The sequence below is a fragment of the Rhodanobacter ginsengiterrae genome, from assembly GCF_050026815.1.
Classification (GTDB): Bacteria; Pseudomonadota; Gammaproteobacteria; order Xanthomonadales; family Rhodanobacteraceae; genus Rhodanobacter; species Rhodanobacter ginsengiterrae.
Genome location: NZ_JALBWO010000057.1, coordinates 338396 through 394635, shown reverse-complemented (window position 1 = coordinate 394635; position 56240 = coordinate 338396). Strand labels below are relative to the sequence as shown.

Annotated in this window: 51 protein-coding genes (2 of these 51 running past the window's edge); 23 read left to right on the top strand and 28 right to left on the bottom strand. The window is 66.9% G+C overall.

The window, feature by feature from the left end; genetic code table 11:
- The 5 genes from ACQGNJ_RS16805 to gltS all read left to right on the top strand — a co-directional run.
- Positions 1 to 1717, top strand: partial view of a TonB-dependent receptor plug domain-containing protein gene (locus tag ACQGNJ_RS16805; protein ID WP_426690392.1) — the 3' portion only. Its footprint begins 770 nt before the window's first position; only the last 1717 of its 2487 coding nucleotides appear in the window; the start codon falls outside the window, past its left edge; it ends in the stop codon at positions 1715 to 1717.
- Between the two features lie 108 nt (positions 1718 to 1825).
- Complete coding sequence (gene ggt / locus ACQGNJ_RS16800) at positions 1826 to 3577, top strand: gamma-glutamyltransferase (protein WP_426690391.1); 1752 nt, start codon at positions 1826 to 1828, stop codon at positions 3575 to 3577.
- A 189-nt stretch (positions 3578 to 3766) separates the two neighbouring features.
- Entirely contained in the window at positions 3767 to 4810 is a 1044-nt protein-coding gene (dgcN, locus tag ACQGNJ_RS16795) for an N-acetyltransferase DgcN (protein ID WP_426690390.1), read from the top strand.
- The gene (gene dgcA / locus ACQGNJ_RS16790) at positions 4795 to 5781 is read left to right on the top strand and encodes an N-acetyl-D-Glu racemase DgcA (protein WP_426690389.1); all 987 of its coding nucleotides are present in this window, start codon (positions 4795 to 4797) and stop codon (positions 5779 to 5781) included. Before dgcN ends, dgcA begins: the two co-directional genes overlap by 16 nt.
- Before the next feature lie 34 nt (positions 5782 to 5815).
- A complete protein-coding gene (gene gltS, locus ACQGNJ_RS16785) occupies positions 5816 to 7036 on the top strand; it encodes a sodium/glutamate symporter (RefSeq protein ID WP_426690388.1) in 1221 nt (406 codons plus the stop codon).
- A 15-nt stretch (positions 7037 to 7051) separates the two neighbouring features.
- Here the strand turns inward: gltS and ACQGNJ_RS16780 are convergent, their stop codons facing one another.
- A complete protein-coding gene (locus tag ACQGNJ_RS16780) occupies positions 7052 to 9034 on the bottom strand; it encodes a UvrD-helicase domain-containing protein (RefSeq protein WP_426690387.1) in 1983 nt (660 codons plus the stop codon).
- A 104-nt stretch (positions 9035 to 9138) separates the two neighbouring features.
- Between ACQGNJ_RS16780 and ACQGNJ_RS16775 the strand changes: the two genes are divergently transcribed.
- The 3 genes from ACQGNJ_RS16775 to ACQGNJ_RS16765 all read left to right on the top strand — a co-directional run bounded on the left by ACQGNJ_RS16775 (position 9139) and on the right by ACQGNJ_RS16765 (position 12050).
- Entirely contained in the window at positions 9139 to 10470 is a 1332-nt protein-coding gene (locus ACQGNJ_RS16775) for an NAD(P)/FAD-dependent oxidoreductase (RefSeq protein WP_426690386.1), read from the top strand.
- A 133-nt stretch (positions 10471 to 10603) separates the two neighbouring features.
- Positions 10604 to 11236 (top strand): thymidine kinase, encoded by a 633-nt coding sequence (locus ACQGNJ_RS16770; protein ID WP_426690385.1) that lies wholly within the window; start codon positions 10604 to 10606, stop codon positions 11234 to 11236.
- Positions 11237 to 11279: 43 nt separating this feature from the next.
- Positions 11280 to 12050, top strand: coding sequence for a hypothetical protein (locus ACQGNJ_RS16765; protein ID WP_426690384.1), 771 nt, complete (start codon positions 11280 to 11282; stop codon positions 12048 to 12050).
- A 67-nt stretch (positions 12051 to 12117) separates the two neighbouring features.
- Here the strand turns inward: ACQGNJ_RS16765 and ACQGNJ_RS16760 are convergent, their stop codons facing one another.
- The 7 genes from ACQGNJ_RS16760 to ACQGNJ_RS16730 form a co-directional block, all read right to left on the bottom strand.
- Positions 12118 to 12717, bottom strand: a complete 600-nt coding sequence (locus tag ACQGNJ_RS16760) for a nitroreductase family protein (protein ID WP_426690383.1) — start codon at positions 12715 to 12717, stop codon at positions 12118 to 12120.
- Between the two features lie 251 nt (positions 12718 to 12968).
- Positions 12969 to 13796, bottom strand: coding sequence for a bifunctional DNA-formamidopyrimidine glycosylase/DNA-(apurinic or apyrimidinic site) lyase (mutM, locus tag ACQGNJ_RS16755; RefSeq protein WP_426690382.1), 828 nt, complete (start codon positions 13794 to 13796; stop codon positions 12969 to 12971).
- Positions 13797 to 13856: 60 nt separating this feature from the next.
- Positions 13857 to 15266 carry an NADP-dependent phosphogluconate dehydrogenase gene (gene gndA, locus ACQGNJ_RS16750; RefSeq protein WP_426690381.1) on the bottom strand — a complete coding sequence of 470 codons (1410 nt, stop codon included), beginning with the start codon at positions 15264 to 15266 and terminating at the stop codon, positions 13857 to 13859.
- A gap of 99 nt (positions 15267 to 15365) precedes the next feature.
- On the bottom strand, positions 15366 to 15863 hold the full coding sequence (locus ACQGNJ_RS16745) for a hypothetical protein (protein ID WP_426690380.1): 498 nt from the start codon (positions 15861 to 15863) through the stop codon (positions 15366 to 15368).
- Positions 15864 to 15866: 3 nt separating this feature from the next.
- Positions 15867 to 17222, bottom strand: coding sequence for a GldG family protein (locus tag ACQGNJ_RS16740; protein ID WP_426690379.1), 1356 nt, complete (start codon positions 17220 to 17222; stop codon positions 15867 to 15869).
- Positions 17222 to 17992: an ABC transporter permease gene (locus ACQGNJ_RS16735; protein WP_426690378.1), complete on the bottom strand. Its 771-nt coding sequence runs from the start codon at positions 17990 to 17992 to the stop codon at positions 17222 to 17224. The genes ACQGNJ_RS16740 and ACQGNJ_RS16735 overlap by 1 nt, the downstream gene beginning before the upstream one ends.
- Positions 17989 to 18753 carry an ABC transporter ATP-binding protein gene (locus ACQGNJ_RS16730; RefSeq protein WP_426690377.1) on the bottom strand — a complete coding sequence of 255 codons (765 nt, stop codon included), beginning with the start codon at positions 18751 to 18753 and terminating at the stop codon, positions 17989 to 17991. The genes ACQGNJ_RS16735 and ACQGNJ_RS16730 overlap by 4 nt, the downstream gene beginning before the upstream one ends.
- Before the next feature lie 174 nt (positions 18754 to 18927).
- Here ACQGNJ_RS16730 and ACQGNJ_RS16725 point away from each other — a divergent pair, with 174 nt between their 5' ends.
- Together ACQGNJ_RS16725 and ACQGNJ_RS16720 are read left to right on the top strand one after the other, a co-directional pair.
- Complete coding sequence (locus ACQGNJ_RS16725) at positions 18928 to 20121, top strand: DesA family fatty acid desaturase (RefSeq protein ID WP_426690376.1); 1194 nt, start codon at positions 18928 to 18930, stop codon at positions 20119 to 20121.
- Positions 20122 to 20196: 75 nt separating this feature from the next.
- Positions 20197 to 21309 (top strand): saccharopine dehydrogenase family protein, encoded by a 1113-nt coding sequence (locus tag ACQGNJ_RS16720; protein ID WP_426690375.1) that lies wholly within the window; start codon positions 20197 to 20199, stop codon positions 21307 to 21309.
- A 55-nt stretch (positions 21310 to 21364) separates the two neighbouring features.
- Here ACQGNJ_RS16720 and ACQGNJ_RS16715 read toward each other — a convergent pair whose 3' ends face one another.
- The 3 genes from ACQGNJ_RS16715 to rpmB form a co-directional block, all read right to left on the bottom strand.
- Entirely contained in the window at positions 21365 to 21955 is a 591-nt protein-coding gene (locus ACQGNJ_RS16715) for a DUF4166 domain-containing protein (protein WP_426690374.1), read from the bottom strand.
- 89 nt (positions 21956 to 22044) lie between these two features.
- On the bottom strand, positions 22045 to 22212 hold the full coding sequence (gene rpmG, locus ACQGNJ_RS16710) for a 50S ribosomal protein L33 (protein WP_007810357.1): 168 nt from the start codon (positions 22210 to 22212) through the stop codon (positions 22045 to 22047).
- A gap of 10 nt (positions 22213 to 22222) precedes the next feature.
- Complete coding sequence (rpmB, locus tag ACQGNJ_RS16705; RefSeq protein WP_281014237.1) at positions 22223 to 22459, bottom strand: 50S ribosomal protein L28; 237 nt, start codon at positions 22457 to 22459, stop codon at positions 22223 to 22225.
- 293 nt (positions 22460 to 22752) lie between these two features.
- Here rpmB and secB point away from each other — a divergent pair, with 293 nt between their 5' ends.
- From secB to ACQGNJ_RS16690, 3 genes are all read left to right on the top strand, one after another.
- The gene (secB, locus tag ACQGNJ_RS16700) at positions 22753 to 23256 is read left to right on the top strand and encodes a protein-export chaperone SecB (RefSeq protein WP_426690373.1); all 504 of its coding nucleotides are present in this window, start codon (positions 22753 to 22755) and stop codon (positions 23254 to 23256) included.
- Between the two features lie 9 nt (positions 23257 to 23265).
- Positions 23266 to 24291 carry an NAD(P)H-dependent glycerol-3-phosphate dehydrogenase gene (locus ACQGNJ_RS16695; RefSeq protein WP_426690372.1) on the top strand — a complete coding sequence of 342 codons (1026 nt, stop codon included), beginning with the start codon at positions 23266 to 23268 and terminating at the stop codon, positions 24289 to 24291.
- Between the two features lie 111 nt (positions 24292 to 24402).
- Positions 24403 to 27420 carry a DEAD/DEAH box helicase gene (locus tag ACQGNJ_RS16690; RefSeq protein WP_426690674.1) on the top strand — a complete coding sequence of 1006 codons (3018 nt, stop codon included), beginning with the start codon at positions 24403 to 24405 and terminating at the stop codon, positions 27418 to 27420.
- A gap of 9 nt (positions 27421 to 27429) precedes the next feature.
- On the opposite strand, the gene ACQGNJ_RS16685 is transcribed toward ACQGNJ_RS16690, so the two are convergent.
- The 4 genes from ACQGNJ_RS16685 to glk all read right to left on the bottom strand — a co-directional run bounded on the left by ACQGNJ_RS16685 (position 27430) and on the right by glk (position 30868).
- On the bottom strand, positions 27430 to 27750 hold the full coding sequence (locus ACQGNJ_RS16685) for a hypothetical protein (protein WP_426690371.1): 321 nt from the start codon (positions 27748 to 27750) through the stop codon (positions 27430 to 27432).
- Positions 27751 to 27837: 87 nt separating this feature from the next.
- Complete coding sequence (locus ACQGNJ_RS16680) at positions 27838 to 28521, bottom strand: HAD family hydrolase (protein WP_426690370.1); 684 nt, start codon at positions 28519 to 28521, stop codon at positions 27838 to 27840.
- Positions 28522 to 28551: 30 nt separating this feature from the next.
- Positions 28552 to 29793, bottom strand: coding sequence for a hypothetical protein (locus tag ACQGNJ_RS16675; protein WP_426690369.1), 1242 nt, complete (start codon positions 29791 to 29793; stop codon positions 28552 to 28554).
- Between the two features lie 58 nt (positions 29794 to 29851).
- Entirely contained in the window at positions 29852 to 30868 is a 1017-nt protein-coding gene (glk, locus tag ACQGNJ_RS16670) for a glucokinase (protein WP_426690368.1), read from the bottom strand.
- Between the two features lie 162 nt (positions 30869 to 31030).
- Between glk and hemB the strand changes: the two genes are divergently transcribed.
- Complete coding sequence (hemB, locus tag ACQGNJ_RS16665) at positions 31031 to 32023, top strand: porphobilinogen synthase (RefSeq protein WP_426690367.1); 993 nt, start codon at positions 31031 to 31033, stop codon at positions 32021 to 32023.
- A gap of 152 nt (positions 32024 to 32175) precedes the next feature.
- Here the strand turns inward: hemB and ACQGNJ_RS16660 are convergent, their stop codons facing one another.
- Positions 32176 to 32556, bottom strand: coding sequence for a tautomerase family protein (locus ACQGNJ_RS16660; protein WP_426690366.1), 381 nt, complete (start codon positions 32554 to 32556; stop codon positions 32176 to 32178).
- A 931-nt stretch (positions 32557 to 33487) separates the two neighbouring features.
- Here ACQGNJ_RS16660 and pyrC point away from each other — a divergent pair.
- On the top strand, positions 33488 to 34540 hold the full coding sequence (gene pyrC, locus ACQGNJ_RS16655) for a dihydroorotase (protein WP_426690365.1): 1053 nt from the start codon (positions 33488 to 33490) through the stop codon (positions 34538 to 34540).
- 143 nt (positions 34541 to 34683) lie between these two features.
- Here the strand turns inward: pyrC and ACQGNJ_RS16650 are convergent, their stop codons facing one another.
- The 4 genes from ACQGNJ_RS16650 to trxA all read right to left on the bottom strand — a co-directional run bounded on the left by ACQGNJ_RS16650 (position 34684) and on the right by trxA (position 39716).
- Positions 34684 to 36051, bottom strand: a complete 1368-nt coding sequence (locus ACQGNJ_RS16650; protein WP_426690364.1) for a glutamate--cysteine ligase — start codon at positions 36049 to 36051, stop codon at positions 34684 to 34686.
- Positions 36052 to 36222: 171 nt separating this feature from the next.
- Positions 36223 to 37278: an acyltransferase family protein gene (locus ACQGNJ_RS16645; protein WP_426690363.1), complete on the bottom strand. Its 1056-nt coding sequence runs from the start codon at positions 37276 to 37278 to the stop codon at positions 36223 to 36225.
- Positions 37279 to 37387: 109 nt separating this feature from the next.
- On the bottom strand, positions 37388 to 39202 hold the full coding sequence (gene rho, locus ACQGNJ_RS16640) for a transcription termination factor Rho (RefSeq protein ID WP_426690362.1): 1815 nt from the start codon (positions 39200 to 39202) through the stop codon (positions 37388 to 37390).
- Between the two features lie 187 nt (positions 39203 to 39389).
- A complete protein-coding gene (trxA, locus tag ACQGNJ_RS16635) occupies positions 39390 to 39716 on the bottom strand; it encodes a thioredoxin TrxA (protein WP_426690361.1) in 327 nt (108 codons plus the stop codon).
- 393 nt (positions 39717 to 40109) lie between these two features.
- Here trxA and ACQGNJ_RS16630 point away from each other — a divergent pair, with 393 nt between their 5' ends.
- The 5 genes from ACQGNJ_RS16630 (at position 40110) to ung (ending at position 45424) form a co-directional block, all read left to right on the top strand.
- Positions 40110 to 41864, top strand: coding sequence for a DEAD/DEAH box helicase (locus ACQGNJ_RS16630; protein ID WP_426690360.1), 1755 nt, complete (start codon positions 40110 to 40112; stop codon positions 41862 to 41864).
- Positions 41865 to 42065: 201 nt separating this feature from the next.
- On the top strand, positions 42066 to 42743 hold the full coding sequence (gene ftsE, locus ACQGNJ_RS16625; protein ID WP_426690359.1) for a cell division ATP-binding protein FtsE: 678 nt from the start codon (positions 42066 to 42068) through the stop codon (positions 42741 to 42743).
- Between the two features lie 23 nt (positions 42744 to 42766).
- On the top strand, positions 42767 to 43720 hold the full coding sequence (gene ftsX / locus ACQGNJ_RS16620; RefSeq protein WP_426690673.1) for a permease-like cell division protein FtsX: 954 nt from the start codon (positions 42767 to 42769) through the stop codon (positions 43718 to 43720).
- Positions 43721 to 43859: 139 nt separating this feature from the next.
- Entirely contained in the window at positions 43860 to 44702 is an 843-nt protein-coding gene (locus ACQGNJ_RS16615; RefSeq protein WP_426690358.1) for a response regulator, read from the top strand.
- A complete protein-coding gene (gene ung, locus ACQGNJ_RS16610) occupies positions 44699 to 45424 on the top strand; it encodes a uracil-DNA glycosylase (RefSeq protein ID WP_426690357.1) in 726 nt (241 codons plus the stop codon). Before ACQGNJ_RS16615 ends, ung begins: the two co-directional genes overlap by 4 nt.
- 4 nt (positions 45425 to 45428) lie before the next feature.
- Here the strand turns inward: ung and ACQGNJ_RS16605 are convergent, their stop codons facing one another.
- Positions 45429 to 46103 (bottom strand): Fe2+-dependent dioxygenase, encoded by a 675-nt coding sequence (locus ACQGNJ_RS16605; RefSeq protein ID WP_426690356.1) that lies wholly within the window; start codon positions 46101 to 46103, stop codon positions 45429 to 45431.
- Positions 46104 to 46426: 323 nt separating this feature from the next.
- Here ACQGNJ_RS16605 and rpoH point away from each other — a divergent pair, with 323 nt between their 5' ends.
- Positions 46427 to 47287 (top strand): RNA polymerase sigma factor RpoH, encoded by an 861-nt coding sequence (gene rpoH, locus ACQGNJ_RS16600; RefSeq protein WP_426690355.1) that lies wholly within the window; start codon positions 46427 to 46429, stop codon positions 47285 to 47287.
- Positions 47288 to 47427: 140 nt separating this feature from the next.
- Here the strand turns inward: rpoH and ACQGNJ_RS16595 are convergent, their stop codons facing one another.
- Both ACQGNJ_RS16595 and ACQGNJ_RS16590 read right to left on the bottom strand, forming a co-directional pair.
- Positions 47428 to 48795, bottom strand: a complete 1368-nt coding sequence (locus tag ACQGNJ_RS16595) for a S41 family peptidase (RefSeq protein WP_426690354.1) — start codon at positions 48793 to 48795, stop codon at positions 47428 to 47430.
- A gap of 135 nt (positions 48796 to 48930) precedes the next feature.
- Positions 48931 to 50154: a murein hydrolase activator EnvC family protein gene (locus ACQGNJ_RS16590; protein ID WP_426690353.1), complete on the bottom strand. Its 1224-nt coding sequence runs from the start codon at positions 50152 to 50154 to the stop codon at positions 48931 to 48933.
- Positions 50155 to 50241: 87 nt separating this feature from the next.
- Between ACQGNJ_RS16590 and ACQGNJ_RS16585 the strand changes: the two genes are divergently transcribed.
- Complete coding sequence (locus tag ACQGNJ_RS16585; RefSeq protein ID WP_426690352.1) at positions 50242 to 51015, top strand: NRDE family protein; 774 nt, start codon at positions 50242 to 50244, stop codon at positions 51013 to 51015.
- A 103-nt stretch (positions 51016 to 51118) separates the two neighbouring features.
- Positions 51119 to 52810: an NAD-dependent DNA ligase LigB gene (gene ligB, locus ACQGNJ_RS16580; RefSeq protein WP_426690351.1), complete on the top strand. Its 1692-nt coding sequence runs from the start codon at positions 51119 to 51121 to the stop codon at positions 52808 to 52810.
- Positions 52811 to 52813: 3 nt separating this feature from the next.
- On the opposite strand, the gene ACQGNJ_RS16575 is transcribed toward ligB, so the two are convergent.
- From ACQGNJ_RS16575 to dinG, 5 genes are all read right to left on the bottom strand, one after another.
- Complete coding sequence (locus tag ACQGNJ_RS16575; protein ID WP_426690350.1) at positions 52814 to 53215, bottom strand: YchJ family protein; 402 nt, start codon at positions 53213 to 53215, stop codon at positions 52814 to 52816.
- A gap of 29 nt (positions 53216 to 53244) precedes the next feature.
- Entirely contained in the window at positions 53245 to 53853 is a 609-nt protein-coding gene (locus ACQGNJ_RS16570) for a DUF938 domain-containing protein (RefSeq protein ID WP_426690349.1), read from the bottom strand.
- 12 nt (positions 53854 to 53865) lie between these two features.
- A complete protein-coding gene (locus tag ACQGNJ_RS16565; protein WP_211004710.1) occupies positions 53866 to 54063 on the bottom strand; it encodes a hypothetical protein in 198 nt (65 codons plus the stop codon).
- Between the two features lie 92 nt (positions 54064 to 54155).
- Positions 54156 to 54716, bottom strand: coding sequence for a HutD/Ves family protein (locus ACQGNJ_RS16560; RefSeq protein ID WP_426690348.1), 561 nt, complete (start codon positions 54714 to 54716; stop codon positions 54156 to 54158).
- Positions 54713 to 56240: the 3' portion of an ATP-dependent DNA helicase DinG gene (dinG, locus tag ACQGNJ_RS16555; RefSeq protein ID WP_426690347.1), read on the bottom strand. It continues 590 nt past the right edge of the window; the window shows 1528 of its 2118 coding nt (coding positions 591-2118); the start codon falls outside the window, past its right edge — the gene reads right to left on this strand; it ends in the stop codon at positions 54713 to 54715. The genes ACQGNJ_RS16560 and dinG overlap by 4 nt, the downstream gene beginning before the upstream one ends.

The following is a 56240-nucleotide window of genomic DNA, read 5'->3' as shown; positions in this document are numbered from 1 at the left end:
GGCCCAACTGGGCGCGAAGTTCCACTTCGGCACGGTGTCGTTCAAGAACAAGAACCTGTTCCTCAACACGCAGTACGACGTCAGTCCCGGCGTGCAGTTCTATGCGTTCGGCCACTACGGTCGCCGCGTCGGCGAGCCACGCGGCTTCTTCCGCTATGGCAGCAACACGGCCTATCCCAACAATCCGCTGATCGGCCTGGTCTATCCGGACGGCTTCCTGCCGCGCGAGCACGGCGATTCGATCGACACCTCGCTGGTCGCCGGCCTGCGCGGAACCTGGAACGGCTGGCGCTGGGACGTCAGCGGCAACCATGGCGGCAACCGGGTCTCCTACAGCACGCGGAACTCCACCAACTACGCGCTGCTGAATGATTTCGGCAGCAGCCCTACCAGCTTCCACGACGGCATCCTGACGGCCAAGCAGCAGTCGCTCGACATCGATATTTCCAAGGAGGTCGCGTTCGGCTGGTTGCCCAATCCGCTGACGGTGTCCTTCGGCACGCAATGGCTGCGGCAGAGCTATGACGTGGAGGCCGGCGACCTCGGTTCCTACTACGTGGGCACCTCCGGCGTGCGCGGCGGTGCGCAGGGCTTTGCCGGCTGGGGGCCGCAGGACGCCATCTCGGTGGCGCGGCACGACGTTGCCGAGTACCTGCAACTGGAAGGCAACCTGACCGACCGCTTCGGTTTCTCCGCCGCCTTGCGCCACGAGGACTATTCGGACTTCGGCACCACCACCTCCGCCGCCTTGTCCGGTCGCTTCGACTTCACCGATTCGTTCGCCCTGCGCGGCAGTGCTTCGACCGGCTTCCGCGCGCCGGGACTGGGCCAGCAGCACTACTCGGAAACCACCTCGGCCGCCTTCGGCGCCGGCAATTCGCTCGGCCTGCCGCCGGGCATCTACCTGCGCGGGCTGGTGCCGGTGGACAACCCGCTGGCGCGGCTGCTCGGCAGTGAACCACTGAAGCCGGAGAAGGCGCGCAACTTCACCGCGGGGGTGGTGTGGAATCCCACCAAAGAACTCAACATGTCGTTCGATGCCTACCAGATCACCGTCAGCAACCGCATCGCGCTGTCCAGTTCGCTCTCGCTGTCGACGCCCTCGGTGGTCGCCTACCTGGCGGCCAACGGCGTCACCAACCTGCAGTACAGCGGCCTGTCCTACTTCACCAACGCCGGTACCGTGCGCACCCAGGGCGCGGATCTGGTGACCAGTTACCGCAGCGACTTCGGCGACAACGGCAACCTGCTGTCGACACTCAGCTACGGCTACCACAAGAACAAGGTCACCGACGTCAAGCCGAATCCTCCGGTGCTGGACTCGCTGGGCGTCATCTTCCTGCGCCTCAACCGCAGCGCGATCAAGGGCCTGCTGGCCGACACCGCGCCGCGCAGCAAGCTGATCCTCAACGAGACCTACAACCTCGGCCACTGGGCCTTCAACGGCACGCTGACCCGCTACGGCCGCATCACGACATACGGTTCGACCAGTTATCTGAACGACATCGTGTACCCGCACAAATGGCTGCTCGATCTGGCGGTGAGCTACAACCGCGATCGCTGGACGTTCACCGTGGGCGGCGACAACGTGCTCGACACCTATCCGGAGAAGGTGCCGCAGAGTGACGACCAGAACGGTGCCTTCCCGTATTCGTCCAGTTCGCCGTTCGGCTTCCAGGGCGCCTACGTCTACGGCAAGGTGCAGTACCACTGGTGAGCCCGCCGCCGTGGCCACAACCGCCAGTTATGCCAGGCCATCGTCTTTTCATTGGCGGCGCACGCCGGCCGGTGACTATGCTCGAACCTTGTCGTGGAGAGTGATCGAATGACCAAACGAGACAGGCCGCCCGGCGCCGCCGGAACCCTCGGCCGCCTGCCGACGCAGCGCAGGCCGCGCTGGCAAGGCATCCTGCTGGCACTGGCGATCGGCGGCTTCGGCGTCTTCGCCCACGCGCAGGACACGACGGCGAACACCGCGGCAATCGCCAGCGCCAACGCGCTGGCGACCGAGGCCGGTTTCGAAGTGCTGGCGCGTGGCGGCAATGCGGTGGACGCGGCGATCGCGGTGGGTGCCACGTTGTCGGTGGTGCAGCCGGAAGCCTCGGGCATGGGCGGCGGCTTCCTCGCCGTGATCCACGACGCGGCCACCGGCAAGGACACCTTCATCGATGCGCGTGAGATGGCGCCGCAGGCGGTCAGCGGGAAGGACTACCTGAAGGCGGACGGCACGCCCGATCGCGACACCTCGCTGAACGGTCCGCTGGCCGCAGGCATCCCCGGTTTTCCCGCGGGCGTTGCCTACATGTCAGGCAAGTACGGCAAGGTTCCGTTGGCCGTCTCGCTGAGTCCGGCGATGCGGCTGGCCGAGCAGGGCTTCCATCCCAGCGCTGCGCTGGTCCGTTCGATCGGCTACAAGGCCGAGGTGCTGCGCCGCTATCCGGCCTCGTCGGCCAAGTTCATGCCGGGCGGCAAGGCGCCCGGCGAGTCCGACCAGTTCCGCGATCCGAACCAGGCGCGCACGCTGAAGGCGCTGGCGGAAAAAGGTGCGGACGGTTTCTACAAGGGCGTGGTGGCAAAGGAACTGGTCAAGTCGGTGCGCGCCGCCGGCGGCACCTGGACGCTGACCGACCTGGCCAATTACCGAGCAAAGGAACGCCGGCCGATCGAGCTCAACTACGGCGGCTACAAGGTGATCACCGCGCCGCCGCCGTCCTCCGGCGGCGTGGCCATCGCCGAGATGCTCAACATCATCGCGCCGCTTGATCTCAAGCGCATGGATGAGGCCCATCGCATCCACTACCTCGTCGAGGCGATGCGCCGCGCGTTTCGCGACCACAACGAATACCTCGGCGATCCCGACTTCGTGAAGATGCCGCTGGACATGCTGCTCTCGCCTTACTACGCCGACGGCCTGCGCCAGAGCATCCTGCCGGAGCAGGCGACCAAGTCCGCCTGGCTGCCGTCGGTGCATGCGAAGGAGCCGGGCATGCACACCACGCATTACTCGATCATCGACAAGGACGGCAACATGGTCTCGATGACCGCCACGGTGAACACCACCCTGGGCTCCAGCTTCGTCGCCGGCAACACCGGCATCCTGCTCAACAACGAGATGGACGATTTCGCCCTGGTCTCCGGCCAGCCCAATGCGTTCGGCCTGATCGGCGGCAGCGCCAATGCGCCGGTGGGAGGGAAGCGCATGCTGTCGTCGATGTCGCCCAGCTTCGTCATCGGCAAGGATCGCCTGGCGGTGATCGGCTCGCCCGGCGGCTCCACCATCATCACCCAGGTGTTCGAGGCGATTCTTGCCTTCATCGATGGCAAGGATGCCGGCCAGATCACCGCGCAGAAGCGCATCCATCACCAGTTCCTGCCCGACCGCATCGACTTCGAAAAAGGCAGCGACATCCCGGCCGACGTACTCGCCAAGCTGAAGGCGATGGGCTACGAGATCAACGACAGCGAATCGTGGGGCAACATGAACGTGGTGGTCTGGGACAAGGCCAGCAACACCAAGACCGCCGCCAGCGACCCGCGCAACCCGAACGGACTGGGCAAGGTCGAAGCCATCCATTGAAACGTCAGCGCGTGTGGCCGGCCGAGCGCAGGTGAGGGCGGGCTGCCGGCAAGTTCCAGGCCGCAGCGCGCCCGCGCGACCCGCCCGCACCTTCCATTTCCCGCGCCGGTGCAGACGCATCGGACCACGCCCGGCGCAACCAGCTTCCATCCGATCGACGGCGCGGCCGCCACCAGGAGTATCTCTTTCATGTCCAGCCATGGCGATGCGAGCCTGCCCGCTCAATGGAGTCCGCCGTATCTGTTGTACCTCGGCAACGCCGCCGACGATCTGGCCATCAAGACGGCCAGGGGCGTGGCGTACTGGCGGCCGCAGTGGTGCGTGGGGCAGTATCGCCACCCCGATTGCCAGCCGACGCTGGGCCTGCCTGACATCGGCATGGCCGAAGCGAAGGCGATGGGCGCCGACACCATGATGATCGGCACCGCGAACGCCGGTGGCGTGATGCCGCCGGAGATGGTGGCCGACGCGATCGCGGCGCTCGACAGCGGGCTCAACGTGGTGGCCGGCCTGCACCAGAAGCTGCGCGAGAATGCGGAGATCGTGGCCGCCGCACGGCGCAACGGCCGCGTGCTGTTCGATGCGCGCGATGCCGCGCCCGGCATCCCGGTCGGCAACGGCCGGCCACGCGCCGGCCGCCGCCTGCTCACCGTGGGCACCGACTGTTCGGTCGGCAAGATGTACACCACGCTGGCGCTGGAACGCGCCATGCGGCAGCGCGGTTGCCTGGCGGATTTTCGCGCCACCGGGCAAACCGGCATCTTCATCGCCGGCTCCGGCGTGCCGATCGACGCGGTGGTCGCGGATTTCATTTCCGGCGGCGCGGAGTGGATCTCGCCGGCGCGTGATGACGGTGGCTGGGACCTGATCGAAGGCCAGGGCTCGCTGTTCCATCCCTCCTATGCCGGCGTGTCGCTGGGCCTGCTGCATGGTTCGCAGCCCGACGCGCTGGTGTTGTGCCATGAACCCATCCGACGCCACATGCGCGGCTTGCCCGGCTACCCGCTGCCCGAGTTGAAGACGTGCCTGGAGGCGAACCTGGTCGCCGCGCGCCTGACCAACCCGGCGGTGGTCGCGGTCGGGGTGGCGCTGAACACTTCCGGCATGTCGGCGAACGCGGCCGCCGACGCGTGCGCGCAAGTCAGCGACCTGCTCGGTTTGCCCTGCCAGGACCCGGTAAGCATGGGTGTCGAGGCCATCGTGGACAACCTGCTCGCATGCTTCGCGAACTGAACGTCAGCGAGCGCAACTTTCCGCTGGTGGCGCCGTTTCGCATTGCGCGCGGGGTGAAGTACGCCGCCGACGTGGTCACGGTGGAACTGCACCAGGCGGGCCGGCGCGGTCGCGGCGAGGCGGTGCCGTATGCGCGTTACGGCGAGTCGATGGCCACGGTGCTCGACCAGATCGAGTCGTTGCGGGGCGAGCTTGCCGCCGGCATGGGGCGCGACGAACTGCAACTGCGCCTGCCGCCGGGTGCGGCGCGCAACGCACTGGATGCGGCGATGTGGGATCTCGAGTCGCAACTGAGCGCGGTGCCGGTATGGGTGACCCTGGGGCGTCCGCCGCGCACCACGCTGCGCAGTGCGATCACGCTCAGCATCGACACGCCGGCACGCATGGGCGAAGCGGCCGCGCGCATCGCCGATGGCGGACTGATCAAGATCAAGGTGGACGCCGATGATCCGGCGGCGCGGATCGAGGCGGTGCGGCGGGCGGCGCCCGCGGCGCATCTGATCGTCGATCCCAACGAGAGCTGGACCATCGAGATCCTGCGGGAACTGCAGCCGATGCTGCAGCGCGTCGGCGTGGAGTTGCTCGAACAGCCCCTGCCGGTGGATGCGGATGACGCCTTGCGGGGCTTCCGCAGCGTCATCCCGATCTGCGCCGACGAAGCCTGTCACGTGACCGCCGACCTGCCGCGACTGCGTGATCGCTATCAGGCGATCAATATCAAGCTGGACAAGACCGGCGGACTCACCGAGGCTTGGCGTCTGCTGCGCGCCGCGCGCGCCGAGGGCTTCCAGATCATGGTGGGCTGCATGGTGTGTTCCTCGCTCGGCATCACGCCGGCACTGGAGATCGCCCGCGAGGCGGAGTTCATCGATCTCGATGGCCCGCTGTGGTTGCAGCACGACTACCCCGACGGGGTGAGTCTGCACGATGGCTTGCTGGTGCCGCCGGCGCCCGCGTTCTGGGGCGGCTGACGATGCCGGTTCGGCCATTGTCGCGGGCTTGCCCATGCTGACGCTGGATCCGATCCAGAGCATGGCCTGTGGCGGCCTGTTCCTGCTGCTCGGCTATGCGATCCGCCGGCGAGTGCCGCTGTTGTCGCGCTTCAGCATTCCGGCGCCGGTGATCGGCGGCTTGCTGGTGGCGCTGGCGCTGCTGCTGTGCCGCCAGTGGAACTTCACGCCGGTGCGCTTCGACGGCGCGCTCAAGCAACCGCTGATGATCGCCTTCTTCACCGGGATCGGCTTCAACGCCAGCGCCTCGCTGCTGAAGCTTGGCGGTCGCCAGATGCTGCTGTTCCTGGGCCTGGCCAGCGGCCTGGCAGTGGTACAGAACCTGGTCGGCATCGGCGTGGCGATGGCCTTCGGCCTGCCGCCGCTGTTCGGCGTGATCACCGGCTCGGTGACGCTGACCGGCGGGCCGGCTACCGGCATGGCGTTCGCGCCGCTGTTTGCCGAGGCGGGCGTGCATGGCGCCGCCAGCGTGGCGCTGGCCAACGCCATGGCCGGCATCGTGCTGGGCTCGGTGATCGGCGCGCCGGTGGCGACCATGCTGATCGAGCGACTGCGCTTGCGCGTGCCGAAGGTGGCCGGCGAAGCGGTCGATACCTTGCCAGCCGTCGCGGCCACGCCGATACCGGCTGTCGCGCCAGCGCGCCGCGCCGACGAGAGGGTCTACGCGGGATTGCGCAGCTTCGTCTGGATCCTGCTCGCGATGGGCCTCGGTGGGTGGATCAGTGGCGGGCTGGGCGCGCTGGGCCTGACCCTGCCCAGCTATATCGGAGCGATGCTGGTCGGCGCGCTGATCCGCAACGTCGACGATCGCCGCGGCTGGTTCGGCCTGTCGATGCCCGACATCGACATCATCGGCAACATTTGCCTGTCGCTGTTCCTGGTGATGGCGCTGATGGACCTGCACCTGTGGGAATTGAGCGGGCTGGCCGCGCCGCTGCTGGTCAATCTGGGCGTGCAATCGCTCATCGTGGTGGCGTTCTGCTGCTGGCCGCTGCTGCAGCTGATGGGGCGCGACTATGACGCCGCGGTGATGGCCAGCGGCTTCATCGGCTTCATGCTCGGCACCACGGCCAATGCCATGGCGGTGATGAGCTCGCTCACCGAACGCTACGGCCCGGCCGCGCGCGCATTCCTGGTGGCGCCGATCGTGGGCGCGTTCCTGATCGACTTCACCAATGCGCTGGTCATCACGATTTTCGTCAACGGCTGGAAGTGAGCGCGCCGCGACCGTTCACCGGGCCGCCAGCATCGCCTTGATCCGCGCCATGTGCGACTCGGCGGTTTCGCGGGTCACTTCCTTGTCCGCTTCCGGGTCCTTGCCCTGCCAGTGCAGGTCGTCCTGCGGCAGTTCGTGCAGGAAACGACTGGGCTGGTTGCGGTGAACTTCGCCGTAGCGCTTGGTCTGCGCACACCACGACAAGGTCAGCAACTCCTTGGCGCGGGTGATGCCGACGTACATCAGCCGGCGTTCCTCGTCGATGCGGCCTTCGTCGATGGCGCTTTCGTGCGGCAGCGTGCCGTCCTCGCAGCCGATGATGAAGACGAAACGGAATTCCAGGCCTTTCGCCGCGTGCAGGGTCATCATGCGCACTGCATTGCCCGGTTCGTCACGGTCGGCGTGGCTGAGCAGGGCCAACTGCGAGGCGAGGTCGCCAGCGCTGTTGCCACCCTTCTGCATCGCGCGGAACCAGTCGGCGAGTTCCTTGAGGTTTCCCAGTTTGCGCTCGCGCACGCTGGCGTCGGGCGTGCTGGCGGCGATCTGCGCGGCGTAGCCGGTGCGCTTGAGGATCAGCTCGACCAGGTCGGCGGCGTTCTCATGCAGGGATGCGCTGCGCAGCTCGTCAAGCAGGTTCGCAAACGAGGCCAGCGCCACGGCGGGCCGCGGCGTGAGCTGGCGCAGCACGCCATCGCTGCGGGTGGCGTCGAGCAGGGACGAGTGACGGGACTGCGCGATCTGGCCCAGCTTCTCCAGCGTGGTGGCGCCGATCTCGCGCCTGGGTGCGTTGACCACACGCAGGAAGGCGGCATCGTCGCTGGGGTTGGTCAGCAGGCGCAGGTAGCACAGCAGGTCCTTCACCTCGGCGCGGTCGAGGAAGCTCAGCGCGCCGGTGAGGTGGTAGGGCACCCGCGCCAGGCGCAGCGCCTTTTCCAGCGGGCGTGCCTGGAAGTTGCCGCGGTACAGGATCGCCATGTCGTCCCAGCGCGCCTTGTGCTTCTCGGCCAGGGTGGTGGCGATCGCGGCGACGCGCTCGGCCTCGTGCTCGGCTTCCTTGCATTCCAGCACGCGGATGGTGGCGCCTTCCGGATGCTCGCTCCACAACTTCTTTTCGTGCAGGTGCGGGTTGTTCGCGATCAGCTGGTTTGCCGCGCGCAGGATGCGCTTGCCGCAGCGGTAGTTCTGTTCCAGCTTGATCACGCGCAGGTTCGGCCAGTCACGACCGAGCTGGTCGATGTTCTCCGGGTTGGCGCCGCGCCAGGCGTAGATCGACTGGTCGTCGTCGCCCACGCAGGTGATGCCGCCGCGCTCGCCGGTCAGTGCCTTCAGCAGGCGGTATTGCGCGTCGTTGGTGTCCTGGTATTCGTCCACCAGCAGGTAGCGGAAGCGTTCGCGCCAGGCTTCGCGGCATTCGGCGTCCGCTTCCAGGATGCGCAGCGGCAGGCGGATCAGGTCATCGAAGTCCACCGCATTGAACGCGCTCAGGCGCTGCTGGTACAGGTCGTAGATGGTGGCCGCCTCGATCTCGCGCGGGCTGCGCGCGGCGGCCAGCGCTTCTTCCGGCGACAGGCCGCTGTTCTTGGCGCGACTGAGCAGGTTGCGGATGCCGAACAGCACGTCGTTCTTCGCCCCTTTCGGCGACAGTTCCTTGACGATGCCGCCGCTGTCGTCCGCGTCCAGCACCGAGAAGCCGCGGCGCAGGCCGGCGCGGGCGTGTTCGATCTGCAGGAACTTCAGCCCCATCGCATGGAAGGTACTTACCGTGAGCGCGGCGGCGTCTTCGCTGCTGACCAGCTTGGCCACGCGCTCGCGCATCTCGCGCGCCGCCTTGTTGGTGAAGGTGATCGCGGCGATCTTGTGCGCGCTGAGTTTGCGGCGCTGGATCAGGTAGGCGATCTTCTGGGTGATCACGCTGGTCTTGCCGGATCCGGCGCCGGCCAGCACGAGCAGCGGCCCTTCGCAATGTTCGACGGCGGCCAGTTGTTGGGGGTTGAGCATGGATCGGAACAGTGCGTGGTGCGGAGGCCGATGTTAGCAGAGCGGCGCTGGCGCACCCGCGGGCTTCAGCCATAATCGACCGGAACAGCCACAGGGGGAGCGGCATGGCGGAAGCGGAATGGCAGCAATGTGATGTGGCGGTGATCGGCGGTGGCCCGGGCGGCAGCACCGCCGCTGCGCTGCTGGCCCGGCGCGGCTACAAGGTGATCGCGCTGGAGAAGGCGCATCACCCGCGTTTCCATATCGGCGAGTCGCTGTTGCCGATGAACCTGCCGGTGTTCGAGCGCCTTGGCGTGCTGGACAAGGTGCGCGCGATGGGCGTGTTCAAGCCCGGTGCGGATTTCGAGGCGGACAACGAACGCGGCTACAACACCTATGCGTTTGCCCGCGCGATCGGGCAGAGCCCGCCGCATGCCTACCAGGTGTGGCGGCAGGATTTCGACCAGATGCTCTACGAACACGCGCGCGAATGCGGTGCCGATGCGCGGGAAGGGCACGAGGTGCGCCAGGTAGAGCAGCGTGGCCCGCGCGAAAGCCTGCTGCAGGTGCATGCCGACGACGGCCGCGACTACACCATCCAGGCGCGCTACGTGGTCGACGCCAGCGGTCGCGATGCCTTGCTGTCATCGAAGAAGAAGCTCCGGCGCAAGAACAGCCAGCACCAGAGCGCGGCGATCTTCGCTCACTACCGCGGTGCCGAAGCCCGCGCCGGCGAGGACGCGGGCAACATCAGCATCTACAGTTTCGCGCACGGCTGGATGTGGATGATCCCGCTGCCGGAGGGGGTGATGAGCGTCGGCGCGGTGTGCCGGCCGGACTACCTCAAGCAGCGCAAGGGTCGCACGGTCGAGTTCCTCACCGACACGCTGAAGCTCAGCCCGGCGTTGTGGGCGCGCGTGCAGCACGCCGAGCTGATCGACGACGAGGTGCGCGTCACCGGCAACTATTCCTACGACTCCAGCCGCATGGGCGGACCCGGCTGGATCCTGGTCGGCGACGCGTTTGCCTTCCTCGATCCGGTGTTCTCCTCCGGCGTGTACCTGGCGATGAGCGGCGCCGAGCAGGCGGTGGAGGTGGCTGACCAGGCATTGCGCGAGCCGCGCCGCGAGCCGGCCCTGCTGCGCAAACTGGAGCGGCGCCAGCGTGCGGCCATGGCCCGCTTCTCGTTCTTCATCTACCGCTTCAATGGTCCGGTGATGCAGCAGATGTTCCGCCAGCCGCGCAACACCTGGCAGCTGGAGCAGGGCGTGATCTCGATGCTGGCCGGCGACCTGTTCGACACGCCTAAGGTGCTGTGGCGACTGCAGCTGTTCAAGCTGGTCTACGCGATCTGCGGCCTGCGCGACTGGCGCCGCTGGCGCGCCGAGCACACATACCGGCTGGGCCAGGCGCGCGCGCAGTTCACCGGCGGCAACACGCCGCTGGACAAGGCCTGAGCCTTCTCCCTCCCCTGCGTGTGCGGGGGAGGGTTGGGGTGGGGTGCTGTTGATCTTCCGGGTGGTTTGGGTCGGGAGATGAGCCATGGCCGGTCCGCGCTACCATGCACGGTCACGACCCGAACGCATGCCCATGGCCAAACTCTATTTCTATTACTCGGCGATGAATGCCGGCAAGACCACCACCCTGCTGCAGAGTGCGTACAACTATCACGAGCGCGGCATGCGCACGCTGATCCTCACGCCGGCACTGGACAATCGTTTCGGCGAAGGCGTGGTCGCCTCGCGGATCGGCCTGAAGGCGAACGCGCGCCGCTTTGCCGGCGACGAGGATCTGTTCGCCCTGGTCGACGCGGACATCGCTGCGCGCGGCCCGCTGCATTGCGTGTTCGTCGACGAGGCGCAGTTCCTCAGCAAGGCGCAGGTGTGGCAGATCAGCGACGTGGTCGATCGCCTGAACATTCCGGTGCTGGCTTACGGCCTGCGCACCGATTTCCGCGGCGAGCTGTTCGAGGGCAGTCGTTACCTGCTGGCCTGGGCGGACAACCTGGAAGAGATCAAGACGATCTGCCACACCGGTCGCAAGGCCACCATGGTGGTGCGCGTGGATGAACTGGGGCGCGCCGTGACCGACGGCCCGCAGGTTGAGATCGGCGGCAACGAACGCTATGTCTCGGTGAGTCGCGCCGAGTTCAAGAAGATCAGCGCCGGCCACGGTCGCATCGAGCTGCAGCAGACCGTGCTGCAGCTGGGCGAGCGCGAATGAACCGAACCACCGCCGATCAAGTCATGACCAACAAGGAATCCGCATGAGCGACACCAGTCCCACAGCCAGCTGGCCGCGACCGTACTGGCAGCCGGGTGAAGACAACGCCGTGCTGCAGTTCTACGTGTTCGGCAAGTTCGACGCGGAGCTGCTGATTCCTTCGCCGCGCTACGGCAGCCCCGGCTTGCCCGCCGGCGTCGAGATCCAGCGCTTCCAGAACGCGGTACTGCGCCAGTGGGAAGGCTATCCGCTGCATGGCGCGCTGGGCGGCCTGCTGAAGGAGGATGCTCCGCAGACATACGAGCAGGCGCGCATCGCGCCCGAGGTGCTGGTGGTGCGTGGCGTGCTCAAGGACAGCGCCAGCCTGGATTACCTGCGCGACACGATGGGCGTGCTGGCCGGCATGCTCGACGTGGGCGGCACCGCGATCCTCGATCCGCAGATCCTCACCCTGTTCGACGCCGGCCACTGGCGCGGGCATTACCTGGTGAAGGGCGGTGCGCCGCCGCGCAACCATGTGTTGATCCTGCGCAGCGCCGAAGACGCCGCCGATCGTTCGTGGATCCACACCCGCGGCATGCGCAAGTTCGGCCGGCCCGACATCAGCCTGCGCAACGTGCCCGATCGCGATGTCGATCGCGCCGGCGTGTTGTGCGAGCGGCTGGTCGAGTTGCTGTCGCTGGGCGCGAACTTCAGCGCCGGCCAGCAGCTGGAAGTGGAGGGCGTGCCGGAGGGACTGCTGGCGCAGCCCGGCGGCAGCCTCGACGATCCGGAGTTCAACAACACCCACATCGCGTTCCGCTGGCCGCAATAGCCAGGGTCACGGGCAAAACAAGGGGCGACACCGCGGTGTCGCCCCTTGTCTTGCGTCAGGCGCTGGCTCAGCCCTGGACGATGAAGCGCTGCGCGTCGTCCATGAAGGCCTTCTCGCCGAAGCCACCCTCGTGCGAGCCGAACGGCATCTGCGCGCGCAGCTTCCACGACGCCGGCACGTTCCACTCCTGCACCACCGCTCCGTCCACCACCGGGTTGTAGTGCTGCAGGCTGGCGCCGACGCCGGCCTCGGTCAGTGCCAGCCACACGGCGAACTGGGCCATGCCGCCGGCCTGCTCGGACCACACCGGGAAGTTGTCCGCATACAGCGCGAACTGCTCCTGCATGCCGGTCACCACGGCCTGGTCTTCATAGAACAGCACGGTGCCGACGCCGGCGGCGAAGCTGTCGAGCTTGGCGGCGGTCGGGGCGAACGCCTCCGCCGGCACGATCTTGCCCAGCTCCTGCTTGGTCAACGCCCAGAACTTCTCGCTCTGTTCGCCGAACAGGATCACCGCGCGCGAGCTCTGCGAGTTGAACGACGATGGCGTGTGGCGGATGGCTTGCTTGATCAGGCTGGTGAGGGTGTCCTTGTCCAGCGATACGTTCTTGCCCAGCGCGTACTGGGTGCGGCGCTGCTTGAGCTTTTCTATCAGGGTGCTGTTCATGGTGATTCCTCGGGCATGTGGGGTTCGATGCTTGGGAATCGCGGCAGGTGAAAAGGCGCTTCAGGGAAACAGTCGATGCCGGGCCGTTTTGTGCTGGGTCGCCGGCCGGGACTTCCGCTTCATCGCCTTGTTCTCGCTGCATCGCGATCGATGGCCGATATGTTAGGCCGGTATGGCGGCCTGGCTAGTCGGCGGCTCGAAGTCAGTCTGTTTCCAAAAGGAAACGATGCATGGTCAGACGCGGCCCGGCCTCAGCGCTGGCAATGCGGGCACCAGAACGTCGAGCGCTGGCCCAGGGTGACCTGGCGGATCGGCGTGCTGCACACGTGGCACGGCTCGCCGGTGCGGCCGTAGACCATCAATTCGCGGAAGAAATAGCCGGGTGCGCCGTCGGGATTGAGGAAGTCGCGCAAGGTGGTGCCGCCGCGTTCGATCGCCCAGGCCAGCAGGCGTTTCACTTCCATCGCCAGGCGTGCATGGCGCGGCCGGGAGATGCCGCCGGCGGCGCGACGCGGGTCGATGCCGGCGTGGAACAGCGCTTCGCTGGCGTAGATGTTGCCGACGCCCACGACGATGGCGTTGTCCATCAGGAACAGCTTCACCGCTGCCTTGCGGCCGCGTGAGAGATGCCACAGCAGGTCGCCGTCGAACTCATCGGTCAGCGGTTCCGGGCCCAGCGTCGCCAGCAGCTCATGGGTCTCGCCCGGCGCCTGCCACAACAGGCAGCCGAAGCGGCGCGGGTCGGTGAAACGCAGGATGCGCGGCGCCTGTGTCGGCGTGCGCTCCAGCGCGATGTCGACATGGTCATGCTTGCCCGCCGGTGCGTCCGGCGGCAGCACGCGCAACATGCCACTCATGCCCAGGTGCAGCAAGGCGCTGCCCGCTTCGGTGTGCAGCAGCAGGTATTTCGCCCGGCGTTCCACCGCGTCGATGCGCTGTCCGGGCAGCAGTGCGCTGACTTCCGGCGGGATCGGCCAGCGCAAATCGGGACGGCGCAGGATCACGCCCGTCACGCGTCGACCGATCAGGTGCGGGGCGATGCCGCGACGGGTGGTTTCGACTTCGGGCAGTTCGGGCATGGATAAACTCGATTCACCATCGATAGGTGGGAACGTACCCTGTGCGTTCCCACAAAAAACTCAGCTCCAGTCGGCGTGGAAGCTGCCTTGTTCATCCACGCGTTCGAAGGTATGCGCGCCGAAGAAATCGCGCTGGGCCTGGATCAGGTTGGCCGGCAGGCGTTCGCTGCGGTAAGCATCGTAATACGCGATGGCCGACGAGAAGCACGGCACCGGCACGCCGCTGGTGACGGCGGCGGCCACCACCCAGCGCAGCGCGGACTGGTAGCTCGCCGCGATATCGCGGAAATACGGCGCCAGCAGCAGATTCGCCGGCGCCTCGCCAGCGGCGTAGGCATCGGTGATGTTCTGCAGGAAGCGGGCGCGGATGATGCAGCCGCCGCGCCAGATCTGCGCGATGCTGCCGTAGTCGAGCTTCCAGTCGTATTCGTCGGAGGCGGCGCGCAGCTGCGCGAAACCCTGCGCGTAGGAAACGATCTTGCTGAGATACAGTGCGCGTCCCACCGCGGCAATGAAGGCGTCGCGATTGCCGCTGAACGGCTTGCTTGCCGGCCCGGCCAGCGCCGCGGACGCGGCCACGCGTTCGTCCTTGAGCGAGGACAGCACGCGGGCGAACACCGATTCGGTGATCAGCGGCAACGGCACGCCCAGGTCGAGCGCGCTCTGGCTGGTCCATTTGCCGGTGCCCTTCTGCGCGGCACGGTCGAGAATCACGTCGAGCAGATCCTGGCCGGTCTGGTCGTCCTTTTTGCCGAAGATCTTCGCGGTGATCTCGATCAGGTAGCTGTCCAGCTCGCCCTCGTTCCAGCGCGTGTAGACAGCGGCCAGTTCCTGGTTGGACAGGCCGAGCACCTGCTTCAATACCGCGTAGCTCTCGGCGATCAGTTGCATGTCGCCGTACTCGATGCCGTTGTGCACCATCTTCACGTAATGGCCGGCGCCGTCCGGACCCATGTAGGCGACGCACGGCTTGCCGTCCCTGGCGCGCGCGGCAATCTCGGTGAGGATCGGTTCGACCAGGTCGTACGCGTCGCGCGGACCACCGGGCATGATCGAGGGGCCGTGCAGGGCGCCTTCCTCGCCGCCGGAGACACCGGTGCCGATGAAGTGCAGGCCGGCCTCGGCCAGGTCCCTGTTGCGCCGGATGGTGTCGATGAAATGGGTGTTGCCGCCATCGATCAGGATGTCACCCTGGTCGAGCAGCGGCTTCAGTTCGTCGATCACCGCGTCGGTGCCGGCGCCGGCCTTCACCATCAGCAGGATGCGGCGCGGCTTTTCCAGCGAATCGACGAATGCCTGCAGCGAGTAGGTCGGTACGAGCTTCCTGTCGCCATGTTCGGCAATGACTTCGTCGGTCTTCTCGCGGCTGCGGTTGTAGATCGATACCGCGTGGCCGCGGCTTTCGATGTTCAACGCCAGGTTGCGGCCCATCACGGCCATGCCGATCACACCGATGGATTGCTGGCTCATGCGAATCTGCTCCTGCGCTGGACGGCGATACCCGCCGGGATGGGGACGAATCGCAAAGCCTGCAAGATGGCACCGTCAGAACGCGTGAAGAAGTCGGACTCAGTGCAACTGGGTGACGCGGAGTTCCGGCGAGCGCGGCATGTAACGTGAGGACACCAGCGCCACACGGTCACCCACGCGCACGTAATGCTGCGGCCCGGTGACCGAACTTTCGCCGAACTCGAGCTTGTGTCCATCCAGCACCAGCACGGCTCGGGGTGGCATCAGCCCGATCTTCGCCGGTTCGAAATCGCTGGCCGCACGCCAACTCAGCACGTGCGCCGCGGCGATATCGGTGAGGTCGTCCAGACGGTCGTCGTCGGCGACCCGGCTGGGCGTGCCGTCGGTCCGCCACCAGTGGCCACCGCCGCGCTTCTCGTAATCCAGCGCGGCGGCGCCGGGCAGGACGAGGCGGACATGACGGATGGCGGCCGGGTCCAGCGTGGTCAGGTTGCCGCCAGCCAGGCCGGCGTCGCGATGGTGTTGCCAGAGCGCCAGCGCGAGCAGCGCCAGCACGACCAGCAGCAGGCTGAGTTGTTGCCGGCGGGCGCGCTTCATCGTTCAGCGCCGACGCCGGCGCCACGCGATACCGCCACCGATCAGCAGCAGCAGCAACGGCAGCGCGATCAGGAAGCCGACGCTCAACGCATTCAACTCGCCCTGCGATATCTGCAGCAGCCGGTCCGGTGCGCCGCGTGGCGGCAGGTTGACCAGCTTGTCATCGCCCAGCAACCAGTCGAACACGCGCTCGCCCAGCGCGCGATTGCCGCCGTTGCCGAGGAAGCTGTTGGACAGGAAATCGCCGTCGCCGATCACCACCGCGCGCTGTTCGCTCTTGTCCGGACTGGGCGAAAGCCGGCTCAGCGCGAAGCCGAAATCCAGCGGCCCTTTCAGCTCGCCGGCATCGGCATCGAAGCGGATGTCCGAGGACCCGGCATTGTCGATCGGCTGGAATTCGGTCCAGCTCTGCGTGCTGGAGCGCAGGAACGGCGCGAACGCCCAGCCGGCCTGGCCAAGCTGCGCCAGGGCGGACGTCTGCGGGAACAGTGTGGTCAGCGTGAAGCCGCGGGTGATCGCCTGCGGCGGGTAGTCGCCCAGCGTGAGCAGGCGCGGATCGCGCAGCCCCAGTGCGGCGCCCGAGCCATCCACCAGCACGCCGGGCAGTACGCGCACGCCGAGTGCATCGGCCAGCGGCTTGAGGCCGAGGTCCTGGTTGGCCGGCTCGGTCAGCCACAAGAAGTTGCCGCCGTTCTGCAGGTAGTCAACCAGCGCCTGTACCGCCGCCGGTGGCAGTGCCACTTCCGGACTGGCCAGCACGACCAGGTCGGTGTGTTCGGGCACCGCGCTGACCTGGGTGAAATTCAGTGGCACCGCGCGCATGCCGCGACTCTCCAACTGCGCGATGAAGGTGCCCAGGTCGGCATTGCCCTGGCCGTCGGCACGGCGCTCGCCGTCGCCGGTGACGAAGGCCACGATGCGGTCGCTGCCGCGCAGCAACCGCTCCAGCGCGTTGGTGAGGCTGCGCTCGGACAATTCGTCCAGACGCTGCTCGCGATCCTGATAGTGCAGGATCAGCGCGCCGTCCACGGTCACGCCCAGTTCGCGCATTTTCGCCGGGTCCAGTTGCGGGTCGACGAAGCGCAGCTTGAGATCGGGCTTCACCGCCTGGTAGCGCTGCAGGAAGCCGGCCACGGTCTGGCGCAGATCGCCCTGCGGGTTGGCGTAGCTGACGATCTCCACCGGGCCGTGCAGCTGCGCCAGCACCGCGCGGCTTTCCGGTGACAGGCTGGTGCGACCGTTCGCGGTCCAGTCCGCCTGCATCACGTAACGGCTGCCGAGGTAGCCGATAGCGGCTACCGCCAGCACCAGCAGCACGGCGAACAACCAGCCGTCCAGACGTCTGAAAAGATTCTTCATCAGCCGCGCTCCCGCTCGGCGTCAAGTCGGCGCGTGGCCAGAGCCAGCGGGAAGGCGATGAACAGCACGAACCACAGCAGGTCGGCACTCGATACCAGGCCACGCAGCAGCGGTTGCAGGTGCGTGCTCATCGCCAGCCAGTTGATCGCGCCACCATGGACGCCGGCCATCTGCGCACCAAGGTTCACGCTCCACAGCGCCAGCGCGATGACCAGCGCGGCCGCCGCGGCGATGGCCGGGTGCGAGGCGAAGCTGGAGCAGGCGACCGCGATCGCCGCCAGCGTGGCCAGCATCAGGGCAAGGCCCAGTGTGGCCGCGGCCAGCTTGCCCCAGTCGAAGTGCGTGGCATGCATCAGCGCCAGCGGCATCGCCAGGGTCAGCACCAGCCACAGCAGCAGCCAGCCCAGCATCGCCAGATACTTGCCCAGCACAATGTGCGAAGCCGGCACGCCCGTGGCGAACAGCAGTGGCAGGGTGCCGTTGCGGCGCTCACCGGCCAGCACCGACATGCCCAGCAGCGGTACCACCAGGAATGCCAACTGGGCCAGTTGGCCGAGCAGGGGCACGCCGACCAGATCGATGAAGCCGGGCCCATCGGGCTGCGCCGCCCGCTGGATCTGGCTGCCCAGGAAACCGCCCAGCAGCAAGGTGAAGTTCCAGGCCAGCCAGGCCAGCGTGAGCGCGGCCAGCACCCAGGCCAGTGGTCGCACCAGCAGCCGGCGCCATTCCAGTCGTGTCACCGCGGCGGTATTCATCAAGGCGTGGCTCATGCGGCGTGTGCCGCCGCGTTGCTGCCGTTCATGGCTATCCCGAAAAAGGTCTGCTCCAGCGCCGCGTGGTCATCGGCATGCACCGCGCCGTCATGGCGCAGCGTGCCCTCGTGCAGGATCGCCACGCGATCGCAGACCGCGGTGACTTCGGCCAGCAGGTGGGTCGACAGGATCACCGCGGTGCCGGCAGCGGCCTGTTCGCGGATCAGCGTGCGCAAGGCGGCGACCTGCACCGGATCCAGCGCGTTGGCCGGTTCGTCCAGCACCAGCAGGGCCGGCTGATGCAGCAGCGCGCAGGCCAGTCCCAGCCGCTGGCGCTGACCCTGCGACAGCACGCCGGCCAGGCGCCGCGCCAGCGGCTGCAACTCCAGCCGCTCGATGATCGCGCTGCGCGCCTTGCGCAGCGCCGGGCCGCGGATGCCGCGCAGGCGGCCGTGCGCGTCAAGATGTTCCTCGACGCTGAGTTCGGCCCAGACCGGCGCACGCTCCGGCAACCAGCCGACCAGCCGGCGGGCGATCTCCGGCTGCTCGAGGAAATCCTCGCCGTTCAGCTTGATGCCGCCGCTGTCGGGCTTCAGTGCACCGGCAATCATCGACAGGCTGGTCGACTTGCCCGCACCGTTCACGCCGAGCAGGCCCATCACCTGGCCGCCTTGCAGCGCCAGGCTCAGATCCTGCACGGCCCGGCGACCGGCGCGCCGGCGGGTGACGTGATCCAGTTGCAGCGCGGTCTTCGGTGACGCGGGGACGATGGTGGTCATTGCCTGATTGTCACGGCGCCCCCATCTGGAAACAACAGGTGCAAGCACGGCTCGTGAATAACGTCACCTTAGCTTCGCCTGCCGGAGCGGCTGCTATCATGCATGTTCAGCGCCATGCTGGTGGGTACGGAAGCCCCTGATTTACACTGACTTGTCCCTTCTTCGGTGCCTTCCATGCTCGACGCGGCAATCAACTTCCTCAACGATGGTCTGACCGGCGCGAGCTGGGGGCAGATCGCCGTGTACATGCTGGTGATGACCCAGCTGACCATCTTCACGGTGACCCTGTACCTGCATCGCAGCCAGACCCACCGCGGCGTCGATTTCCATCCGGCGCTGGCGCACTTCTTCCGCTTCTGGGGTTGGCTGACCACCGGCATGGTCACCCGCGAATGGGTGGCGGTGCATCGCAAGCACCACGCCAAGGTCGAGACGGTGGACGACCCGCACAGCCCAATGATTTACGGCATCAAGAAGGTGTTCTGGGACGGCGTGTCGCTGTACCGCGATGCCTGCGAAAACAAGCAGGACATGGAACAGTACGGCCGCGGCACGCCGGACGACTGGGTCGAAAGAAACGTCTACGGCGCACATCCGTATTGGGGTCCGACCCTGATGCTGTTCATCAGCGTCGCCTTGTTCGGCGTGATCGGTGCGGCGCTGTGGGCGCTGCAGATGGTCTGGATCCCGTTCTGGGCCGCCGGTTTCGTCAACGGCATTGGCCACTGGGCCGGCTACCGCAATTTCGAAAGCGCCGACACCGCGCGCAACCTGATTCCATGGGCGTTCTGGATTGGCGGTGAAGAGCTGCACAACAACCACCACGCCTTCCCCAGCTCGGCCAAGTTCGCCCTGCGCAAGTGGGAGTTCGACATTGGCTGGGCGGCGATCTGCGGCTTGCGCGCCGTCGGCCTGGCCAAGGTGCTGCGCGTGGCGCCGTCGCTGGACGTGCGTCCGAACGTGCGCCTGCCGGATGCGGAAACGCTGAAGGCGGTGTTGACCCATCGCTTCCAGGCGATGACCGACTATTACCGTGCGGTGATCCTGCCGACGGTGGCCGAGGAAGCCGCGCACGCCGGCGAAAGCCTCAAGTCGACGCCGCGCCGCCTGCGCCGGGCGCTGGCTGACGGTGGCCGCTGGCTGGACAACGAAGGTCGTGACCGCATGCAGGCCGTGCTGGCCAAACGTCCGACCCTGGCCACCGTGATCGACTTCCGCAGCCGCCTGGTGGCGCTGATGGAGCAGCGCGGTGCCGAGCAGGCCCTGAAGGGCCTGCAGCAGTGGATCCACGAGGCCGAGGAAAGCGGTATCCGCGCGCTGCAGGAATTCGCCCAGCGACTGAAGGGCTACGGCGTCGCCGCGGCCTGATCGCAGCCATCATGTTGCAGCAGAACCCGCCGTCCGGCGGGTTTTGTTTTTCGGGGAGCACCACGAGGGAAACGGATGGCCTTGCGCGTAGTGCTGATCGGCGCCGCCGGTGTGTTCGGTTCGCGCATCGCCAGCCAGCTGGCTGGCGATCCACGCTTTCGGCTGACCCTTGCGGGCCGACGGCTGGACCGCCTGGTGCTGCTGCGTGACGCACTGGGAGATGCCTCGGTGCAGTTGGCTGCACTGGATGTGACCGCGCCCGGTCTGGTGGGCGAGCTCGCCGCGCTGCAGCCGCAGTTGGTGATCCATGCCGCCGGCCCGTTCCAGCAGCAGGATTACCGGGTGGCCGAAGCCTGCCTGGCTTGCGCCAGCGACTATGTCGATCTCGCCGACGGGCGTGACTTTGTCAGCGGCTTTGGCCGTCTGGACGGCCAGGCGAAAGCGGCCGGTCGACTGCTGGTCAGCGGTGCCTCCACCGTGCCGGCGCTCAGCAGCGCGGTGGTGGACAGCCTGCTGCCGCGCTTTGCCGTACTGGACGTCATCGAGCACGCGATCAGTCCCGGCAATCGCGCGCCGCGGGGCGATGCGACGGTGGCGGCCATTCTGGGCTATTGCGGTCGCCCGGTAACGTATTGGCGCGACGGCCGCTGGCAGACCGGTCATGGCTGGATGCACACGCGTCGCGCGATATTCCCGTTTGGCCGGCGTTGGCTTGGCCTGTGCGAGGTGCCGGATCTGGAACTGTTCCCGCAGCGCTATCCCGACGTACGCACGGTGATCTTCCGCGCCGGCCTGGAGCTGAAGCGGCTGCACTTCGCCACGTTTGCCGCGGCATGGCTGGTGCGGCTCGGCCTGATCCGCGACCTGGCGCGTCATGCCACGCGCCTGCGCCGGGTCAGCGAATGGTTCCTCGGCGCCGGCAGCGATGTGGGCGGCATGCTGGTGGAACTGACGGGACGCGACGCGCAGGGACGACCGTTGCGGCTGCGCTGGTCGTTGTCTGCCGCGACCGGCGATGGTCCGCAGATTCCCGCCACCCCGGCCGTGGTGCTGGCGCGCAAGCTCGCCGATGGCAAGCTTGCGCTGCACGGGGCAATGCCGTGCATGGGCCTGTTCACGCTGGACGAGGCGCTGGCCGCACTCGATGCTTTCGCGATCGACATCCAGCGGGAAACGCTTGCGATCTGAAACGTCTGCGGTGTCCGGCCATGGTTGCCAAACGGACAGGCGCCGTCGAACACGATCACCGCAGGCGATGGTCTCGGCACACGCCGGACGGCGCCGGCGATGAGGGTTCCAGCCAGCCCTGGTAGGCCACCAACCGGCCCAGCCACGACAGTCGCACATCCACGCTGAAGTGGTAGCGGCCATCGCGAACGCCGCTGCGCGAAAGCACCTGGCCGCGCAATGCGCGCGGGCAGGGCAGGCCGAATACATGCACGCTGCGCAATTGCCAGTCGATCGCGTCGCCGTCGTGGCGCAAGGCAAAGCCCAGCCGGGCAGGTCCCAGACGTTCGTACAGCAAGGGCGAGCCGGCACGGCGTTCCAGCGTCGAACGCATCTGCCGGCTGGCGAAACGGCGGGTCCAGATTTCGCATTTGCCCCGTCGTTCGATGGTCAGCGCCAAGGCCTGCGCCAGGCCGGGAGATGGCAGGCCCAGCAAGCGGCGCAACCAGCGTGCGGGCAAGTGCGCATCGCCGGTGATATCGGCGACGCCGCTTGCGTGCAACAGCGGCGCTGCGCCGTGCATGGCCTGCACGGCGGGCGGCAGGTCGCGCCAGCTGCTTTCGCCGAGCAGACCGGGAAACAGGGCAGTCAAAGGGTCAGGGCTCATCCGGCGATGATGTGGGGCCGCCGCCGGCCCGGCAAGCGGGCAAAAGAAAACCCGCCACAGGGGCGGGTTTTCTTCGGGGCGGCGATCAATTACTTGATCTTGCCTTCCTTGTACATCACATGCTTGCGCACCACCGGGTCGTACTTCTTGAACTCGAACTTTTCCGGCGTGTTCTTCTTGTTCTTCTGCGTGGTGTAGAAGTGGCCGGTACCGGCCGTGGAGATCATCCGAATCTTGTCTTGGGTCTTGTTTGCCATGATTTGATCCTCAGACCTTGTCGCCGCGGGCGCGCATGTCGGCAATCACGGCCTCGATGCCATTCTTGTCGATGGTACGCAGGGCGTTGTTGGAAACGCGCAGCTTGATCCAGCGATTCTCGCTGGCCACCCAGAAACGACGCTCATGCAGGTTCGGCAACCAGCGGCGACGGGTGCGGTTGTTGGCGTGCGAGACGTTGTTGCCGCTCATCACACCCTTACCGGTGACTTGACATACACGGGCCATGACGACCTCCGTAATAATTTTCTGACACCCGTTGGCCAGGGTGTGATCGGCCCAGCGGCGCCATGCGCCACGCGATGCTGGAGTTGTTGCAACGCATGATCGTGAGGTCCGTACCGCGTGGCGGACCGCCCGGATGCACCGGGTCGACAGAGGCGAGCCGCGTATTCTCGCAGAAAAACAGGCGTCGGCGCAATCTTTGCGGGCCTTTGTCACCGCTGGCGGCGTGCGCGGGGCCGGGATGTATGGAACAATCGTCCTCTTTTATCCAAACGACCCGACTCGAGGAACGCCCGATGGCACAAGAGATCACCAACGAACAGGCCAACGGCCAGTCCAGTCAGCCGCAGCTGGTGATGCAGAAGATCTACGTGAAGGATGTCTCCTTCGAGGCGCCGAATGCGCCGCAGATCTTCCAGGAGATCGACGAGAAGGATCAGCCGCAGGTGCAGCTGAACCTGGGTCAGAAGGCCACCGACCTCGGCAACGACATGTATGAAGTGGTGCTCAGCCTGACCCTGACCTGCACGATCGGCCAGCGCACGGCGTATCTGGCCGAAGTGGAGCAGGCCGGCGTGTTCGGCATTGCCGGCTTCAGCGACGCCGACCAGGCCGGCATCATCGGCAGTTACTGCCCGAACCTGCTGTTCCCGTATGCGCGCCAGGTGATTTCGTCGCTGGTGCTCGAAGGCGGCTTCCCGCCGTTCCTGCTGCAGCCGATCAACTTCGATGCGCTGTTCGCCGAGCAGCAGCGCCGGGCGATGGGTGGCGACGAAGTTCCGGCCACGCTCAACAGCTGATCCGTCACCATGGCTGATCACCCGAAGCTGACCGTTCTCGGTGCCGGCTCCTGGGGCACCGCGCTGGCGGCACTGATCGCACGCAACGGCGTGCCCACCACCTTGTGGGGGCGCGACGCCACGGCTTTGGCGGCCATGGCCAACAGTCGCGTCAACCAGCGCTACCTGCCCGACATCGAGCTGCCGGCGCAGCTGGTCTACGAAAGCGACCTGGCGCGCGCCGTGCGCGGCGCCGGCATCGTGCTGATCGTGGTGCCCAGCCACGCGTTCGCCAGCATGCTGGTCGAGCTGGCTCCGCTGCTCGATGCCGATACCGCGATCGCCTGGGCGACCAAGGGCTTCGAGCCGGGTACCGGCCGCTTCCTGCATGAACTGGTGGCCGAGCAGCTGCCCGGTCGCGCGGCGGCCGTGGTCACCGGTCCCTCCTTCGCCAAGGAAGTGGCTTGCGGGCTGCCCAGCGCGGTGACCGTGCATTCGGATGACGCGGTTTTTGCACAGCAACTGGCGAGCCTGCTGCATGCGCCGAACCTGCGCGCGTATTCCGGTGGCGACGTGCTCGGGGCCGAACTCGGTGGTGCGATGAAGAACGTGCTGGCGGTGGCCACCGGCATTGCCGACGGCATGCAGCTGGGCCTGAACGCCCGTGCCGGCCTGATCACCCGCGGCATGAACGAAATGCTGCGGCTGGGCGTGGCACTGGGTGCGCGGCCGGAAACCCTGATCGGTCTGTCCGGCCTGGGCGACCTGGTACTGACCTGCACTGGCGACTTGTCGCGCAACCGTCGCCTGGGGCTGGCGCTCGGCCAGGGCGTGGCGATCGACGAAGCCGTGCGCCGGATCGGCCAGGTGGTGGAAAGCATCCTCACCGCCGACGAAGTGGCACGGCTGGCCGACAAGCACGGCCTGGACCTGCCGATCAGCGCCGGCGTGCGCGCGGTGCTGCACGGCGAAGTCACCCCGGTCGACGGTCTGAAAGCGCTGATGGCACGCGAACAGAAGCCGGAATATCCGCACGGTCTGTTCTGCAACGCGTGATTTTTCAGGGCACCCCGGCCGGCTTTGGCCGGGGCCGCGATCGCAACGGTCGCATCTTGCCCGTGCGCTGTTAAGCTCAATGTTTTGGTCGTCGCCACGGACCGCATGCGCATGCAGCAACCGGACGAGAAACAGCACGTCGCCAGCGCGCCATCGGGCGACGACGAAGCCCTGCCGCAGGCATGGCGGCGGCTGCTGGCTGCGCCCAAGCCGGTCGCGGCTGACGAGCACGGCGTGCTCGGTTTCTTTCTGGAAGTGATGCCCGAAGAGGGCGCCGCCTTCGTGCGGCTGGACGCGGCGCCGGTCCTGCTCAGCGTCGCCGAGCATGGCCGCTACGCGCGGCCGGTGCCGCTGGACAGTCGCCATCTGGCCCAGTCGCCGCTGCAGCCGCACGAGCAGCGCCTCGCCGCGACCATGCTGGGTCTGCCGCAGAACGTGCGCAAGGGACGCAGCTACGCGCGCCTCGGTGGCCACGTCGGCGATACCTTGCTCGCCGAGATTCTCGATACTGCGCCGTGTTTTCTCGGCGGCCTGGCTGGCTTGCGCCTGTCGCGCGGCAAATCGCACCAGCTCAACTGGCACTGGAAGATGGAGCCCGATGGCAGCCAGCGCCTGTTGCCGGTATTGCCGCACAACCAGCGCCTGCTGCGCATCGACACGCTGTGGTACCTCGATGTCGAACGCGCCACGGTGGGCCGCTTCGATGCCGCCAGCGAAGAGACCCACTGGCTCGAACTGCCGCCGCTCAAGCATGAGCACGGGCGGCGTCTGCGCAGTCGCCTGAGCGGCAGCCGGCTGGCCACGCGGGTGCCGTTGCCGCAGGTCTTCGACGAGGTGTTGCATTCGGAGCTGGCGCCCAAACCGATCCTGATTCTGCATGCGCTGACCCGGCACGCGCGGCTGGCCGCCGGCACGCCGCCGCTGGGTTACGCGCGGCTGGCCTTCGACTACGCCGGCGAACGGCTGCCCGGCCGCGGTGGCGAGCCGCTGGTGCGCCGCGTGCGCAATGACCAACTGGTCGAGATCACCCGTCGACGGGCCGAAGAGTTGTCCGCGATGGAGCAGCTTGAGCGTGCCGGGCTTACCCCGGGCGTGGACACCGAGGGCCTGCCCTGGGACGTGGCCGAGACCCTGCCCGAGGATGCCTGGCTGTTCCCCGGCACCGGTTATGCCGGTGCGCTGGAGGTCAATACCCCGGCACGCTGGCTGGCGCTGCGACCCAAGCTGGAGGCCGAGAATTTCCAGGTCGAATACGCCCCCAGCTTTCCGTTCGAGGTACTGGAAGGTCCGGTGCGCTGGTACGGCCACGCGGTGGAGGATGCCGACGACCACGCCTTCGACCTGGAGATCGGCATCGAGCTGGATGGCCAGCGACACAACCTGCTGCCCGCCGTGGCGCAGGCGCTGGCCGAGCACCAGTTGAACCTGAGCCCGGCGCCGAACGAGCCGGAGGATGCCGTGTGGTATGCGCCAGTCGATGCGCGTCGGCGCATTCCGGTGCGGCTGAAGGAATTGCGCGGGCTGCTGGCGCCGCTGGCTGAATACCTCGAGCGGCCGCGCAAGAAACTCCATCTGCCGCGCGTGCAGGCCGGGCGCCTCGAAGAACTTGCCGCGGCGATGCCCGGCGGCAGCACGCTCGAAGCGGCCGAGCCGCTGCTCGGTTTTGCCGCGCGCCTGCGCGATGCCGCCGAGCGTGCCAGTGACGTGGTGCCTGAAGGACTCACCGTCGAGCTGCGGCCCTACCAGCGCGAAGGCCTGCGCTGGTTGAACGCACTGGCCGAAGCGGGTGTCGGCGGTGTGCTGGCCGACGACATGGGCCTGGGCAAGACCTTGCAGCTGATCACCCATCTGCTGTCGCTGAAACAGGGCGGTGCACTGACCCAGCCGGCGCTGATCGTGGTGCCGACCAGCCTGATCCCGAACTGGCAATCGGAGATCGCGCGATTCGCGCCGATGCTGCAGGTGCTGACCCTGCACGGCCCGCAGCGGGCCGAGGAATTCGAACAGCTGGGGGCGCAGGACATCGTGCTGACCAGCTATGCGCTGTTGCCGCGCGACGTCGTGGCGCTGCGCCAGCAGCCGTTCGCGCTGATCGTGCTGGACGAGGCGCAGCAGGTGAAGAACCCGCGCACCCAGGCGCGCCGCGCCCTGCTCAGCCTGCGCACGCCGCGTTACGTCTGCCTTACCGGCACGCCGCTGGAAAACCATCTGGGCGAGCTGTGGTCGCAGATCGACCTGGCCGTGCCCGGTCTGCTCGGCGACGAAAGCGCGTTCCGGCGCTTCTACCGCGTGCCGATCGAAAAGCAGCACGACGAGGGATGCCAGCAGCGACTCAACCTGCGCCTGGCGCCCTTTATCCTGCGTCGAACCAAGGCGCAGGTGGCAACCGAACTGCCGCCGAAGACCGAGATCACCCGGCGGGTCGTGCTCGAAGGCCGCCAGCGCGAACTCTATGAAGGCCTGCGCCTGGCGCTGGCCGAGGAGCTGCGCGAAGTGATCGCCCAGCGCGGCATTTCGCATTCCGGCATCGTGGTGCTGGACGCATTGTTGAAATTGCGGCAAGTCTGCTGCGATCCGCGCCTGGTGAAGCTCGAGGCGGCGCGTGGCGTGCACGAATCGGCCAAGTTCGAACTGCTGATGGACATGTTGCCGGCCTTGCTCGACGAAGGCCGCAAGGTGCTGCTGTTCTCGCAGTTCACCGGCATGCTGAAGCTGATCGCCGCCGAGCTCGATCGCCGGCGCATCCGCTACGTCACCCTCACCGGCGACACCCGCGACCGCGCCGAACCGGTGCAGCGTTTCCAGAACGGCGACGTGCCGTTGTTCCTGCTCTCGCTGAAGGCCGGCGGCGTCGGCTTGAACCTCACCGCCGCCGACACCGTGATCCACTACGACCCGTGGTGGAATCCCGCCGCCGAGGCGCAAGCCAGCGATCGCGCGCACCGCATCGGCCAGGACAAGCCGGTGTTCGTGTTCCGCCTGATCACCTCGGGCACGGTGGAAGAACGCATCGAGGAACTGAAAGAGCGCAAGGCCGAACTGGCCGCGGCCGTACTCGAAGGCGGCGGCAGCCGCCAGCGGCTCAGCTTCGACGAAAGCGATCTGGATACGCTGCTGGCGCCAGGCTGAAGCTATTCGTCAGGACGACTGCGGTGGCAGCCGCGTGCGCAGCAGTGCATCGACCGACTGCTGCCATTCCGGTGAACCGGGTTGCGATTGCGGCGCCTCCTGGCCCAGCTTGTTCTGCACTGCCTGGTTCCACTCGGCCGAGCCCTGATCCGGGCCGTGGCCGTTGTCGCTGATGTCCAGCGAGCGATCGACCCAGGCGTACCACGCGGGAGAACCGAGCGCGGCGTCGGCGGGGGCGGCGCGTGAGGTGCTGGTGGCCGGTGGCGTCGGCGCGGGCGAGCAGGCGGCGAGCAGCAGGGCGAGCGGCAGACTGGCGACAAGTCGACGCATGGGGCGACTCCCTGGGGCGATAGGTGGAAAGCCTACTGTGTCGCCCGGCGCCGGTGATTAATTTTTCATGAGATGCCGCGCGACGGTTCAGTCGCGGGCGGCCACTTCGTCCACATGGCGCAGCAGATCGGCGGGGTCGTCGTAGACGCGAAACGCGCCCGACTGCTGCAATTCGGCCAGCCCGTAACCGCCGCACAGCAGGCCGACGCCGAGTGAACGCGCGCGCTGCGCGGCGAGCATGTCCCACACGCTGTCACCAATCACCAGCGACTGCTGGATGTCCACGCCCAGACGTTCGGCGGCGGCGATGAACAGGTCCGGGTCGGGCTTGGCGTGGCGCACCTGGTCGCGCGTCACCACCGGCACCTTCGCCGGATCGACACCGAGTGCCTGCAGATTGGGCGCGGCGGTTTCCATCCGGCCGCTGGTGGCGATCGCCCACGGGATGTCCTGCGCGGTGAGATAATCCAGCAGTTCGCGCGCGCCCGGCAGCGGCCGCACCGATCCCTGCGCATGCTGCCGGTTGAATGCCTCGGCATGCCAGCGGCGCAGTCGTTCAAGCCGGTCGTCGGTAATCGCCAGCCCGGTCTCGCGCAACAGCATGTTGGCGAACAGCCCGCCGCTCATGCCGATCTTGCGGTGGATGCGCCACACCGACAGTTCCACGCCTTCGCGATCCAGCGCTTCCTTCCACGCCAGCACGTGCTGGTACACGCTGTCGATCAGGGTGCCGTCGAGGTCGAACAGGAAGGCGGTTTCGCGGCGTGGCATGGGAGTTCTTCCGGTGTCAGTTCGGATGGGTCAAGGCAGCAGGCCGATACGATGCAGTCCGCGCCGGATCGCCCCCAGGTTGCCGCCCCTGGGCCAGCCAACTGCCGTATCCACGACGGTGCCGTGATCGAGGAAGTAGAACGTGGGTGTCTCGATTTGCCTGACCATCGGCAGCGCTGCACGGTCGTAGGCGATGCCGAGCCGTAGCGCGGGATGTGCCTGGTTCCAGTCGCGCACCGCATCGAAGGCGGTGACCTCCTCGGGCGGGGCCACCCATTGCCCGTATTCGCGGAATAGGTCGGCGAGCTGTGGCTCGGCTTCGATGTCGCGCGCAGCATTCACCGAAAAGGGGCAGCCGGGGGAGGCCAGCACGATGACTTGGGTGGGCGCCTGGATGTTGAAACGGAAGCGCATCAGCTCCCGCTTGCGGGTATCGGGCGTGGCGATCCACAGGCTGGGCCGGCCATTGCGGATGCGGTAGGCCATGCGCATCGACGGCGGTGGGCGACGCTCGATGGCCGGCCACGCCTTGAGCAGCGCCTTTGCCTCCTCGATCTGGCCGGAGGTGATCAGTGCGTCGTAAAAGTCGCTGGCGTGGGGTCGATCGACCAGCTGGCGCCGCCGCAGTTCGGCGAAATCATCACGCAGGTCTTTCAGGTAGGGCTGCGCGCCCGTCATGCGCGCCACAAGATAGGTGGCACGAAACAGGAACGTCATGTCGCGCTCGCCGAGTGCCTGCCGCCCGCGCGCGTTCTGCAGCGGGGCGAAGTCGACCTGGTAGCTGCGAGCCATGGTTGCCTCGTTGCCGTCGGTCAGGCTTTCGGCAGCAACCAGTTGATCGTAGGCGGGTTCCAGCGTGCCGGCGGCGGAGTCGGCGCTGGCGGCCCGCACGCGGGTTCGCGCCCCGAGGTCGAGCGCATAACTCGCCGCGCCGAACAGTTGCAACAACGTGTATGCCTGTTGGCGGGTGAGTTCATAGCGCAGGTCACCGAGGTCCATGCCACCGACACCGCGCTCACCGAACACGATGCTGTCGACAAAGCGCCGCTGCGCGCCAGCGGTGAGCCAGGCCAGCGGCGAGTCGGCGGGCGGGGTATCACGCAGATAGGCGTCCACTTGCGCGCGACTGGCAAGCGGTGCGGCGGGAATGGCCATGGTGGCGACGCGGGTGACGCCAAGCTCCGCAGCGCCTGGGGTCGCCGCTGCCAGCTGCGCCGAGGCGAGCGCCAGTGCAAGGCCGAACAACAGGCGCATCACCACGGTATCCGACATGCCTGTTCCTTGCGTTCGATCAAAAGAACCCGTGTTGCGCCGGCCGTAGCGGTGTGACTCAGCGCTGTTGCAACAGCGACCTTCCCGATTCCAGCACCGCCAGCGCCGCCGCCCCGAGCAGGCCCGGCTCCGGGTTCATGATCGCCTGGGTCGGCACTTTTTCCATGATGTCGCGGAAGCGTCCCTTGGCCTCGAAGCGTTCGCGGAAGCGGCCGCGTTCCAGCCACGGCAGCAGGATGGGGATCAATCCGCCGGTGAGGTAGACGCCGTCCCAGGCCCCCAGCGTGAGCACCAGGTCGCCGGCCACGCTGCCGAAGATGCCGGCGAACGTTTCCACGGTGCGCGTGCACAGCGAGCAGCTGCCGTCTTTCGCGCGCGCGGTGATGTCTTCCGGTTTCAGGTCGGCTGGCTTGGCGCCGACCATGTGGCAGATCGCGTCGTACAGGTTCACCAGCCCCTGGCCGCAGATCAGCCGTTCGTTGGAAACACGCCCGTACTTGTGGTTGAGGTAGTCGAGGATCGCGATGTCTTCCGGCGTGTGCGCCGCGAAGCCGGCGTGGCCGCCTTCGGTCTGCAGCACGCTGCAATGACCCTGACGCACCAGCAGTCCGCCAACGCCAAGCCCCGTGCCCGGCCCGACGATGGCGAAGGTCTGTTCGTTCTCGGCACCGATCACCGGCCGCGGCACGGTGCCCACGTCGACCAGGTCGTCGCCGCGCAGCAAGGTCACCGCCATGCTCTGCGCGGCGAAGTCGTTGACCAGATGCACCTGTTCCAGGTCCAGCGCCGCCGCCGTCTGTCGCGCCGAAATCGCCCACGGATTGTTGGTGACCTTGACCGTCTCGCCGTCGACGATGCGGCCGGCGGCCGCCACGATGGCGCGGCGCACCTCGAGACCGGTGTCGGCCAGATAGAGCTTCGCTGTCGACACCAGCGAATCATGCTCGGCCACGCGATAGCGGCGGATGCTGTCCGGCAGCAGCGGATGCTCGCGCGTGGGATCGGCCACCCCGAAGCGGACATTGGTGCCACCGAGATCGACAAGCAGGGTGGGGGCGCTGCGGGACTGGCTCATGGAGCTTCCTGACGACGTGAAGCGTCAAGCCTGCCGGCCTGCTCGCGGTTAGTCCAGTGTTTTGCTCACCGTACGGCGCAGAATGTGAGAAGGGTGGCGCATCCGGTGGCCAGCCGACGCAACGGCGTAAAATGGCCGGATGCCCCGTCACGAGACCACCTCATGAGCTTTCCCGCCATCCGCATGCGCCGCATGCGCCGCGATGCCTTCTCCCGCGCGCTGATGCGCGAGCACACCTTGCTGGTCAGCGACCTGATCATGGTGGCCTTCGTGATCGACGGCGAAGGCCGGCGCGAAGCGGTGCCGTCGATGCCGGGCGTGGACCGCCTGTCCATCGACGAGCTGCTGCAGCTGGCTGGCGAATGCGTGCGCCTGGGCATTCCGGCGCTGGCGCTGTTTCCCTCGCCCGGTGCCAACGTGAAATCCCTCGATGCCGCGGAGGCGTGGAATCCGGACAACCTGATGCACCGCGCCACCCGCGCGCTGAAGGCGACGTATCCCGAGCTGGGCCTGATCGGCGACGTCGCCCTCGACCCGTACACCACCCACGGCCAGGACGGCCTGATCGACGACACCGGCTACGTGATGAACGAGCCCACCGTCGAGGCGTTGATCAGGATGTCGCTGGCCCAGGCCGAGGCCGGCATGGATTTCGTGGCGCCCTCGGACATGATGGACGGCCGCATCGGTTCCATCCGCGACGCGCTGGAAGACGCCGGCCACATCCACACCCGCATCCTCGCCTACTCGGCGAAATACGCCTCCGCGTTCTATGGTCCGTTCCGCGATGCGGTGGGTTCGTCGGCGAACCTCGGCAAGGGCAACAAGCACACCTACCAGATGGACGTCGCCAACAGCGACGAGGCCCTGCACGAAGTCGAGCTGGACATTGCCGAAGGTGCCGACGCGGTGATGGTGAAGCCGGGCCTGCCGTATCTGGATATCGTGCGCCGGGTGAAGGACACCTTCGGCGTGCCGACCTTCGTGTATCAGGTCAGCGGCGAGTACGCGATGCTGAAGGCGGCTTCGCAGAATGGATGGCTGGATGAGAAGGCGGTGGTATTGGAGTCGCTGACTTCGATGAAGCGGGCGGGGGCGGATGCGATTCTCACCTATTACGCCATCGACGCGGCGCGCTGGCTGCGCGGGGAATAGCTGCTCAGTAGGTCACGCGCGCTGCCGCCGCCATTGCCGCACTTGCCCTCGGCGACGTCCGACTGTCCGCGGACGGTGCCGGCGGCGTCCGGGCACGCTGTGGACAGCGGACAGGGCAGTCCGGCTGAAAGCCGGGTATGCCGGGTATCCGCTCACACGTACTGCGCGACACCATTCCCGAACGACCAGTTCTCCTTTGCTACCTCGACCAGATTGACGAATACATCTTCGGTGCGCAGGCCCGGGTCCGCGGAAAAATTCTCGACGATGCGTCGATACAGCGCTTGCTTCTGTTCCACCGTGCGGCCGCTGTTGCAGGTGATCTGCACGATCACCAGGTCGTTGCTGCGGGCGATGCCGAGGTAGTTCGGGTCGTAGTCGAACTCGCCGGCGTCGTGCTGGCTGACAAGGATGAATCGGTCGTCTTCAGGCACGTTGAAGGTTTCGCGCATGGCCTGGTAGATGCCGTTGCGCAGGGCGGCGATGTGGGCGGACGACTTGCCGCGGCGGAGCGAGATACGAACCAGTGGCATGGGGACTCTCCACGAAGATGAGACACGGTAGATGGGGGTGAGCGGTGAGAACTCCAACGCCAGCCTACTGAAGTCGACGCTCGCGCTCCTCGCACTCCTCTCGCGATATCGTGATGTGGTCCAACATGCGTCGCAGAAGCAAGAGCTTTCGTGCGCCTGCGGCGCCCGAGTTACTTTCTCTTTGCGTGGCCAAAGAGAAAGGTAACCAAAGAGAAAGGCCACCCCACTTGGCGCTTGCCGGGCTCCTGCCCGGCAAGTCCGTGAGCCGGGGCCGGGCTTTTCGAACGGGCATCCTGCCCGTGCGAAAAGGAGTCGACGTCCTGTCGACTCCCGCTGCGCGGCCTGTCGACCCCGACTCACCGCCGCACAAGGGACCCCGGGTAAAGCAGCGGGCCATCGTGGCCGGCACTCTTCAGAACAGCTGGATCAAGAGCGCCCCTCACCCCAACCCTCTCCCCGGCTTTGCCGGGGAGAGGGAGTAAAGGCAGCGGCGGTGTGATCGCAGTGCATTGCCTCTGCTCTTCTTTTGCTCGTTGCTCTTTGCTCTCGCAACCGCGCAGCGGTTGCGTACCGAATGCGGGCCACGATGGTCCGCTGCTCTACCTGGGGCCCCTCTGAAGCGGCGGGTGGGTGGAGGAAAAGCCCGCAGGGTGGCCGGCATGGATGCCGGCCAGTTTGGCGTCAGGGCAGGATGCCCTGTCGACAAACCCCCTAACCCGCACGCGTACCTCGCAGGCAGGATGCCTGCGAGGCGCGGAAGCGGGGTGCCCCTCTCTTTGGTTACTTTCTCTCGGGCAAGCGAGAGAAAGTGACTCGCCCTCCGAAGGAGGACGAAAGCTCTGCTTTTGTCGACAGCCGAAAAGTGCGGAGGCTCCGATCGCGCCCACGCGATACCATTACGCGATCCGATCGCAATCCGAGTCCGCCAGCCATGACGCCTACCCGCCTGGAAATCACCCGCCCCGACGACTGGCACCTCCATCTCCGCGATGGCGATGCCCTGGCCTCCGTGGTCGGCCACACCGCCGAACGCTTCGCGCGCGCCATCGTGATGCCAAACCTGAAGCCACCAGTGACCACCGTAGCGCAGGCCGAAGATTATCGGCGACGGATTATGGCGAGCCTGCCAAAAGGCTCACGCTTCCAGCCGTTGATGACGCTCTATCTCACCGAAAGCACGACGGTTGAAGAAATTGCCCGCGCCAAAGCCAGCGACAGCGTGTTTGCCGTGAAGTACTACCCGGCCGGCGCCACCACCAATTCCGACTCGGGCGTGCGCGAGTTGTCGCGGGTCTACGACGTGCTGGAAGCGATGGAAAAGCACGAGCTGCCGCTGCTGCTGCATGGCGAAGTCACCGATCCCGACATCGACATCTTCGATCGCGAACGGGTGTTCATCGAACGCCACCTGCTGCCGTTGCGTGAGCGATTCCCCGCGCTGCGCATGGTGCTGGAGCACATCACTACGCGCGATGCGGTGGAATTCGTCCGTGCTGCGCCCGCCAACGTGGCGGCCACGCTCACCGCGCATCACCTGCTGCTCAATCGCAATGCGATCTTTGCCGGCGGTATCAATCCGCACCACTACTGCTTGCCGATTCTCAAGCGCGAGACGCACCGCGCAGCACTGCTGGAGGCAGCGACCAGTGGCGACGCCCATTTCTTCCTCGGCACGGACAGCGCGCCGCACGCGCGCGAGGCGAAGGAGGCGAGCTGCGGTTGTGCGGGTTTGTACACCTCGCACGCGGCGCTGGAGTTGTACGCCGAGGCGTTCGAGCAGGCAGGTCGACTGGATCGGCTGGAGGCGTTTGCCAGTTTCCACGGGCCGGACTTCTATCGGCTGCCGCGCAACACCGAACGCGTCGTGCTGGAACGCAAGGCGTGGGTCGTGCCGGACAGCTATCCGTTTGCCGGGTCGGTGTGCAAGCCGGTGCGCGCTGGCGAATCGGTCGCCTGGTCGATGCTGGGGCAAGCCTCGTTCTGATCAGGTGGGCGGAAGCATCCAGACACCTTCATCGAAACTGTCTGGGACCTGCGTGTCCGGATTGGCGAACAAGATCAAGAGCGGACCCCACCCCGGCCCTCCCCTGCGAGCAGGGGAGGGAGCAAAGCTGGAGGGCTGCTGCCTCAGTAGGCGAACTCGCGGAACACCGGGTCGACGCTGCCGTTCCACGCGCCGTGGAACAGTTCCAGCTTGCGCTCGGCCGGCGTCTGGTTTGCCTGCACGATCTCGATCAGCGGTTCGAGGAAGATGCTCTCGTCGGCGCCGTGCTTGTTGAGACGGGCGCGACGCTTGAGGCCGTGTGCGGCGATCTTCAGTGCTTCTTCGGCCAGATCGCGCACGGTGCCGCCGCGGAACGGCAGCTTCAGCGCATGCTTCGGCACGCCGTCGCGCAGGGCGTGGCGCTCGACCGGTGAGAAGTCCTTGACCAGGTCCCAGGCGGCATCCAGCGCTTCCTGGTCGTACAGCAGGCCGACCCAGAACGCGGGCAGCGCGCACAGCCGGTTCCACGGGCCGCCGTCGGCGCCGCGCATTTCCAGGTACTGCTTCAGGCGCACTTCGGGGAAGGCGGTGGTGAGGTGATCGGCGAAGTCCTTCATGGTGGCGTGCGTGCCGGGCAGCGCGGCCAGGTTGCCGGCCATGAACTGCTTGAAGTCCTGGCCGGCAAGGTCGAGGTACTGGCCGTTCTGCAGGCTGAAATACATCGGTACGTCGAGGATGTAGTCGACGTAGCGCTCGTAGCCGAAACCGTCGGCGAAGACGAAATCCAGCATGCCGGTGCGGTCCTTGTCGGTATCGGTCCAGATCTGCGAGCGATACGACAGATAGCCGTTTGGACGTCCTTCGGTGAACGGTGAATCGGCGAACAGCGCGGTGGCGATCGGCTGCAGCGCCAGGCTGGTGCGGAATTTCTTGATCATGTCCGCTTCGGACGAGAAATCCAGGTTCACCTGCACGGTGCAGGTGCGCGTCATCATGTCCAGCCCGAGCGAGCCGACCTTGGGCATGTATTCGCGCATGATCTTGTAGCGGCCCTTGGGCATCCACGGCATCTCGTCGCGGCGCCATTTCGGCTGGAAGCCCATGCCGAGGAAACCCAGGCCGAGATCTTCGGCGACCGAGCGCACGTCCTTCAGATGCGAGTTCACCTCGCAGCAGGTCTGGTGGATGGTCTCCAGCATCGCGCCGGACAATTCCAGCTGGCCGGCCGGCTCCAGCGTGATCGAGGCACCTTCGCGGGACAGCGCGACCGGGTTCTCGCCTTCGCGCGCCACGTCCCAGCCGTAGCGGGTGGCCAGGGTTTCCAGCAGGACCTTGATGCCGCGCTCACCCTCGAAGGTGGGTGGACGCAGGTCGTCGGTGCGGAAGCCGAACTTCTCGTGCTCGGTGCCGATGCGCCAGGCCGCGCGCGGCTTTTCGCCGGCGGCAAGGTAATCGGTGAGCTGCTGGCGACCCGCAATCGGGGTGCTCTTCACGGCACTGGGTATGGACACGGACGAAGCCTCGCGGGGTGAGCCGACACTATGGGGGCGGCGTACGGCGACGAAAAGGGGGGCCGCGGAATGCGCGCCCGGGCAGCCTATTGGAGCAGCAGTGGATGGAGTCTGCCCTGAGCTGGATCAAATCACGCGGGCACCCGGGGCAGATCGTCGGCAGCGGCCCGGTCAGGGGGAAAAATCGGGAAACCAGCTGCGAAGTCGCCGTTTCAGCGACAGCGCCGGCGCCTCCACGGCATGCCAGGAGCCCCACGCGATCAGCGCCGTGACCAGGGCGGCCACGCTGGTGGTTGCCAGATACGAGGGCGTCGTCGGCCACAGATGCACGGTCAGTTGCTGCACGAAGTAGGCGTAAAGATAGGCGCTGTACGACAGGTCACCGAAGCGGGCGGCGGAACGCAGCCCGGGGGTGCTTTGCTGCCCAAACCACAAGGTCAACGGCACCAGCACGGCCCATTGCGCCAGTCGCGCATGTTGCAGCAACGCGGCAGCCATCAGACACGCCGCGACGCCGCAGGCCAGGAGCAGCCGGTGACGTCGGATCTCCGCGATGAACTGACGGGACGCGGCACCGGCCAGGAAGAAGGCGGTGTAGAAGTAGCAGATGTTGTCGAACGCGTCTTCGCGGGAGTGTCCGGGTAGCGTCTTGACGTACATGACCGCGACGCCAGCCAGGGCCAGCAGGGTAAAGACTCGTCGGCGCAGGCCGATGGCGCCGAGCACGGCCAGATACGCATAGCATTTCGCTTCCAGCGGAATCGTCCACCAACTGCCATTGACGGCGGACAGGCTGGCGTTGGCGGGGATCGTGGCAAATACGCCAGGCAGCGTGTAGTACGCACGCAGCTGGGCATTGAAGGTGATGAAGCGGCGTGTCTCGCGCCCGAAATATTCGTGTAGCGGCAACGTGCTGAGCGCGGCTCCGGCGATCACGATGACCAGTGTCGCGACGATCAGCGCGGGCCAGATGCGCAGGAATCGGCGCATGGCGAAACGCATGATGTGCGGATCGTGAAACCAGCTCTCGGTCACCAGGTAGCCGCTCATGGCGAAGAACATCGCCACGGCGATGGAACCGAGGGTCATGCCCTGCGCCAGCGTGGACTCGTGCATGCCCAGCAGCACGAACTGGTGGGAAACCAGCACCATCAAGGATGCGACGAGCCGCAGCCCGTCGAAATTGTTTGCGTGGCTGCCCGACGGCAACGGGCGAGGGCTGTCCATGACGAAGGTCCTTGTTCGTTGGCCCGTACTTGATGGTCGGCGAAGACCGGGTTCAAGGTCCCGGAAAGGACTGGCAGAAAGAACAGGGCCGGCATGGCCGGCCCTGTTTTCAGCGCTTCATCGAATTGAAGAACTCGTCGTTGGACTTGGTGTTCTTCATCTTGTCGAGCATGAACTCCATCGCCGACAACTCGTCCATCGGGTGCAGCAGTTTGCGCAGGATCCAGATCTTGGCCAGCATGTCCGGGTCGATCAGCAGGTCTTCGCGGCGGGTGCCGGAGCGGTTGATGTCGATCGCCGGGTAGACGCGCTTCTCGGAAATGCGCCGGCTCAAATGGACTTCCATGTTGCCGGTGCCCTTGAACTCCTCGTAGATCACCTCGTCCATCTTGCTGCCGGTTTCGGTCAGCGCGGTGGCGATGATGGTCAGGCTGCCGCCTTCCTCGACGTTGCGGGCGGCGCCGAAGAAACGCTTCGGTCGCTGCAGCGCGTTGGCGTCCACACCACCGGTGAGCACCTTGCCGGAGCTGGGGATTACCGTGTTGTAGGCACGTGCCAGGCGGGTGATCGAGTCGAGCAGGATGATCACGTCCTTCTTGTGCTCGACCAGGCGCTTGGCCCGCTCGATCACCATCTCGGCGACCTGCACGTGGCGCACGGCGGGTTCGTCGAAGGTGGAACTGATCACTTCGCCGCGCACGGTGCGGGCGATCTCGGTGACTTCCTCCGGGCGCTCGTCGATCAACAGCATGATCAGGTGCGCTTCGGGATGGTTGTACTGGATCGCCTGGGCGATGTTCTGCAGCATCATCGTCTTGCCGGACTTCGGCTGCGAGACGATCAGGCCGCGCTGGCCCTTGCCGATCGGTGCGATCAGGTCGAGCACGCGGCCGGTGATGTCCTCGCTGGACCCGTTGCCGCGCTCGAGCTTGAACGCCTTGCGCGGGAACAGCGGGGTGAGGTTCTCGAACAGCATCTTGTTCTTGGACGCTTCCGGCGGGTCGCCGTTGATCGTCTCCACCCGCAGCATGGCGAAGTAGCGCTCGCCTTCCTTCGGATGCCGCACGCGACCGGTGATGTAGTCGCCGGTGCGCAGGTTGAAGCGGCGGATCTGGCTGGGCGACACGTAGATGTCGTCCGGACCGGCCAGGTAGGATTCGTCGGCCGAACGCATGAAGCCGAAGCCGTCCTGCAGGATTTCCAGCACGCCTTCGGCCCAGATGCCGCCGCCGGAGCGCGCGTGCGCCTTGAGCACGTTGAAGATCACGTCCTGCTTGCGCGCGCGGGCGACGCCTTCGAACACGCTCAGCGACTCGGCGAACTCCAGCAGCTGCGGCGCCTTCATGCGCTTGAGCTCGGTGAGGTTGATCACCCGGTCGTTGCTGCCCGGATCGGCGTTGTCGTCGTCGACCGGCAGGCCGTTCGGGTTCGGCCGCGGATGATTCTGCGGGCGCGGCTGAGGCTGATTGCTGCGCTCGTTGCGTTCGCCGCGATCACCGCGCTCATTGCGCCGGCGCCGGCCACGACCTTCACGGGCGGGGTTGCCCTGGCCACCGTTCGGGTTCGGGTTTGGATTCGGGTTGGAACCCGATGGCTGCGCCGGGTTCTGGCCAGCCTGGTTTGGCGTGCCCTGGTTCTGCGGCGCTGGCGGATTCTGCTGGCCGGCGTTGTCACGCGGTTCCGGTGCGGTGCGAGGTGTGGCAGGTTCGGCCGACGTCACCGGCAGGCTTGCCTGCACCGGAGCGGGCGCCGGTGCCGGTGCAGCGGGCTTGTCGCCGCCGACGGCCTTCTCCGCATTCGCGGCGGCAATCGCCGCCGCCGTGCGTCGTGGCGCTCGGGCACGCGGCTCGGGTTTGCCTTCGGCCACAGGCTTGGAGTCGGCGCTATTGGCGTCGTTCGGAATTTTGTTATCGGTATCGGACACGGGCAATCCTCGCGGGGCGCCGTTGAATTACAGGAGGGAGGATGTGCGTCGCGCGGAAGGCGCTAGGGGACAGGACTGTCCCGACGGACGCGGTGAATCTAGCACCCGTCGTGGTGCGCCGTAAAGCGCGGCAAGCCTGCCGGACGGCGCCGGGCAGGCTGCGGGTGACGGGTTGGCCGCCGGTGGATCAGATCGCCTTGTCGATCATCTGGGTCAGCTGACCCTTGCTGACGGCGCCGATCTGGGTTGCCTCGACCTTGCCGTTCTTGAACACCATCAGGGTCGGAATGCCGCGTACGCCGTAGGTGCGCGGGGTCTGCTGGTTCTGGTCGATGTTGACCTTGACCACGCGCAGCTTGCCTTCGTATTGCTTGGCCAGTTCGTCCAGCATCGGCGCGATGGCCTTGCACGGGCCGCACCATTCCGCCCAGAAATCGAGCAGGACGGGGGTTTCGGACTTGAGCACCTGCTCTTCGAAGGCGTCGTCGTTCACATGGGTAATCAGGTCGCTCACCGGGGATCTCCGTGGCTGGGGGCCAAAACTGGCAGGTCGAAAACAATGGGGTGGTCGGGGCGGAAAAACAAGGAGTGACGACGGGCAGGGCCGTCATCGGCTACACTCAGGCGCCCACGAAGCGCGGGTTGGGCCGGAACAGGTCTTGCCATGGCGGCAGGTCTTCATTCCAGCGCAACTCCGGGCACGATTCAAGGGCGGTCCTCCAGGCCGCCCGTCGGACCGCCGTCAAATCCGGCGTCGCACGCCGCGGCGCGACCTTGCCGACCCCGAGATTGAACGCTTCGCTGCGCCACGCGCACCCCGTCCTGCACCGTTCCGCGCCGATCCCCGGCCGCTGCAACGGGTGCAGCGCATCACGCCGCCGTCAGGCAAAGGTTCCGAATTCCCCATATGTCACAAACCGTACTCACCGATACCTTCTTCGCAAACTTCGATCTTCACCCGCTGCTGCAGCAGGGACTGGACGACAGCGGTTTCACCCGCTGCACGCCCATCCAGGAAATGACCCTGCCGCTTGCGCTGGCCGGCCGCGACGTCGCCGGCCAGGCGCAGACCGGCACCGGCAAGACCTGCGCCTTCCTGGTCGCGCTGATGAACCGCCTGCTGAACACGCCGGCCGTTGCCGACCGCAAGGACAGCGACCCGCGCGCGCTGATCATCGCGCCGACCCGTGAACTGGCGATCCAGATCGACAAGGATGCCCAGGCCATCGGCCGCCACACGGGCCTGAAGACCGCGCTGATCTATGGCGGTGTCGACTACGACAAGCAGCGCCAGCAACTGAAGGACGGCTGCGACATCATCATCGCCACCCCCGGCCGCATGCTCGACTACCACAAGCAGGGCGTCTTCAGCCTCAACAGCGTCGAGGTGATGGTGATCGACGAGGCCGACCGGATGTTCGATCTCGGCTTCATCAAGGACGTGCGTTTCATCTTCCGGCGCCTGCCGCCACGTGAGCAGCGCCAGGTGCTGCTGTTCTCCGCCACGCTGAGCCATCGCGTGCTGGAGCTGGCCTACGAGCACATGCACAACGCCGAAAAGCTGGTGGTGGAGAGCGACAACGTCACCGCCGACCACGTGCGCCAGCTGGTCTACTTCCCGGCCAAGGAAGAGAAGATGCCGCTGCTGCTGAACCTGATCGACCGGCACAAGCCGTCGCGCAGCATCATCTTCGTCAACACCAAGGCCGCCGCCGAGCGCATCACCGAGCGGGTCAAGCGCCACGGCTGCCGCGTCGGCGCGATCTCCGGCGACGTGCCGCAGCTGAAGCGGCAGAAGCTGCTGCAGCGTTTCCAGGACGGTCAGCTGGACATCCTGGTGGCCACCGACGTGGCCGCGCGCGGGCTGCACATTCCGGCGGTCAGCCACGTGTTCAACTACGACCTGCCGCACGAGGCGGAGGATTACGTGCATCGCATCGGGCGTACTGCGCGGCTGGGTGCCGAAGGCGACGCGATCAGCTTTGCCTGCGACCTGTACGCCATGTCGCTGCCGGATATCGAGACCTATATCGGCCAGAGCATTCCGGTGGCATCGATGGATCCGGCCTTGCTGGTGATGCCGAAGCCGCGCGAAGTCGACGCGGAATTTGCCGCCAATGCCGCGGCCGACAGCGCCGCCTTCGGCGATGTGGTGCCGCCGCGGCCGGGCGAGAAACCGCGCCGCACGGGTGGTTCCAGCCGCCCGGGCGAGCGCAGCGGTGGCAATCGTGGTGCTGCGCCTCCGCCGCGCGAGCGCAAGCCGGCGGTGCTTGACGCCGGCCCGGTCGCCGCGGCCGAACAGCCGGTGGCGGTGCCCGTGCAGAAGACCGCCACGGCACCGGCGGCCGATGGCAGCATCGCCGCCGAAGGCACGCGCAAGCCGCGTCGTCGGCGTGGCGGGCGCAATCGCGGGCGCGAAGCTGCGCCGACCGAGGGTACCGGGAACGGCGCTCAGCCGGCTGCCGTCGCCGAGGGCAGTCGTGCTCCGCGCGGCGAGCGTCGCCCGCCGCGCGAGCGCAATGCGACCCAGCCCACCGACAGTCCCGCGCACAGCCGTCCCTCGCGCCAGGTGGCGGTGACTTCGGGCAAGGCGGTCGAGCATGCCCATCCAAAGAAGCCGGGTCTGTTCCGTCGATTGACGCGGCTGTTCACCGGTCGCTGAGCATCGTCCGGAAAAGGGCGACAGGCCCGTTCCGGCGCGCCCGTGCCGCCGGGCTTGATCGAATCCGCGGCGCGGATCCGTCGCCGCGCATTCGCCGCGCATGAATCAACCGCGGCGATTGGCGTGCCGAGTCGTCTTCTTGACGCCGGCATCCCTTATCCTTGCGGTTGATATGACGACACGCAGGCTCGGGGACGCTCGGTGATCCAATTCGACCAGGTCAGCAAACGCTACGAGGGCGGCCATGAGGCGCTCTCGCAGCTTTCGTTCGAGGTGCCGACCGGCGAGATGGCCTTCGTCACCGGGCATTCCGGCGCTGGCAAGAGCACCTTGCTCAAGCTGCTGGGGCTGATCGAGCGGCCCTCGCACGGCGTGATCAACGTGGACGGCAAGAGTCTGGCCCGGATCCGCCACAGCGGCATCCCGAAGTGGCGCCGGCACCTGGGCATGGTGTTCCAGGATCACCGCCTGCTGCTCGATCGCAGCGTGTTCGACAACGTCGAACTGCCGCTGATGATCGGCGGCGTGCCCCGGCCCGAGCGGGCCAGAAGGATCCGTGCGGCGCTGGAGAAGGTCGGCCTGCTCGCCTACGAGCGGCAATTGCCGGCCACGCTGTCGACCGGCGAACAGCAGCGCGTCGGCATTGCGCGCGCCATCGTGGCGCGACCCAGCCTGCTGATCGCCGACGAGCCGACTGGCAACCTCGACCCGCAACTGGCAGTGGAAATCATGGGCCTGTTCGGCGAATTCCAGCAGGTTGGCACCACCGTGTTGATCGCCAGCCACGACCTGCCGCTGATCAAGCGCATGAAGAAGCGGGTGATCGTGCTGGATCATGGCCGGCTGGTCGCCGACCTGGCGGCGCAGGAGGTGTTGTGAGCGAATCTTCCGAATCCGTGCGGGTGGCGGCGGATGCACCGCAGCGCAACGGCCACAGCCGCGGCAGCCGCTTCGGCAGCTGGCAGGAGCATCATCGCTGGAGCGCCGGATCGAGCCTGCGCCGGCTGGCGTCGCGCCCGCTCGGCAGCCTGCTCACGATTGCCGTGATGGGACTGGCGCTGGCCTTGCCGCTGGCGTTCTACCTGTTGCTGGGCAATGTGCAGCAACTTGGCCGCGCCCTCGGCCAGAGCCAGTCGATCAGTGTGTTCCTGCAGCCGGGGCAGAGCGCGTCGCAGGTGCAGTTGCTGGCCAGACAGCTGGGCGATCGTCCCGAGCTGGCAACAGTCAGCGTGAAGACGCCGCAGCAGGGCATGGACGAACTGGCGAAGATGCAGGGTTTCTCCGGCGCACTGCAGACGCTGGACGACAACCCCCTGCCTTACGTGCTGCAACTGCAGCCACGCGACGGCACTACGGCGCAGACGCTGCAGCAGCTGGTGGTCGATGTGCGCGGCATGCGCGGCGTCGACCTGGTGCAGGACAGCGGCAGCTGGCGGCAACGCCTGGATGCCCTGCTCGACCTGGGCAACCGCGTGGTGCTGGTGCTGGCTTCGCTGCTGACGCTGGCCGCGCTGCTGGTGGTGGGCAACACGGTGCGGGTGGACATCGCCAGCCGCAGCGAGGAGATCGGCGTGCTGTTGCTGGTCGGCGCCAGCGGCGCCTTCATTCGCCGGCCTTACCTGTACGCGGGGATCTGGTATGGCCTGTTCAGCGGTTTGCTGGCCGCTGGCCTGGCGGTGCTGATCGAATGGACGCTGGCCGCGCCGGTGGCCCGGCTGAGTCAGGCTTATGATGGCAAGCTGCAGGTAGGCGGCTTGCCGGTATGGTTGCTGCTGGCGGTGCCGCTGGTGGCCGCGGCGCTGGGCTGGCTTGGCGCCCGTCTGGTCAGTGCATGGCAATTGCGCAAGGCCGGCTAGCGTGATGCAGCGGGGGTGACGTGAATCGCAGCGCCGGGGGCGGCTGCCGGTGCACTATGCTTCTTCAGGCTTGTGCAGGGGACGCACTTGCAGGTTCTCTGGCCGGGAATGGCCACGGGTCAAGCGGATGAGTTAAGGAATGAGTACGAAGATCAGCAGCCGTCTGCTTACCGACGCACCGCGGGTGCTGGTGGTCGACGGTTCGCGCGTGGTGCGGCAGTTGATCAACCGGGTGCTGCAGGCCGAGCTGCCGGGCGTGGAGGTGGTCGGCTGCGGCGGCGGCACCGAGGCGCAGCAGGTGCTGGGCGAGGGTGTGTTCGATTTCATCACCATCGCGCTGCGGCTGCCCGACATGGACGGGCTGGAACTGGCGCGCTTCGTGCGCGAATCGGCGCCGCAAGCCTATGTGCCGATCGTGGTGGTGTCCGGTGACGTCGACGATCGCCTGCATCGTCGCTCGCTGGGCGAGCATGTCACCGACTATTTCGACAAGGCGCTCGGTTTCCAGGCGCTGGCGGAATTCATCCGTGGCTACGTGAGCCCGGAGGCCAGCGCTGAAGGCGTGGTGCTGTACGTCGAGGATAGTCGGGTGGTGGCGCTGGCCACGCGCCGCATGCTGGAGAAAATCGGCCTGACCGTGCGTCACGTGGTCAGCGTGGAAGACGCGCTGGCCCTGCTGGAAATGTCCCGTGCGCAGGGTGAGGTGGGTGCCGACGTGGTGCTGACCGACGTCAGCCTGAAAGGCGAGTTGACTGGCGGCGACCTGCTCGAACACATCCGCAACGAGTTCGGCTACGGCAAGGGCCGGCTGCCGGTGCTGGTGATGACCGGCGACGAAAACCCCGCCAATCAGGCGGCGCTGATCAAGTCGGGCGCCAACGACCTGGTCGAGAAACCGGTCGAGGAAAGGCTGCTGATCACCAAGGTGCTGTTCCAGTTGCGCGTGGCCAGGCATCTGCGCGAGCACACGGCCGAGGCATGAGCGAGACAGCGAAGGCGCGGCTGGAGCCGTCGTGGATGGCGCGCATCGGCGACTACCTGCAGCGCCCCGAGATGCAGGCGTTGGCGGCCTTCCTGCGGGAGGAAATCCGTCACGGCAAACGCATTTACCCACCCGGGCCGGAGATTTTCGCCGCGTTTGCGCACACCCCGTTCGATGCGGTGCGCGTGGTGATCCTCGGCCAGGATCCGTATCACGGTCCGGGCCAGGCGCATGGCCTGTGCTTCTCGGTGCGCCCGGGCGTGCGGGTGCCGCCATCACTGGACAACATCTTCAAGGAAATCACCCGGGATCTGGGTCTGCCGCGACCCGACCATGGCTGTCTTACGTCGTGGGCCGATCGCGGCGTGCTGTTGCTGAACAGCGTGCTGACGGTGGAAGAGGGCCTTGCAGCGGCGCACCAGGGCAAGGGCTGGGAAGGCTTCACCGACGCCGCAATCGACGCGCTCAACCGCGAGCGCGAAGGCCTGGTGTTCCTGCTGTGGGGCGCGCATGCCCAGCGCAAGGGCGAGTTGATCGATCGCAAGCGCCACTGCGTGCTGAGCTCGGTACATCCCTCGCCGCTGTCGGCACATCGCGGCTTCATCGGCTGCGGGCATTTCTCCGCCGCCAACCGTTATCTGGAAAGTCACGGCCACGCGCCGATCGACTGGTCGTTGCCGCCGCGGGCCGCGTTGCAGCAAGCGACGGCGAGTTCCGCCTGAAGTTCTAGACGTTGGCCCACATGCGCAGCAGGTTCGCATGCGACTTGCTGATCGCGTCGAACGTGGCGCTCTTGCCCTCGCGCGAGAAAATCTGCCGCTTGGCGTTGTCCAGATCCCACAGCACTTCGCGCCTGGCTGGCTCGCGCACCTGGCTTTGCACCCAGATGATCGCGGCATGGCGCGCGCCGCGAGTCACCGGGGTCACGTGATGCAGCGAATTGGCCGGGTAGGCAATGGCCGCGCCGGCATCCAGCTTGAAGCCGTATTCCATGCCGCTGGCGTCCACCACCAAGTCGCCACCGTCGTAGCTGGCCGGATCGGACAGGAACAGCGTGATCGCCACATCGGTACGCACCGCGCTGCCGAGTCCGCCCATCACCGGCGCATCGACATGCCGGCCGTATTGCATGCCGACGTCGTAACGGTTGAACAGCGGCTGGGTCATGGCGACCGGCAGGATTGCCGTCTGCAGCATGGCGCTGCGCAGAAAGGCGCTGCGCACGATCTCCCGCAGCCGCGCCTGGCTTTCGCTGTCGGCGTTGACCTGCAGGTTCTTCTTCACTTCGCGAGCCGACCAGCCGGCCGTGTCGGCTCCGTCGATGAAGGAAGCGGTGCGGAGCTCGCTGCGTATCGCGCCCAGCTCCTCGGCGGTCAACACATTGGGAACGCAAATGATCACAGTGATTCCACTTGGCGGCGCGGTCGCTGGCGCGGATAGCTGAAGCGCGACGGGTGATTGTAGCGAGCCCTGAAACGTGTGGAAACGAACGGTAGCCTCGACGGGCTGCGGCAGCGAGCCGAGCGCGGTCGAGCCTCCGCTCGACGGGCCGTGACGCGTTTTGAACGTAACTCCCGGCAAGCTGGTGTCGAAAGAAAAGACAGCTGGACAGCGACCGCGAATATATGTACCATTCAGTTCATTAAAAGCCCGGAACCAAACCCGGGCTTAGCACTCCAACTACCCGAGTGCTAAACTTGAACGTCATGCAGGAGGTTTAACCCATGTCTCAAGCCTTGGTGACCGCCAACTTCCCGCTGCCGAGCGTCGTCGGCAGCCTGGATGCGTATATTTCCGCGGTCCACCGGATCCCGGTGCTCAGCTCCGAAGAAGAGCAGGCGTTGTCGCGCGACTATCTCGAGGAAGCCAACCTGGCCGCCGCGAAGAAGCTGGTCATGTCGCACCTGCGCTTTGTGGTGCATGTGGCGCGTGGTTATTCCGGTTACGGGTTGCAGCTGGCCGACCTGATCCAGGAAGGCAACATCGGTCTGATGAAGGCGGTCAAGCGTTTTGATCCCGATCAGGGCGTGCGTCTGGTCAGCTTCGCGGTGCACTGGATCCGTGCCGAAATGCACGAATTCATCCTCAAGAACTGGCGCATCGTGAAGGTCGCCACCACCAAGGCGCAGCGCAAGCTGTTCTTCAACCTGCGCAAGAGCAAGAAGCGCCTGGGCTGGATGAATGCGGCCGAAGTGAGCACCGTGGCAAAGGATCTGGGCGTGCCCGAGTCGACGGTGCGCGAGATGGAATCGCGTCTGTCCGGTCGTGACATCGGCTTCGAGCCGGTGGGCGACGATGAGGATGCGAAGCCGGCACCGGCGGCGTTCCTGATCGACGACGGCGCCGACCCGTACGAGAACGTGTCCGACGAAGACTACGCCGACAACCAGATGCAGACGCTGACCGACGCGTTGAGCCACCTGGACAAGCGTTCGCGCGACATCATCCAGCGCCGCTGGCTGGACGACGATAACAAGGCGACACTGCAGGATCTGGCCGACGAGTACGGTGTATCGGCCGAGCGTATCCGCCAGGTCGAGGCGAACGCGATGAAGAAGATGCGCAGCCTGTTCGCCACGGCATGAGGCACAGGCTTCGAAGGTCCGAACCTGCTTGCGGGTGAGGATTTCCGGAATGGCAAAACGGCCCCGCGAGGGGCCGTTTTCGTAGGTGTGGAACCGCCACCTCGTGGAACCACTGCTGACCTGGCGTGCAGCCTGGCCGGTCAGTGGTTCGTGGTAGCCGGTTGCCGCAGCGCCATGCCCTTCAACACATTCAACGCTTGCGACAGCGCATAGTCGCTGGCAGCCAGCTTGCCGTCGGCGGCGCTGCCGTCGTTGTTGATGTCGGTGCCGGCCGCGGCATTCTCATTGGCCAGATGGTTGGGCAGATCGGCTTCCGAGCTGATCAGCACCGGGCCGCTGTCGGCCTTGTTGACGGTCAGTTCGGCCAGCGCGATATCGGGCTTGATGCCTTCGGCCTGGATCGAGGTGCCGTTCGGCGTGTAATAACGCGCGGTGGTGATCTTCACCGCGTGGTCGGCGTCCAGCGGCAGCACGGTCTGCACCACGCCCTTGCCGAAGGTGCGCTGGCCCATGATCAGCGCCCGGTGGTTGTCTTTCAACGCGCCGGAGACGATCTCCGCCGCCGACGCCGTGCCGTTGTTGGTCAACACGATCAGCGGTGCACCGTTGAGCTGGTCGCCGGGGTGTGCCTTGAAGCTCATGTTGGCGTCCTGCAATCGGCCGCGGGTGGTGACGATGGTGCCGGCGTCGAGGAAGTCGTCGCTGACGCCGACCGCGGCGGTGAGCAGGCCGCCCGGGTTGTTGCGCAAGTCCAGCACGGCGCCCCTGGGCGGACCGTTCTTGCCGATCAGCTCGGCCAGCTTGTGCTGCAGGTCGCCGGCGGTGTCTTGCTGGAACTGGCTGATCCGCACGTAGGCATAGCCCGGTTCCAGTTCGCGCACCTTGATGCTGCTGACCGAAATGTTCTCGCGCACGAGATGCAGGTCGACCAGCTTGTCGCTGTTCGGGTGCGCGATGGTCAGCTCGATCTTGCTGCCGGGCTTGCCGCGCAACTGGCGGAACATGTCGTCCACATTCTGTGCGTCGATCAGTGTGCCGTTGATCTTGACGATGTTGTCGCCGGCCTTGATCCCCGCGCGCGCAGCCGGCGTGTCGTCGATCGGCGAGACGATGCGCAGGCCGCCATCGACCTGCAGCACCTCGATGCCAAGCCCGCTGTATTCACCGGTAGTGTCTTCGTTGAGCTGGGTCAGGCCGTCCCTGTCCAGGTACTCGCTGTGCGGATCGAGGCCGGCCAGCATGCCGGTGATCGCGGCCTTCATCAGCGTCTTGTCGTCGACCTTCTCCACGTACGCCTGGCGCACCACTTCGTAGACCCGGCTGAAATTGCGGATGTCGTCCAGGTCCACCGCGCTCGGCACGCTGGCGCTGCTGCTGGTGGCCGGCAGATTGACCGGTGCTGCGACCGAGGCGCTGCCCGGCGAGTCCTGCGCGAAGCCGGCTGGTGTGGCCAGCAGGAACGGAGCGGCAAGCAGCAGGGCGAGCGGGATACGGGAGGTGGGGCACATGCAGGGTGACTCCGGACAACGGGCAGTTGGCGCGCTCGCACGCCATCGAGTGAGTTGCTGGGACTTGAGACAACCAAACCCCGGGGGAAATTCATCGCAGGTTGGACACTAGCCTGCGGTGCGACCGCCTCGTCGTCAACGGCGCTGGCTCAACCAACTGCGCGGATCGACCGGCTTGCCGTTCTTGCGCAGCTCGAAATAGACGCCGGTATTGATGCCGGTGGGCGCGCTGGCGGTGCCGATCACCTGCCCGGCCTCGACCGGGTCGCCGACGTCGCGCAACACACTCTCGTTGTTGCCGTACATGCTCATCCAGCCATTGCCATGGTTGACGATCACCAGCATGCCGTAGCCGCGCAGGAAGCCGGCGTAGATCACCTTGCCGCGCGCCACGGCGTGGATCTCGCTGCCGCCACCGGCCTTGATCAGCACACCATTGCCATAGCTGTTGACCACGCCACTGGCCGGCCACGGCAGGTTGCCGCGGATATTCGCGCCGGCGCCGCCGATCTCGATCGGCGGTGGCGGTTGGTGTCCCGGGTGCTTCCGGACCGCCTCGGCGCGTTCGGCGGCGGCGCGCGCGGCGGCCTCGTCGATCGCCTTCTGCAATTTGTCGAGAAGGTTGTTCAGTGACTGCGCATTCTGTTTCAGGGCGACCAGCTTCCCGGCCTGATCCTTGTATTGGGCGTCGGTTTCGGCGGCCAGCTTCTGCTGGGCGGCGCGTTGCTGGCCAAGCTCCGCGGCCTGCTGCTCGCGCTTGGCTTTCGCGGCCTGCAGCGCCTGCTGCTCGGCGCTGATCGAGCTTTCCAGCTGCTGCAAGGTGGCCAGGTCGTCCATCAGTTTCTGCACGCGTTGCACGCGGTCCTGCTGGAAATACTTCGAATAGACCAGCGCACGCGCGATGCGCGCCACGTCTTCATCGCCCAGCAGCAGGCGCAGGTCCGAGCCGTGACCGAGCGCATAGGTGGCGCGCAGCAGCTCGGCGATCGCCGCACGCTGGCTGTGCAACGTCTGGTTCAGCGCCGTGCGTTGCTGCTGCAACTGCTCCAGCTGTTGCTGCTTGGCGGCCAGTTCGGCGTCGGTCTGGCGTACCGCGCGCGCTGCGCTGGCCAGCGCATTGGCCTGCTTCGCCAGCTGGGCATTGACGCTGTCGCGCTTGGCAGCAGTGTCGGCCTGCTGTTTCGCCAGCGCTTTCATCTTCTGCTGCAGTTCGGCCAGCTCCTTTCTGGCCTGGGCCTGCTCGGCGGTGCTGCCCTTGATCGGGCGAGCCATGATCGTGGAGCTGCCCAGCCCGCCTGCCAGCAGCACGGCAAGCAGGCCGGGAATGAACAAGCGGGTTACGCGGTGGCGAATGGGCATTCGGCGATTATCGCCGACGCGGTGCTCCTTGGGTTAGCTGGCAATCGCCGCTGGCAGCTGCGGCCTGCCGTGGCGTAGATTCAAGGCATGTGCCTGATCGCTTTCGCCTGGAAGATGCACCCGCGCTGGCGCCTGCTGCTGGCCGGCAACCGTGACGAGTTACATGCGCGTCCCAGCCTTCCGCTGGCGCGCTGGGACGATCTGCCGATCATCGGCGGGCGCGATGGCGAGGCGGGCGGCAGCTGGCTCGGGGTCGGTGACAACGGGCGCTGCAGCGTGGTGACCAATGTGCGTGATCCGGCGGATCCGCAGCGGGGCGCGTCGCGCGGGCTGCTGGTCAGCGACTATCTGGTCGGTGACGCCGATGCGCCGGGCCACGCGCATCGGCTGTTGCGCACGGCGGATGACTACCGGCCGTTCAACCTGCTGACCTTCGATGCGCATGCCGCGTTCTACCTGGGCAATCGCCCGGAGGCACGATTGCAAGCGGTGACGCCGGGCGTGCACGGGCTGTCCAATGCCGACTTCAACACGCCGTGGCCGAAGACGCGCGCCTTGATGCAGCAACTGCAAGCCTGGATCGATGCCGGCGACATGAACGACTTCGCCGACCTGTTCGAGGCTCTGGCCGACGAGCGGCCGGCGCCGGACGCGCAATTGCCGGATACCGGGGTGGGCCTGGAGCGCGAGCGTTGGCTGTCGTCGGCGTTCATCCGGGGCGAGCAGTACGGCACCCGTGCCAGCACGGTGGTGGCGATCGGCCACGATGGGCACGGCGTGATCGCGGAACGGCGCTTCGGCCCGAACGGACGCTTCGAGGGCGAAACGATGCTGCGCTTCACCGGGCGGCCGTCAGCCTGAGTCACTCAAGCCCGGCGCCTACGCGCGCCATCGGCATCCTCGGCTGCCGGGTGGCCGGATCGCTGGATAGCCTGCCCGCTGTATCCACGGAGCGGAGCGCGGCATGCAGACGAAGAAGCTGGTGCCGATGATCGCCCTGGCCATGCTGATGGTCGGCGCGGCGCGCGCGGGCGACTGTCCTGCGTGGTCGCCGGCACAGGCGCGACAGGAGCTGTTCGCCTTGCACGATCGACTCGATGGCTGGAATCACGCCTATCGCGTCAGCGGCCAGTCACCGGTGGATGACGCGGTCTACGACCAGGCGAAGCAGCGGCTGGCGCAGTGGAGCCGCTGCTTTCCCGCGCAGGCACCTGCGCCGCTGGCGCATCTTGCCGACGCCAGCGGCAGCGTGCGCTCGCCGGTGGCGCAGACCGGCCTGGCCAAGCTGCCCGACGCGGCCGCGCTGGCCGACTGGATGCAACGGCGCAGCGGACGCGACCTGTGGGTGCAGCCGAAGGCCGACGGCGTCGCCGTGACGCTGTTGTATGTGGACGGCCAGTTGCGCCAGGCCAGCAGCCGCGGCAACGGACTGCAAGGCTCGGACTGGCTGGCCAAGGCGCAGGACATCGAAGCGATTCCCAAGCATCTGCCGCATGCGCCGGCCCGGGTGGTGCTGCAGGGCGAACTCTACTGGCGCCTGGCGGGGCATGTGCAGGCCGACGACGGTGGCGCCAACGCGCGCTCGGCGGTGGCCGGCGCGCTGGCACGCGATGCGCTGGATGCCGATTCCGCGGCGCAGATCGGCCTGTTCGTGTGGGACTGGCCCAGCGGCCCGGCCGACATGCCGGCGCGACTGGCCGGTCTCCAGGCAATGGGCCTGGCCGACAGCGTGAGCTACACCCACGCGGTGAGATCCATCGACGACGTGCAGCGCTGGCGTGAGCAGTGGTTTCGCCACGCGATGCCGTTTGCTGCTGATGGCACCGTCGTCCGCCAGGGCCATCGTCCAGCCGCGTCGAGTTGGCGGGCCGCACCACCGGAATGGGCGGTAGCGTGGAAATATCCGGCCGCTTCGGCGCTGGCTGAGGTCCGCGCGGTCGACTTCACCGTGGGTCGCAGTGGCCGCATCACGCCGGTGCTCGAACTGGAGCCGGTGCAACTGGACGACCATCGCGTGCAGCGGGTCAGCGCCGGCTCGCTCAAGCGCTGGCAGGAGCTCGACATCCGGCCCGGCGACCAGGTCGAGGTGGTACTGGCCGGGCTGACCATTCCGCGCCTGCAGTCGGTGGCATGGCGCACGCAGCAACGCGCTGCCGTCACGCCCCCGGATCCGCGGCAGCATGGGCCGCTCAGTTGCTGGCACGCCGGCCCGGGTTGCGAGCAGCAATTTCGCGCGCGCCTGGTCTGGCTGGGTGGCCGCCAGGGCCTGCAGCTGGATGGGCTGGGCGAGGACACCTGGCAGGCGCTGATGGATGCGGGCCTGGTGCACGACCTGCTGGACTGGATGTCGCTCACGCCGACGCAACTGGCCCGCGTGTCCGGCATCGGTGCAACACGCGCAGCCACGCTGGCGCGCACGTTCGCCGGTGCGCGCGACCGCCCGTTCCCGCGCTGGCTGCGCGCGCTCGGCCTGCCGGCCGGGGTCGCCACCGGCCTCACCGACTGGCCCTCGATGAGCGCGCGCACGGCGGGAGACTGGCAGACGATCGATGGCATCGGTGCCACCCGTGCGAATCAGCTGGTGCAGTTCTTCGGCTGCGCGGAAGTGCGTGCGCAAGCCGCGCGCCTGCACGCAGCCGGCGTGCAGGGCTTCTGAGCATCAGCTCTTCAGTTCGCCGTCGAGGTAGTACCAGCGACCGTCCCTGCGCGCGAAGCGGCTGGTCTCGTGCTGGCGTTGTGCACGCCCGCCGCCAAGACGATAGCGGGCGACAAATTCAATGGTGGCGTGGTCGCCGTCGACCTGCTCCGCGCGGCGGACCTCCAGTCCCAGCCAGGTCGGCGGCGGCTGTTGCGCGGCCAGTCGCAACGTGGCCGGGCGAGTGTCCGGGTGCCAGCTGGCCAGCAGGTAGTCCTCGCGCTTGAGCACGTAGGCACTGTAGCGCGAGCGCATCAACTGCTCCGCCGTCGCGGCGACCACCCCCTCGTGCAGTGCGCCACAACAGGCGGTGTAACCGGCCGGGTTGCCGCAAGGGCAGGGGGTCAGGGTATCGATCGACTTCATGCCGCCTTTGTACCCGGTTCGGCGAAATTTTACAGGTGAGCCTCGATCGACCCGCGACGCCACACGCGGCAGCGGTTGTTGGCCGGCATCGCGAGGTCGGCGGCCAGGCGCAGGCCGGCGGCGTCCGCCAGCGCGTCGACCGCTTCCGCATCGCGGATCGCCATGTGCGTGCCACGGGCCTTCAGCCACTGGTCGAATGCGGCATTGCTGTCGCTGCTGTAGCGGCCGCCATAATTGAACGGGCCGTAGACCACCATGACCGCATCGTCGGTCAGGATCGACGGCAGCCGCGCGAACATTCGCTCTACTTCACGCCAGTCCATGATGTGCAGGGTGTTGGCGCTGAATACGGCATCGAACGGGCCGGCTGGCCAGTCGCCGCCGACATCGAATGCCAGCGGCGCCGGGGTGTTCGGCAGCGCCGCCTCATCCAGCCAGGCTCGGATGCCGGGCAGGTTCTCGCGGCGATCGGAACTTTGCCAGTTCAGCTGCGGCAGCGCCGCGGCGAAATGCACGGCGTGCTCGCCGGTGCCGCTGCCGATCTCCAGCACGTGGTGACGATCGGCAAACTGCTCGCGCAGCACGGCAAGGATCGGCTCCCGATTGCGCTGGCACGAAGGCGAATGCGGTTTTTCCACGCCGCGATCAATTCAGACCGGATGGCCGCGCAGTACCCGTGCCGGCAACATCAGCAGCGCGCCGAGGAAGGCGAACACGGCGCTGACCGTGATGCCCACCAGCCGCAGCGGCAACAGCAGCAGCCACACGATCGGGTAGAGCACCAGCGCGAGCAACGCCAGCGGCCAGCAGAACACCAGCAGCAACAGCCAGAGCAGGAAACCAGCCATCGGTCGTTCCTCGCGGTTGGGGATGGCGGGAATTCTAGCGCGACCGGCTCGGCGGCCACAGATGACTCACGGCACCCCGCGACGACGCTGGTTCAGCGGGCCAGGCATTCGATGCGAACCGCCAGGGCGCGTGCGTCCTCGTCCAGGGCAATGATTGCGCCATCTTCCGTGTCCGGCCGCCAGCTGTCGCCGGCGTGCAGGCGCCCGTCGGGCGTAACCATCGAGCCTGCGGCACAGAAGACCAGCACCGTCCCTGCGGGCAGCTGACGCGCTTCCGGCCCGGTCCATGCCTGTACCTCGCCGCGCACCCGCGCACGCCGCAGCATCAGGTTGAAATCGCGGGTCGGGCCGCCGGCCAGGCTCACCGCGACCCTGGCCTCACCGGGAAAGGCGAACGGAACCAGTGGCTGGGTCAGTGCATGCGTGCGCTGGTTGTCCAGCGTCATGCGGAAGCCGTCGCCATCGAGCAACACGATCTGCCGGTCGATGCCGGGAAACACCGAGAACGGCGCGGCGCTGTCCACCTCGGCGATGCTGATCCGCCAGTCGAAATCACTGCCCTCCGCCGAGGACGGCTGGACGGCTATTTCGCGGGTGCGGCCAAGCCCGTTCTTCCATGGCTGCGAGGGACAGTCGGTGAGGCGGATGATCATGGGCTTCGCTCGATGACGCGCTCGAACGGTGGCAGCGCGCGCAGCATGCCGGCGCCGTAGCGCTTGGTGACCACGCGGCGATCCAGCAGCACGATGCGGCCGTGGTCGGTCTCGTTGCGGATCAGCCGGCCGCAGTACTGGGTGAGCAGGCGGGTGGCCTCGGGAATGCTGACCTCGATGAACGGGTTGCGCCCGCGCGATTCCAGCCATTCGGCGTACGTCGCGCCGACCGGATCGGTGGGCACCGCAAACGGCAACTGGGTGATCACCACCGTCTCGCAGAATTTTCCCGGCAGGTCGAGGCCTTCGCCGAACGAGGCCAACCCGAACAGCGTGCTGCCCTTGCCGGCCTCGATCTCGGCGCAGTGCTCGGCGACCAGTTGCGACTTGCCCAGCGAGCCCTGCGCACGCACTTTGCGCACCTGCGCGATCGGCAGCTTCTGCAGCACCCGGTCGAGCTTCATGCGCGAGGTGAACAGCACCAGGTTGCCGGCATCCCAGTCGAGGTTTTCGGCCAGCCATTGGCTGATCTCCTCGGCGTGCGCCTCGCGTGCGTCCGGCAGGGTGCGCATGGCTGGCACTTCAAATCGCGCCTGTGCGGCAAGGTCGAACGGCGAGGGCAGGCTCAGCGTCACCGCGTCGTCGGGCAGGCCGACGGCATCGGCAAAGCCGCGGAAGTTGCCGCCGGCGCTGAGCGTGGCCGAGGTCATCACCACGGCGCTGGCGTTGTCCCACAGCACATTGCGCAGCAGGCCCGCGGCGGACACCGCCGACGCATGGCAGACCAGTTGCTGGTCGGCGCCCAGGGTGACCCAGCGTGCCAGCGGGGGGCCATTTTCCGGATCCTCACTGGACCAGGCGCGCCAGCAGGAAGCCTGCTTGCCGATGCGTTCCAGTGCGATGCCCAGCTCGCGCGACAAGGCTTCCTGGGTCGGCCCGCCGTCGGTCATCTCGACCACCGCGCGGCGCACCGCGGCGAGCCAGCGCTGCACCTCGCCGGTAAGCACGTCGAGCACGCGCGCGTGCTCCACCCACGGTTCGGGCAGCTGGCCCAGCGAGCCGCGGTACATCGGCTCGGTCTCGGCCGGATCGGGCAACCAGCCGAGGCGGATCTCCTTCTCCAGTTCCTCCAGCGTGTTGCTGAGTTCCTGCAATTTCTCGTCGCCCTGGTCGAGGCCGAGCTTGCCCAGGCGTTCCTTGTCGGTCAGCGAATAGGCGGCGTGCACCTGTCGCCCGAGCCGGCTCAGCTGGCGCACGGTGGCGGTCATGTAGACCTCGGCGGCGCCGCGGTCGATCGCCTTGCCCGGCACGTGGTGGCCTTCGTCGAAGATGTACAGCGTTTCGTCCGGCCGCGGCAGGATCACGCCGCCCCAACCCTGCACGCCATCGGCGCCGCCTTCGCCGGGCATGGTCAGGTCGGCCAGCACCAGATCCTGGTTGGCCACGATGATCTCGGCGTCGTCCACCGCGCGGCGCGCGGCGAAGAACGGGCAGATCATGAACTGGCCGCACTTGCGCCCGGTG

What these genes read in the sequence shown, in the direction of transcription:
- gndA (WP_426690381.1), bottom strand. Translation starts at nt 15,266, where the DNA reads ATGAGCCAGCAATCCATCGGTGTGATCGGCATGGCCGTGATGGGCCGC.
- ACQGNJ_RS16575 (WP_426690350.1), bottom strand. Translation starts at nt 53,215, where the DNA reads ATGAAGTCGATCGATACCCTGACCCCCTGCCCTTGCGGCAACCCGGCC.
- ACQGNJ_RS16645 (WP_426690363.1), bottom strand. Translation starts at nt 37,278, where the DNA reads ATGGACAGCCCTCGCCCGTTGCCGTCGGGCAGCCACGCAAACAATTTC.
- glk (WP_426690368.1), bottom strand. Translation starts at nt 30,868, where the DNA reads ATGAGCCAGTCCCGCAGCGCCCCCACCCTGCTTGTCGATCTCGGTGGC.
- dgcA (WP_426690389.1), top strand. Translation starts at nt 4,795, where the DNA reads ATGCTTCGCGAACTGAACGTCAGCGAGCGCAACTTTCCGCTGGTGGCG.
- dgcN (WP_426690390.1), top strand. Translation starts at nt 3,767, where the DNA reads ATGTCCAGCCATGGCGATGCGAGCCTGCCCGCTCAATGGAGTCCGCCG.
- ACQGNJ_RS16585 (WP_426690352.1), top strand. Translation starts at nt 50,242, where the DNA reads ATGTGCCTGATCGCTTTCGCCTGGAAGATGCACCCGCGCTGGCGCCTG.
- ACQGNJ_RS16780 (WP_426690387.1), bottom strand. Translation starts at nt 9,034, where the DNA reads ATGCTCAACCCCCAACAACTGGCCGCCGTCGAACATTGCGAAGGGCCG.
- secB (WP_426690373.1), top strand. Translation starts at nt 22,753, where the DNA reads ATGGCACAAGAGATCACCAACGAACAGGCCAACGGCCAGTCCAGTCAG.
- ACQGNJ_RS16560 (WP_426690348.1), bottom strand. Translation starts at nt 54,716, where the DNA reads ATGATCATCCGCCTCACCGACTGTCCCTCGCAGCCATGGAAGAACGGG.
- ung (WP_426690357.1), top strand. Translation starts at nt 44,699, where the DNA reads ATGAGCGAGACAGCGAAGGCGCGGCTGGAGCCGTCGTGGATGGCGCGC.
- ACQGNJ_RS16720 (WP_426690375.1), top strand. Translation starts at nt 20,197, where the DNA reads ATGGCCTTGCGCGTAGTGCTGATCGGCGCCGCCGGTGTGTTCGGTTCG.
- ligB (WP_426690351.1), top strand. Translation starts at nt 51,119, where the DNA reads ATGCAGACGAAGAAGCTGGTGCCGATGATCGCCCTGGCCATGCTGATG.
- rpmG (WP_007810357.1), bottom strand. Translation starts at nt 22,212, where the DNA reads ATGGCAAACAAGACCCAAGACAAGATTCGGATGATCTCCACGGCCGGT.
- hemB (WP_426690367.1), top strand. Translation starts at nt 31,031, where the DNA reads ATGAGCTTTCCCGCCATCCGCATGCGCCGCATGCGCCGCGATGCCTTC.
- ACQGNJ_RS16590 (WP_426690353.1), bottom strand. Translation starts at nt 50,154, where the DNA reads ATGCCCATTCGCCACCGCGTAACCCGCTTGTTCATTCCCGGCCTGCTT.
- ACQGNJ_RS16695 (WP_426690372.1), top strand. Translation starts at nt 23,266, where the DNA reads ATGGCTGATCACCCGAAGCTGACCGTTCTCGGTGCCGGCTCCTGGGGC.
- ACQGNJ_RS16685 (WP_426690371.1), bottom strand. Translation starts at nt 27,750, where the DNA reads ATGCGTCGACTTGTCGCCAGTCTGCCGCTCGCCCTGCTGCTCGCCGCC.
- rpmB (WP_281014237.1), bottom strand. Translation starts at nt 22,459, where the DNA reads ATGGCCCGTGTATGTCAAGTCACCGGTAAGGGTGTGATGAGCGGCAAC.
- ACQGNJ_RS16690 (WP_426690674.1), top strand. Translation starts at nt 24,403, where the DNA reads ATGCAGCAACCGGACGAGAAACAGCACGTCGCCAGCGCGCCATCGGGC.
- ACQGNJ_RS16730 (WP_426690377.1), bottom strand. Translation starts at nt 18,753, where the DNA reads ATGACCACCATCGTCCCCGCGTCACCGAAGACCGCGCTGCAACTGGAT.
- ACQGNJ_RS16680 (WP_426690370.1), bottom strand. Translation starts at nt 28,521, where the DNA reads ATGCCACGCCGCGAAACCGCCTTCCTGTTCGACCTCGACGGCACCCTG.
- ACQGNJ_RS16615 (WP_426690358.1), top strand. Translation starts at nt 43,860, where the DNA reads ATGAGTACGAAGATCAGCAGCCGTCTGCTTACCGACGCACCGCGGGTG.
- ACQGNJ_RS16770 (WP_426690385.1), top strand. Translation starts at nt 10,604, where the DNA reads ATGGCCAAACTCTATTTCTATTACTCGGCGATGAATGCCGGCAAGACC.
- pyrC (WP_426690365.1), top strand. Translation starts at nt 33,488, where the DNA reads ATGACGCCTACCCGCCTGGAAATCACCCGCCCCGACGACTGGCACCTC.
- ACQGNJ_RS16595 (WP_426690354.1), bottom strand. Translation starts at nt 48,795, where the DNA reads ATGTGCCCCACCTCCCGTATCCCGCTCGCCCTGCTGCTTGCCGCTCCG.
- mutM (WP_426690382.1), bottom strand. Translation starts at nt 13,796, where the DNA reads ATGCCCGAACTGCCCGAAGTCGAAACCACCCGTCGCGGCATCGCCCCG.
- gltS (WP_426690388.1), top strand. Translation starts at nt 5,816, where the DNA reads ATGCTGACGCTGGATCCGATCCAGAGCATGGCCTGTGGCGGCCTGTTC.
- ACQGNJ_RS16745 (WP_426690380.1), bottom strand. Translation starts at nt 15,863, where the DNA reads ATGAAGCGCGCCCGCCGGCAACAACTCAGCCTGCTGCTGGTCGTGCTG.
- ggt (WP_426690391.1), top strand. Translation starts at nt 1,826, where the DNA reads ATGACCAAACGAGACAGGCCGCCCGGCGCCGCCGGAACCCTCGGCCGC.
- ACQGNJ_RS16630 (WP_426690360.1), top strand. Translation starts at nt 40,110, where the DNA reads ATGTCACAAACCGTACTCACCGATACCTTCTTCGCAAACTTCGATCTT.
- rpoH (WP_426690355.1), top strand. Translation starts at nt 46,427, where the DNA reads ATGTCTCAAGCCTTGGTGACCGCCAACTTCCCGCTGCCGAGCGTCGTC.
- ACQGNJ_RS16675 (WP_426690369.1), bottom strand. Translation starts at nt 29,793, where the DNA reads ATGTCGGATACCGTGGTGATGCGCCTGTTGTTCGGCCTTGCACTGGCG.
- ACQGNJ_RS16740 (WP_426690379.1), bottom strand. Translation starts at nt 17,222, where the DNA reads ATGAAGAATCTTTTCAGACGTCTGGACGGCTGGTTGTTCGCCGTGCTG.
- ACQGNJ_RS16775 (WP_426690386.1), top strand. Translation starts at nt 9,139, where the DNA reads ATGGCGGAAGCGGAATGGCAGCAATGTGATGTGGCGGTGATCGGCGGT.
- ACQGNJ_RS16660 (WP_426690366.1), bottom strand. Translation starts at nt 32,556, where the DNA reads ATGCCACTGGTTCGTATCTCGCTCCGCCGCGGCAAGTCGTCCGCCCAC.
- ACQGNJ_RS16760 (WP_426690383.1), bottom strand. Translation starts at nt 12,717, where the DNA reads ATGAACAGCACCCTGATAGAAAAGCTCAAGCAGCGCCGCACCCAGTAC.
- ACQGNJ_RS16565 (WP_211004710.1), bottom strand. Translation starts at nt 54,063, where the DNA reads ATGGCTGGTTTCCTGCTCTGGCTGTTGCTGCTGGTGTTCTGCTGGCCG.
- ACQGNJ_RS16765 (WP_426690384.1), top strand. Translation starts at nt 11,280, where the DNA reads ATGAGCGACACCAGTCCCACAGCCAGCTGGCCGCGACCGTACTGGCAG.
- ACQGNJ_RS16725 (WP_426690376.1), top strand. Translation starts at nt 18,928, where the DNA reads ATGCTCGACGCGGCAATCAACTTCCTCAACGATGGTCTGACCGGCGCG.
- ACQGNJ_RS16735 (WP_426690378.1), bottom strand. Translation starts at nt 17,992, where the DNA reads ATGAGCCACGCCTTGATGAATACCGCCGCGGTGACACGACTGGAATGG.
- ACQGNJ_RS16715 (WP_426690374.1), bottom strand. Translation starts at nt 21,955, where the DNA reads ATGAGCCCTGACCCTTTGACTGCCCTGTTTCCCGGTCTGCTCGGCGAA.